This window comes from Desulfuromonas sp. CSMB_57 (assembly GCF_020194955.2).
Lineage (GTDB): Bacteria > Desulfobacterota > Desulfuromonadia > Desulfuromonadales > Syntrophotaleaceae > JAFCIY02.
On sequence record NZ_JAFCIY020000001.1, the window covers coordinates 171,090 to 228,760 of the forward strand.

The window sequence follows — 57,671 nt, forward strand, 5'->3', positions numbered from 1 at the left end:
GTTCGGGTCGTGGACCAAGGGGGTTTTTTGACCATCAAGGGACGCACCTCCGGCCTTTCGCGTCCGGAGTATGAATATCCCATCCCGGTGCAGGATGCCAACGAGATGCTGGATCGCCTCTGCCTGAAACCGCTCATCGAAAAATACCGCTACCGCGTCGAACATGCCGGACTGGTCTGGGAAGTGGATGAATTCCTGGATGAAAACAGGGGCCTGATCCTGGCTGAAGTGGAACTGCAGGAAGAGGGACAGGCCATTGCGCTGCCGCCATGGATCGGTGAAGAAGTATCCCATGATCCGCGCTACTACAATGCCAATCTGGTGCGTCATCCCTTCACGCGGTGGTAGAAAGGGAATGCCGTCATGAAAATTCTGACCCTGCTTCGCCACGCCAAATCCAAGGGCAAAAATGGCCCCGTTGAGGACCGGGAACGGCCTTTGAGCAAGCGCGGCAAGGATGCGGCGCAACGCATGGCTCAGCGGTTGGCTGAAAAGGGATTTATGCCGGACGCAATCCTGACCAGTCCCGCCCGGCGAGCCGTCAAGACCGCGCAGTTGGTGGCTCGCGGTCTCGGCTATGCTGAAGCCCGGGTTGCGTTGGAGGAGGGGATTTATGAAGCTTCCGCCGAGGAATTGCTGGATATTCTGCACGGCCTGGACGAGGCGTGCCGGCACGTCATGCTGGTCGGGCACAATCCCGGGTTTACCGATCTGAGCAATGTTATCAACAGTTTTGCCATCGACCATATCCCCACCTGCGGCGTGGTCTGCAGCGAATTCGACATCGCCGCCTGGTCGGACCTTGCTCCGGGGCAGGGTTGCCTGATTTTTTTCGATTACCCGGACGGAACGCCACAATAGTCCCAAGGGGTGCGTGCCATGTTCGAATCCGCGGAACTGGGTCATCACATCGACAAGGATACCTACCGGCAACAGGTGCCCGGACTGCGGGAAGCCCTGCTGGATGCGCAATTCGATGTGCTTCAGAACCGGGAGTTTCCGGTCATTATCGTTATTACCGGTTTTGACGGCGCGGGCAAGGGGGAGACGGTCAACCTGCTCAACACCTGGATGGATCCCCGCCATATCGTCACCTGCGCCCCGGACAAGCCGGACGCCGAGGAACGGGATCGACCACCCATGTGGCGCTTCTGGCAGGCGCTGCCGCCCAAGGGCAAAACCGGGATTTTTATCGATGCCTGGTACATGTCGGCTATTTTCGACCGGGCCTACGGACGCATCGGCCTTGCGGAACTCGATCAGGCCATGGATCGCATCTGCCGTTTCGAAAGGATGCTCACGGATGAAGGCGCACTGCTGGTCAAGGTCTGGCTGCACCTTTCCAAGGAGCGCCAACGACAAAGATTCAAGGCCCTGGAGAAAAATCCGACGACCCGCTGGCGGGTCAGCGATACCGACTGGGACCATTATCGTTATTACGATAAAATCCTGCGGGCCGCCGAGCATGCCTTGCGCCATACCAGTTCCGCCATCGCCCCCTGGATTGTGGTCGAGGGGGGCGATGCGGCTTATCGTTCCCTGACCGTGGGCCGATCCTTGTTGCAGGGACTGCAGCAACGCCTGGAGGCCAAACAGGAATCCGGCCCGCCAGAGACCTTGCCGCCCTTGCTGCCGGCCATCGATGACATACATGTCCTCAAAACCCTCGACTTATCCCGTTCCCTGATAAAGACCGATTACGAAAAACAACTGGAAAAATATCAGGGAAGACTCAATCTGCTTTCACGGCAACCCGGATTCCGGGATCTGTCCGTAGTGGCGGTGTTCGAAGGCAACGATGCGGCCGGCAAAGGGGGCTGCATCCGGCGTGTCACCGGGGCATTGGACGCCCGCCATTACCGGGTGGTGCCTGTCGCCGCGCCCACGGACGAGGAACGGGCGCAGCCCTACCTCTGGCGGTTCTGGCGGCACTTGCCGCGGCGTGGCCGTTTCGCCATTTTCGACCGGTCCTGGTATGGGCGGGTGCTGGTGGAAAGGGTGGAGGGCTTCTGCAGTCCCATGGACTGGATGCGAGCCTACGGAGAAATCAATGATTTTGAGGAGGAGCTGGTGCGGCATCGGATTCTGGTGGTCAAATTCTGGCTGGCCATCAGCAAGGATGAGCAATTGATCCGTTTTGAGGAGCGGCAGACGGTGGAATTCAAGCGCTTCAAGATTACGGATGACGACTGGCGCAATCGCGAAAAATGGGACCTCTATGAACAGGCGGTCGGTGACATGATCGATCGGACCAGTTCTGTGGTGGCCCCCTGGACCCTGGTCGAGGCCAACGACAAGCGTTTCGCCCGCATCAAGGTTCTGAAAACCCTCTGCAAGCAGATTGAAAAAGCCCTCTGAGGACTCATTCTTATCGGAAGTCTGCGGCGTTCGCCAACAATCGCCTAACATTTTCCGGTTACTATCAGGTTTTGGTCGGGGTCGAACCGCCTGAGATGAGGTGCCATGTTGCATGGTATCACAAGTTTTATTTAATCATGGGGGCATCGGGGTAATCGTGAGCAAATCCTATATCAACAAAGAGATCAGTTGGCTGCACTTCAATGGCCGGGTTTTGCAAGAGGCGGCCGATCCGGCCGTTCCCTTGGTGGAGAGGGTCAAGTTTTTGGGGATATTTTCCTCTAACCTCGATGAATTTTTTCGGGTTCGCGTCGCCACCTTGCGACGCCTGAGCAATCTCGGCCCGCGCGCCAAAAAAATCATCGGCGATAACCCCAACAAGGTTTTGAAAAAAATCCAGGAAATCGTTCTTGAACAAACCAATGATTTCGATCGGCTGTATCGCCAGATTCTCGATGAATTGCGGAAGGAAAATATTTTTCTGATCGACGAATCCTCTCTGGACTCCGAACAGGAAAATTATCTGCGGGAATTTTTTTATAGGAATATCCGGCCACATCTGGTTCTTTTGTTGATTGATCAGATAGAGCAGTTTCCGATTCTTAAAGATCATTCCATCTATCTGGCCGTGCAGATGAGTGAAAAGGGAAATGAAAAAATCCACCATTATGCGCTGATACACGTTCCGGATCAGAAAATTTCCCGATTCATTATTCTTCCGCAAAAAAACGACAAAAAATTCATTATTTTGCTGGAGGATATCATTCGGCTGTGTTTGCCGGATACCTTTTCGTTTTTTGACTATGATAACTTCAGTGCCTATACCATCAAAGTGACGAGGGACGCCGAATTGGATTTTGAGGATGAATTCTCGAAAACCTATGTGGAAAAGATCCAGGACAGCTTGCGCAAACGCAAAGTCGGCCGTCCGGTACGTTTCGTCTATGATCGGGATATGCCGAAGCCATACCTGAAATACCTGGTCAACAAACTCGGTCTGGGCGAGGACGACAGCCTGATCCCGGGTGGCAAATATCACAATTTCAAAGATTTCATGAAGTTCCCCGCAGTCGGCGGGCAGCAGCTCTATTATCCGCCATTTACGCCTTGCGTGCATCCGGCGCTGCAGGGACAGACAAGTCTATTGGCCGCCATCCGCAAGCAGGAGATCCTGCTTCATTTTCCCTATCAGACCTTCAGCAGCTTTGTCGACCTGTTGCGGGAAGCCGCCGTCGACCCGGCGGTCAAATCCATCAAGCTGACCATCTATCGTCTGGCCCGGGACTCCCATATCGTCAATGCCCTGGTCAATGCCGCCAAAAACGGCAAGAAGGTGACCGTGGTCATGGAATTACAGGCCCGCTTCGACGAGGCCGCCAACCTCGAGTGGGCCGACACCATGCGCGAAGAGGGGGTGCGGGTCATCTATGGGGTATCCGGTCTGAAAGTTCATCCGAAGGTGTGCCTTATTACCCGGGAGGAGAAAAAGCGGCTGGTGCATTATTGCGGTCTGGGAACGGGGAATTTCAATGAAGATACCGCTTCGCTCTATACCGATCACATGTTGCTGACCTGTGACCGCCGACTGACCGGCGATGTGGTGAAGCTGTATGATTTTTTTGAAAACAAGTATCGCATGGCGACCTTCCGCCACCTTCTGGTGGCCCCGTTCCAGATGCGCGACAAGTTCAAGCGCTTGATTCGCGGAGAAATCAGGAACGCGTTGGCCGGCAAGCAGGCTTATGTCCTGCTCAAAATCAATAACCTGGCGGATCAGGAAATGATCCGGTTGCTCTACGAGGCGGGCCGCGCGGGGGTGGAGATTCGCCTGATCGTGCGCAGCATGTTTTCTTTGGTTCCGGCGGAGCAGGGGTTGAGCGATCACATCCAGGCCATCAGTATTGTCGACCGATTCCTGGAGCATACGCGCTTTTGCATTTTCGCCAACGGCGGTGAGGAGAAGGTGTTCATCGGTTCGGCCGACTGGATGGGTCGTAATTTCGATCGCCGGGCCGAGGTCATGTGTCCCATCTACAGTCCCCAACTGAAGCAGGAGTTGCGGGAATATTTTGAAATTCAATGGGTGGACAACGTCAAGGCCCGGCCCTGGTATGCGACTTCAGAGGGGGATCCACGCGATCTGGACCCTGCCGCGCCGGCGCATCGCTGCCAGCAGGTGCTGTTGCAAAAATTCGGCGCTCTGCCCTAGCATCGCATGCGGGCCATGGACCAGCCTGGGCTATGGCTGTTCCATATCCGTCCGGGCCTTGTCCCAACAGGTCAGGCCGAGACCGGCCAAGCCGATGCGCAGGTCCGTCAAGGCCGCTTTGACGGCAGCCTCAACGGTCCCCCGATCCGCCCCCACGGCGGTCAGAATGATGTCGAGTTCCGCCATCTCGCCCGGTCGGGTCGCGAGGGATTTGATATAGACTCCGGGGTGGGCGGGCGCCACCCGGCTCAGCACCGGTTCCATGGTGGACTCATCATTACAACGGACACAGAGGGTGTGGGTGGCGGCCAGACCGCCGCGGAAGGTGGACTGCAGAAATGGTTGCAGTGAACTGCTGAAGATGCCTTTGAGCTCCGGCGGCACTCCCGGCAGGCTGATGATGGTCGTTGTCCCTGTTTCCAACAGCATGCAGGGGGCGGTGCCGACGGGGTTGGCCAGGGGCATGGCTCCAGCGGGCAACCAGGCCATTTTTTCCCGGGCCGGGGTCAGGCCCCCCTGGGCGAGGATGCCCCGCTGGTGCAGGCTATCGTAGCTGGCCTGGATCATCCGCAGGGCGATGTCGTTGCGTTGCAGTGGCCGACCGGTTCCCCGGGCCACCGCCGCCAGGGTCAGATCATCGGCCGTCGGCCCCAAGCCTCCGGCAGTGAAGATCACTGCTACCCCGCGGACCAGGGCGGCGTTCAGTTCCTCTGCGACGGCATCAAGGTCGTCGCGCAGCACGATGGCGCGTTCAACCCGTCCTCCCAATTGATGAATTTCCCGACACAGCCAATGGGTGTTGGTGTCCTGGATTTCACCGGTCAGGATCTCATTGCCGATAATGAAGATTTCCACGGTCCCCGGGTCTGGCATGGTTTGCTCCCTGAGTATGCCTGATGTGGAAGGTTTGCGGGCTGCAGTCGATGCCCTGCTCCATTATACCCCATGACCATGGAAGGTGTTGAACGACTTTGGGTCCTTCAGTTTTGGCGGCCCGTTCGGTAGTTGAAATAGTTGCGCAGGACCGGCGCATCCGCCGCCGCCCAATCAAGAGTCAGCAAGTCTTTGGGCTCCACCCAGCGGATGGCCTTGTGTTCGGTCAGTCGGATGGTGTCGCCGTGCATGGAGCAGACGAAGGGATGCAGGGTGATGGCGAAGGTGGAATATTGCCAATTGGATGAGGGCAGGGCCGATTGGATGGTGACCTGGATGCCGAGTTCCTCGATCAACTCCCTTTTGAGGCAGTCGTCAGGGCTCTCGTCCGGTTCCAATTTGCCGCCGGGAAACTCCCATTTCAAGGGCAGGCTCATGGTTTCACTGCGCTGGGCCGCCAGCACCAGACCGTCCTTTTCGATAATGGCGCAGGCCACATCGATATTGATGATTTCGCGAACCGCCACAATGATCCTTTCGTTTCCGTCGAAAGCTCTGTCAGAAATAATGTTTCAACAAAGGGTTTTGGGGCGCCCGCGCCAAATGACCTGGTGCCCGTGGGACAGCATTCAGGACCCGAATAAGCGTTCATACGAACCTCATTCCGGGGGTGCGGGAAAGCCTTCTCCGCGGCTGATGAATTATTGCTGTCAAAATTTGTCCTTTGGAAAAGATTACATCTTAGCTTGTCTCAATGTCAATCTTTCTAATGTTTTTGCGGTAAGGTAGGTCGCTGACAGTCAACAGCTTGACTCTCCCGGGAATCGGGTGACTCTGAATCCCTTGGGGGTCACGAACCATGATGCCAGCTTTTCGGTGGAAAAAAATCGGGGCCGGTTATCGTGCCGGCCAAAGCCGATGCGAGCCGGCCCCTGCTGCTCAGCCCTGAGGCCGGAGAAGAGGGCAGGGGGTACCCTCGTTCCGGCCTCAGGCCCTGCCTGCCGGGGAGGAAAGCCAGGTTACTTGCGTTTGTTGCCGTGGCCCGGGCCTTTGCCGTTATGGCCCGGTTGCGGAGCGCCATGGCCCTTGTCCGGGCGAAAGGATTGGCCCCGGTAGTGCTGCCGATCCTTCCGGTAGCGGGCGTATTCGGCTTCGCGCATGCGGACGATCTCCGTATGGCGACGCTTGGCCAGGCCGGGGGGCAGATGCTTGGGACCCACGCCGCGCCAAGGGCCGTTATAGCTGGGAGCCATGAACCAACCGCCGCCTTGATAGGCATAGTAGCGGCCGTCAATATAGACCATGTCGTAAGGAACGCCGACGGCGACATGGAAGCCGAGGGTGCTGGGCGCCAGAAATAGAGGCGGTTCCTGGATGACGATCGGGGTTCGAGGGCGACTGCCGATATGCAGATTGAGGTCAAAGCCGACATCCGACGCCTGGACCTGCTCAACAGCGGGAGCGGTCAGCAGGGTGACGGCCAGTAGCAAGGTGACCATACGAAGCATGAAAAACCCTCCTTCTTGATGTGGCACCGAAACAGTGACTGAGAAATGCACAAAAAATGCCAAGGTTGATATTTGCGTCTTTCGTACTTGCGTTCGGTTACCCAGACGGGGAAGGGAATAAAAGGTTTACCTGCTCATGACCTTAAAAGTCACCGACCGGGTCGGCAGGATGCCCCCGGTTGGCCGATCTGCAAGGCAGGAAATTGGCCGGGATGGAGGTGCGCCAGTACGGAATAGGGCACCGGTTGCGGCTAAGGCAACCTGGTTTTTTCCGGAGTTTCCGCGAAGAAACTGGAGGAGGCGCCGGTCGTCGGTTGCTCGGCGATGCGTTCCGCCAGTTGGGAAACGGCCAGGGCGAAGGCAATGGAGCGATTCCAGCGCAACAGGGTGCGAAAATTGTCCGAGACCAGGAACGCCGGGCCCGTTGCGCCATCGGGCAGGAGCAGCGCCAAGCTTCGGTCGTCAGGCCCGCTTGCTTCTCGAATCCCCAGTTGCCGCCACTCCGAAGGGCTGCGGCGCTGGTCCAGGCCGGCCAGGGACGGGTCGAAACCGGCCGGCCGGCTGACTTCCATGCCCCAGTTCAGGCCCTTTTTCCAGCCCGCACGCACCAGGTAGTTGGCCGCCGAGGCGAGGATGTCGGCGGGCTCGTTCCAGATGTCGCGCTGGCCGTCGCCATTGAAATCCACGGCGTAGGCCAGGTAGGAAGACGGCAGAAACTGCACCTGGCCGGTGGCGCCGGCCCAGGAACCACGCAAATCCTCACGCTGCAGGTGTTCTTGATCGAGAATGGTCAGGGCGGCCAGCAACTCTTTGCGAAAAAAACTCTGCCGGCGGCCCTGGTAAGCCTGGGTGGCCAAGGCGTCGACGATGGGATACCGCATCCGGCCCTGCCCGAAGTCGCTCTCGATGGCCCACAGGGCCAGGAGGACGGAGTGCGGAACCCCAAACTTCTCTTCGACTTCCTGCAACAGATTGGCATGGAGGTCCCGGTGGCGTCGACCTTCCCGGATGCGGTGTTCCGAAACCATGCGCCGCACGTATTCGCTGGTGGCCAGAACGAACTCGGCCTGTTGCCGGCTGTGGGTCACCACCTGCGGCAGCGGCTGCAGGCCCTGCAAGGCAGCCGCCAAGGTCGAGTCACGGATGCCCAGGGTCCGGGCTTCCCGGGCCAATTCCTCCAGCCAGGACTGAAAGGCCGGATCCTCCGGTGGTGCGGTTGCAGCCGGCTCAACCGCAATCAGGCGAGGCGACGCAGGCGGTGGTGGGTCTGCCGTGGTCTTGGCCGCAGGCGGGATGGTTTCCGGAAGGGGTTTGCAGGCACCGATAAGACCCAACAACAGGCCGGCAACCAAGAGAGATGAAAAACCTCGCGATGCAAAATGATGCATTTAATCGTTCCTTGTGATTCGGGGGCATGCAAATCAGCAGCTCTTTCAATGGAAACCGATGAAAAAGGCGGCGGTTTCCATTTATAAAGGAGCAAAAATCGGGAGTTCGATAAAACGTTGCAGTCCTTGGTCAACCTTGTTATAGTGCCCTCTAAGAATTGATGTGCTCCAAGTATCCAACGTGCGGGGCAGTTGGGTATTTGTTGTTATGTGCGGGAGCAGGGAGCGCAGGTTATGGTTCGGTTGAAAAGCCTTTTTCTGACGTTCGGGGATCGACGACTTGAAGCCGCCTTTCAACGCTATTACTACGGCATCAGCCTGGCCCGCATCCGCTTCACTTTGCTGCTCGGCATGGTCCTCTATTCCGCCTTCGGGGTGCTGGATGTCCTGATTGTTCCGGAAATCAGGAGGTTTGCCTGGTCCATCCGGTATCTCGGGGTCTGTCCTCTGCTGGGCCTGCTTTATCTGCTTTCCTACCACAAACGCTATTTCCGTATCAAGCGTCTGGCGCATATCCTCGGCTGTCTCGCCAGCGGAGCGGGAATCGTAGCCATGATTTCCCGGCTGCCCATGCCGGGCAATCTCATCTATTTCATCGGCCTGTTGCTGTGCGTCATGATCTTTTTTTCCTTTGTTCCCGACTTTATCGCCGCCAATGTTGCGGCGTGGGCGGTGTTTCTTCTCTACCAGTTGGTTCTGCTCAACGGCAGTGATCTGGCCGGCGCCATGGTTTTCAACAACACTTTCGTTCTGCTGACGTTCAATTTCTGCGGCATGTTTATCTGCTACTCCCTGGAGCGGCAAATTCGCGCGGAGTTTCTGCAGCGCCGTACCATCGAACGGCAGGCCAGAGAATTGAGCCGGGCGCTGGTGGCCGTCGACAAGGCTCGTCAGGAAGCCGAGGAGTCCGCCTTGACAGATTCTTTGACCGGTCTGGCCAATCGGCGGCATTTTTTGATCATGACCCGGCAGGAATTGGATCGCAAACAGCGGCACCTGCGGGATTTGGCCCTGATTCTACTGGATATCGATCATTTCAAGGAGATCAACGACGCCTACCGTCATCTGGTCGGCGATCAGGCCTTGCGGCAGACCGCCGTTGCCATCCAGGCCCTGGTCCGCTCCGCGGATACCGCCTGCCGTTATGGCGGCGATGAATTTGCCGTGCTGTTGCCGGAAACCAATGCCGCCATGGCCGAGGAGGTCGGTTGGCGTCTGGTACGGGCCATGGCCAAAATGGCCCTGACCACGGATGTGGGGCCGGTGGCCATCAGCATCAGTGTCGGCATTGCGGTACTGACGCCCGCTGAAGTCGTGGACGTGGAGACCTTTCTGGATCGGGCCGATGTGGCTTTGTACGCAGCCAAGCAGGAGGGCCGTAACCGGGTCAAGGTCTGGTCCGCGGACCTCGGCGATTTGGGCCCTGCCGGATCCAATCCTTTCAATCATTACCTGCTGAAGGATTGATGTCGGATTTTAGATGCCTTTGTTCAGCGGCCCCAAGTGCCCGTCTTGCCCGGTCCGGAGACGGGCCTTTTTGTGTCAAAATCTTGCCCTTTGTGTCGATAGTGAACGTATTTCTGATATTGGGAAAGCGTTTTTGTCAAATTTTTGAAATTTTTAAAAAAGTGTTTGACATTACTTTTTAGATATGTAATTTCTTCAATTATGTATGAACTTATTTGCCGGTACTTAGTTCTTTGCTACTGCAAGACGGCTTGATCTTGCCGTTCTGGAACCAGGTTTTACGGTATCTGCCGAAGTTTGATAAGGAGGCCAGCTGTGGCGGGAAAAATTCGGGAAATGATCGATACCATCATTCAGCAACGGGCCGGCGGCAATCCGATGCTGGAGCGCATCGTCAAGACCAAACTCATCCTCAAAGGGATCAACCCGGCTCGTTTCACGCCACAGTCCGAGGATGATCCGACGGTTATGGCCTGTCTCGAGCAGTTTCTACAGGACTTACAGGGGGCGCCGGCGACCCAGGGTGCTCCCACCGCTGCTGTCGGCAGCGGTGCGGATGGCGAGTACTTTCATGTGGCCTGTTCCACCCAGACCGATTTGGCTGCCAGCGTAGCGGAAATAGCCGGACGGCTACAGCCCTGCAAGCCGGCCATGGTCCTGTTTTTTGCCGCCAGTCGTTTTGCGCCCGACGCCGTGGGCCGGCAGATGCAGGCGGCTTTTCCCGGTTCCCAGGTATTCGGCTGTTCCACTTCGGGAGAGTTGATGAGCGGCCGCATGCTTGATGGCGGCATGGTTGCCATGGCCTTTCATCGACGGGCAGCGGGGGATGTTCGGGTGGAAGTGGTCGAAGGGCTGTCCAATGACCACGCCTTGCATAATGCCTTCGCTTCCTTTGCCAAACATTATCGAACCCCGGTAGCGGCCATGGATCCTGATGCCTACGTCGGACTGGTGTTGGTCGATGGCCTGCGCGGCGCCGAGGAACAGTTGATGGAAACCATCGGCGATTTAACCGATGTCACGTTTGTCGGGGGCTCGGCCGGCGATGATCTGCAATTTTCCGCTACCCACGTTTATGCCAACGGCCGTTCCTATACCGATGCGGCGGTGTTGGCGCTGATGCGACCGGAGATCGGATTTTCCTTCATCAAGACCCAGAGCTTTCGGTCCTTGAATAAAACCTTGCGGGTCACCTGGGCGGATGAAGCCCGTCGCGAGGTGCTGGAGTTCGACGATCGGCCGGCCGCCGAAGCATACGCCGACGCCCTCGGTACCAGTGTCGAACAGGCCCCCGATTATTTCATGCGCAATCCGCTGGGGTTGATTGTTGAAGGCGAACCTTTCGTTCGCAGCCCGCAGCAGATCAAAGGCGGCACCATGTCCTTCTATTGCAGCATCCGGGAGGGCATGGAACTCTCCCTGCTGGAATCGGGGAATATCGTCCAAGATACTAAAGTGGCGCTTGAAGAGGCCAAGCGGCGTATGGGAAGCATTTCCGCCGTGGTTAATTTCAACTGCATTCTTCGAACCTTGGAACTGAAACAAAAACAGCTTACCGAAGACTATGGTGCCTTGTTTTCCGATATTCCCATGATCGGTTTCAGCACCTACGGGGAACAGTATATCGGGCATATCAATCAAACGGCCACCATGCTGGTTTTCAAGTAGTCAATCCGCTTCAGGCGGCATGCACTGGCCTGCAGGTTTTCACCTTAGCCGGTTCTCGACAGGATTGATGTATGAGCGATCAGTTTAAGCAGATACTGAGTTTGGAGCAGAAAGACGGCGGGCTGAAGGGGGATCTCTCATCCACCAATATCGCCGACCTGCTGCAGTTTCTTTCCTCAAGCTCGAAGAAGGGTGTCATCAAGGTGGTGCGGCACCCCGACAAGGAGCAGGGACAAGTCTATTTCGACGGCGGGGAGTTGGTATCCGCAACTTCCGGCAAGTTGACGGGGCTGACGGGATTCGCCGATCTGCTCGGCTGGCAGGAAGGTTCTTTTCGTTTTTTTCCGGGTGTTGATGCCCAGAACAGAACCGTCGGGCTGTCCGTTCAGCATGCCATTCTTGAGGCCATGGTGTCCATGGATCACGGAGCCGGTAATGTCAGGGAGCAGACTGCGGCCGTGATGGAAGAAAGGGGTAAGGATATGGAACAAGCCGTCAGGGGAGCAACCGAGGTCATGAATGATCTGCTGGAGGTCCCCGGAATCGATGCGGTGGTGATCGTCGGTCGGGATGGGTTCGTCATCGATTCCACCGGCAGCAGTCTGCGGGTGAACATCGACGTGCTCGGCGCTTCTCTGGCTCATGCGGTCAACGGCATCGAAGAAATGGGTTCGGAATTGAGTATCGATCACTTCCAGGACCTGTTCATCGAATATGGCCGTTCGGTCATCATGTGCAAACCGGTGGGGGATGCCATTGCCGCGGTGGTGACGCCGGATGCCTCGAAGTTGGGCATTATCCGCCATAAAACCAAGAAACTGTTTCTTGAGTTGGGACAGTCCTTCTAGGAGGGTGAGCAAGTGTCTTTGGAATTGAATTTTTCTTTGGATGACAAGACCTTTCGGAATTTTTTGAACGGTCATCCGGTGGTGCGGCATTCTCACCATTACCTGTGCCTGATTACCAAGCTGGTGGAGGATTTGAGCGATATCGGCGGGCCGCAAATTTTGGCCGAAGTGGTGGAGGATTCCATTCGAACCGTGCTGGACGATTATTTCCAGCAACAGGGAACCCTGTCCGAAGACGAGCGGATGCGTATCGGTGAAGCCTATTTCGCCACCTTCGGCCTTGGCAAAATGGCGGCTTCCGGCGACCGTACGGGTGGCGAAGTGCGTTTACAGCGCTCCCATCTCGATGAAGGATGGCGCATGAAATGGGGGGAGCGGGACCGGCCGGTCAATTACCTTGCCTGCGGTTTTGCGGCTGCCCTGTTCGGCGCGGCTTTCGGCCTGCCGGCCAGAAGTTTTGCGGTCACGGAACAGGAAGGGATGGTCATGGGAGCGCCGGAGAGTCGGTTCATCGTCCGGGCTGCTTGAGGAAGGAATGAAATAATGACGGTAATGCGCGACACCGTGGTGAAGAGCCTGGCCAAGGTAACGGTCCAGGGGGATGAAAACGGCCTGATTCCCGAATATGAAGTGTTGGTCAATCTGCTGCCGGTTGCCTTGCTGAACAGCTTTGCCGAACGGATTATGGCCGCGGCGCCGCCGGAGCGTAAAGCCGAGGTTGAGGCCGGACTGGTGCGGGCGGCCTATGAATGCGGTTATCATACGGGCTGCGGCATCATTACCTCCGAATCTTTTAATGAAGCGGTCATGCCCATGGTCACCGAAGGGGCCAAGGACATTCTGCGCGGCGCCTATGCGGCCTTTACCGCCTGGGGCTGGGCCAAAGCCGGCATCGTACAGCTCAAGGAAGGTGAGCGGATGGTTATCCGAGCCTTTGATTATTACGAGGCGGACAGCGGCGGGGAAGGGTTGCGAGCCTACATGTTTCGGGGGTTGAGTCAGGCCTTTTTCGACCTGGCTTATGCCGATCCCTACCCGGACGGCATGGATACCTATGTCTGTCAGCAGACCAAGGGGCTTGAAGTCGGAGATCCCTATGGCGAGTTCATCGTCACCAAAAAATAGCGCCTATCCTGCCAAGGATTTCTCCGGGATTAGCGCAGATAACGGGTGACGGCAGTCGCAAGGCGGCACTTCCGTCGTCATATCCGGAAGCGGAGCAAAAGATGTCCAACGTTATTTCCATTGTGAGTTCAAAAGGCGGAGCGGGCAAGACGACCGTGGCTCTCAACCTGGCGGTGGCGCTGGCCGAGAGTCGGGAGCCGACTCTGCTCATCGACGTGGACCCTCTGGGTGGTATCGGTTTTTCCCTGGCCCGCAGCGATACGGAGTGGAAAGGGTTGGCGGAATGCCTGGTGCAGGAAGCAGCCATCGGCGAAGTGGTCATGCCGACCAAACTGCCCGGTCTCTCCATCTTGCCGCGCGGGCGTCTGGACCCTCTGGATGTGGCCGCCTATGAACAGGCGCTTCACTCATCATCGGTTCTGGAGGACGTGCTCGCCGCCGTTGCCGGCGACTATCGCTACATAATCATCGACACTCCGTCGGGGCTAGGTCAGATTACCCGTATGGCTCTGTCCGTCAGCGACTTTGCTCTGCTGCCCCTGCAGGCCGAGCCCATGGCGCTGCGGGCCATTACCCAGACCCTGCGGGTCCTGCAACATGTGCGTGAAGAGGAAAACCCCGATTTGCACCTGCTCGGCATCCTCGCCGTGATGGTGGAGTTGAGCCGGGATGTTTCTTTTTCCATCATGAATACGGCCTGGTCCTCCCTCAGCGGGGTGCTGGAAACCTACATACCCCGTGCGGAAGTGTTCAGCATGGCCAGTGAGAAGGGGTTGCCGGTGGCCTTTCTGCCAGGGAAATATCCACCCGAAGCGGCGCGCTTCGATATTCTGGCCAATGAGGTGAAAGGCCTGATTCACAGCCTGGGTGGCGAGACAGGAGACGACCATGAAAGACCGCAACGTGAACTCGTATGACCTGAAGCAGGCGCAGCAGATCCTCAGTGCCCTGGCTCCGGCTGCCGTGACCGTTGCCCGCAAGAAGGCCGCCATTCAGGCACAGGCCGCTTTTCTGAAGTTTCCCCAGCGGCCGATGCAGGCCCTCTCCGGTTCCGTCTCGGTGGCCTGCCCGACGACCGCCGCCGGCCAAGCCGAGCAGCTTGCGCCGCCGGAGACTATCAGAACATGGGATGACTGCATTCGCTGGTGCCTGGAAGCAACCCGGTCCCATGCTGCTTTTGTGGTGGATTCCCAGGGATTTATCATCGCCAGTCAGGGGCTGATTCCCGAGGCCGGCTTCGAATGCACCGGGGCCGAAATGATCTGCTCCCTGGAGCAGTTGGAGCGTATCGATCCGGAAGCCGGAAAGTTGCTCTGGATCGATCTGGACTACGGCCAACGGCGCATTGCCGGCCTGGTAACGCCTTCGAATACGGCCGAGTATTTTATCGTTGGCCTGGTATCGCCGGATTCATTCCGGTTTTTTGCCCACAAGGCCCTCATCACCAGCAAGATCCTGGAAAACCTGCCCCATATCGATTAGTCGCTAAAAAAAGGAAATGCAGGCAGGCTGTCGCGCGACAGCCTGCTTTCTTTCATTTAGGTGTGCTTGCCCCACTTCAGGGGCAGTGTAACGATGCTTGAGCGCCGTCGGTACTCTGCATCGGCCATGAACGGCAAAGGAAATCGGCCATTTGCGCTGCCGGCATCGGTTTTGCGAAATGGAAGCCCTGCATGATGTGGCAGCCGCATTCCCGCAGAAATTGCATCTGCTCAGGCATTTCCACCCCCTCCGCGACCAGCTCCAGCCCCAGTCGTGTCGCCATGGCGATGATGGCATCCACAATGGCCATGTCCTCCGGATCCGCAGGGATGTCACGCACAAAGGTTTGGGCGATTTTGATGCGATCGATGGGAAAGTTTTTCAGGTAGCTGAGGGATGAGTAGCCGGTGCCAAAGTCATCGATGGCAATCTGAATGCCGCGCGTCTTCAGATCCACCAGGACTTCGATGGCGTCCGCCATGTTTTCCAGAAAGGCGCTCTCGGTAATCTCAAGTTCGAGCAGGTGAGCCGGAAATCCGGTCTCCTGCAGCACGGATTCGATTTCCGCCAGCATGTCGGTCTGGCGGAATTGCTGGGTGGAGAAGTTGACCGCCAGTCGCAGGGAGGGCCTGCCGGCATTCCACCAGGACATGGCCTCGCGACAGGCGGTGCGTAAAATCCATTTGCCCAGAGGCCGAATCAGACCGCTCTCTTCGGCCAAAGGAATGAACTGCGCCGGCGATATCAGACCCAGTTGCGGGTGCATCCAGCGGACCAGGGCCTCGATGCCCACCGGACGGCCGGTGCGCAGATCCATCTGCGGTTGGTAGGCCAGGAAAAATTCTTCCTGGCGCAATGCCCGCCGCAGGTTGACGTCCATTTGATGCAGGGCAACGATTTTCTGCTGGAGGGGCTCTGAAAAGAACTGATAGACGTTGCCGCCGTGCTTTTTGGCTTCATAGAGGGCGGTTTCCGCATGCTTCAGAAGCGTTTCCTGTTCCTCGCCGTCGCGGGGGAACAGCGCGATGCCCATGCTGGCCGAGGTGAACACTTCACTCCCATCCAGTTCAAAGGGGTGTTCGCTGACCGAATCCAGAATCCGGCGGGCCTCCCGGGCGATGGCCGCCTCATCCTGATACCCGGTAAGCAGCAGGACAAACTCATCGCCGCCCCAGCGCACAAGAGTGTCGCCCTGACCGATGGTTTTGCCCAGACGAGTGGCAAGCTGACGCAGGATCGCATCCCCCTTGGCATGTCCCAGGGACTCGTTGATCTGTTTGAAGTTGTCCAGATCCAGGGTGAACAGGATGACGCTTTCGCCGAGGCGGGCGGCGTGGCCAAGTGCCAGGTTCATGCGATCCTGCAGCATGATGCGATTGGGCAGATCCGTCAGGGAATCGTAATAGGCCAGCTTTCGCAACTTCTGTTCGACCTTGCGCCGCTCCGTCGGATCGGTGAAGTGAGCCGTGAACCCCAGTGGTTTTCCATCGTGACCGGGAAGGGGGTGGGCATGGACTTCAATCTGGAACCGACTGCCGTCATGGTGCGTGGCCGCGATTTCCGCCTGCCAGGCCCGGTTTTTTTTCAATGCCTGCATGCCGGCAATGACTTCCACGGGATCCAAAAAAAAGTCGACCAGGGCTTTGTCCTGCATATCGCCTGCCTGCCCATAGCCCCAGAGCGTGATTAAGGCTTGGTTGGCAAAGGTCAGTCGGCCATGCAGGTCAACCATGCCCATGGCGACGGGGGCTGCATCGAGAGCCCGTCGGGTCAGGTCCAGTTGCTGCTGAATATGGGCGGCAACGGGTTGTTTCGGAGCAAGTCTCTTTTTGATGATAAAGAGCAGTACCTGCAAAGCAGTTGTGCCCATAATGACGTAAATCAGGATGTGAGCGCTGGGTGGCATGGGCGACGGAGCTCCCTCTTTCCACGGTTCCGGCTGAAAAATGGTCAGCCCAAAAGCGTCGAAAACAAAAAAACCCATCCTTTACAAAAGGACGGGTTCCGAAAAAATCGCGAAAGCGCTTTGAGAAGGAGCACATATCGTGTCATTTTTCGGCAACCCGGCGATCCTCGATGAGGACCCGTGGCTTTGCGTCACCGGATTACTCCGGTTTTGCTACTTTTCGAAAATCACACGGAAAACCTACCCGTAAGCATAAATCTTGTCAAGTATAAAAAATCGTTAAACATAAATTGTCCTTAAATTCATAGGGGCGTATGATTGCAGGTGAGAGGTGTTCCGTCCCTGGGATTTTGGGTGCGGGGTTACCATAATCAGATTGATAGGTAAATTTTTATATATTATCAATCCCTATGTCAAATCTACGGGTTTACGGTATCTGCCTGCGGACCCATAAAGGATCGATCCGCCGCGGGGAAATCTGTGCCCTGAATGGGGCCGGTATCATGGTGAGTGAGTATTTGCCATGGTCACCATGACCCGTTAGCCTTTTGGCAGGTTCACTCTGTGTGGCGGCTGGGAAAAGTCATTGCGCTGTCAAACCCGTTGGCTAAGCAGTGTTCACCGGTTGAGTTTGGCCAGATAATCGGCCGCTGCATGTGTAGGAATGTGTCGCACAACGATAGGGCTTCATATGCAAAAGGGTCAGGAGCATCGTTCCGGAAGACTGTTGTTGGCATGCTGCCTGGTGGGTGGCCTGGGTTTTTTCAGTTCTTATCTGCGTCTGCCGATTATGCCGCTATTGGCTGCATCCGTCGGGGGGAGCCCGGCACAGGTCGGCCTGATCAATGCCGCCTTTATGCTTTCAGCCGGGCTGCTTTCCATCCCTGGAGGGCTGCTGTCGGATCGCTTTGGTCGAAAAAGGCTGATTCGTGGCGGATTGTTGCTCATCGCCGGGTCTTCCCTGCTGATTACGGTTTGCCGAAATCCACTGCAGATGGCCCTTGTCTACCTGCTGTTTGGCACCGGATTGGCCTCCTTTGCGCCCAACCTCATGTCTTTGGTGGCCGATGTGGCCGCTCCCCGACCCCTCAGCCAGGCTTACGGGTGGTATACCACCGCTGTCTATGCCGCCATGGCCACCGGCCCGGCGGTCGGCGGTCTGTTGGGCAAATTGCTGGGTCTGCGTCCCGTTTTTCTCCTTTCCGGGTTGCTGTTGCTTGGCCTTTTTGGAGCCACCGGTTATCTGTTGCCCCCCTCGCCGGCCAGTGCCGATCCTTCCGCTCTGGGTGGAATTCGGGCCGGTTGTGCTCGGTTGGCGGGCAACAGACGTTTCGTCGCGTGCCTGACCTTGACTTTGGGGGCCTGCTTCGGGTTGGGCTTGTTTCTGACCTTCCTGCCGCTGCATGCCCGACAGCAGGGTCTTGACAGCCGCCAGATTGGATTGGTTTTCGGCAGTCAGGCCCTGGTCAACACCCTGGCACGCATTCCCTTCGGATATCTGGGTCGTAGCCTCCGCCGGCCGCTGCTGTGGACCGCCGGCGGGATTTTGCTGTTTGCCGTTGGACTTGCACCGCTTGGCAGGATGAACTCTTTTGCTGCCATGCTGGCCGGAGGATGTACCCTGGGTGCCGGCATGGCCATCGGTTTTACCCTGCTGGGAGTGCTTATCGCCGAGTCGGTTCCTGGCGCGTTACGTGGTCTGGCCATGGGCATGTACAATGCCTGCATTTTTCTTGGCATGATGCTGAGTGCCGCCAGCATGGGAATGATTGTGCAGCGCTTCGGCTATGATTTCGGTTTTATCTTCGGTGCTTTGGTGGCCGTGGCATCCGCCCTGTTTTTTCTTCATTGGGGCAGGGCTGAGGACGGCGGGCGGTCCTAGGAGGCTGTCGGACTATTCATGCGCTGGCTGCAAATTCGGCTCTTTGGCCCATATTTCAGCTCCTTTTCGGCCCATAGCTACGGCTATGAACCTTCAAACGAGCTAAAATCTGTGCTCAAACATCCAAATTTTCGCTTCAGCCCGGATAGTCCGACAGCCTCCTAGACGCCTTGTGTTTCGGCCCGGGTATGCTTAAATAGCAGCAGGCGCAAGGGAGGATAGGGCATGAAACGTTGGTTGTTGACATGCGCGGTGCTGCTTCTGATGTCTGGCGTTGCCTTGGCCCAGGCACCCCGGTTGGCCGGCCTGGCACCCGCCAGCGGCGGTCCGGGCAGTCGGGTGACGGTGCTGGGCGGACCTTTCGATGGTTCGGAACGGATCCTTTTCGGGGACCGACTGCTGGCGCCCAGTCGGGTTGAGCCGGCTCGTCTGACCTTTACCGTCCCGGCCTTGCCCGAGGGGGAATATCTGCTGGCGCTTCAGTCGATGCAGGGCATCTCGGCGGCCACTCTGACCTTCCGGCTGATTTTGCCGCCGCCGGAGATTCTGTCCTTGAGCCCCAGCCAAATCGATGGTTGTTCCGGGTTTGAGCAACGGCGGGTAACGGTTGCGGGGCGTGGTCTGCAGGCTGGTGTGCAGTTGCTGCTCAACGGCGCTGCCCTGGACGCCACCCGCACCGGTGACAGTCTGCTGTTCAATGTTCCCGATCTGCCGGCGGGATTGCATCAGGTGCAACTGCGTAATCCCAACGGTCAGATGTCTCTTGCCGTTGCTCTGCTGGTCGATACGACGCCGGAAATTCGCAGTGTCGCGGTTGGTGCCGAGTTTCTCAATCACTATCAACTGATCATTTCCGGACGCAATTTCCTGTTCAATTCCCGGCTGATTGCCGATGGCCGTCAGGTTCCCGCGGTGCCTGCCAGTTCCATGCAAGTGGACCGTCTGACTTATGTCGATTGCAATTCCCTGATTTATCATCGCTATCCGGTCAGCAGCCAGCCGAGAACGGTGCTCCTGCAGGTGCTCAATCCGGATGGCAGGGAAAGCGCTGTCTTTTCGGCGACCATCCCTTGATGGCCGACGAACAAGGGGGCTTGGAGAGGTCATGAAAGAGCCTGCACTGCGCCGGCTGCATCGCTGGCTGGGTCTTCTGCTGGTCCTGTTCATCCTGCTGCAGGTCGGCAGCGGACTGTTGCTTACCCTTTGGCAGTCTCCGGTGTTCGGTTTGCCCATCGGCAGTGGAGCGTGGTTCGCCGTTGCCCGTCTGTTGCATTCCGGCGGCGGCCTCATCGGCGTCTGGTACCGTCTGATCCTGAGTGCGGGGTTGGTGATCCTGGCCGGAACCGGGCTGCTCATCGGCTGGAAAATTTGGCAACGTTCCCGTACCGGGCCCGCCCGCACCCCTTCCGCGGACCCAAAGCCGGCGGCTCCCAAAACTACCTCTCCGGACAGTCCCATCTGAGACTTCGGCTTTGCTGCAGGGATTTTTGTTACACTTGCAGCAGAGCGTCAAAATATATCCGGAATCGGACCTTGAAGCCCGATGGGAAGATATTTGGTAACTTTTCAGCATCGTGGAGCAGGGTCTCGCGCCGCCCACCCCGAGGGCCGCATGAACCCATCCCTGGGGCTTGACTGGCGCCATCCGGGCGCCAGACACCCTCGGGGAGGGCGCCCCGAGCCCCTGTGCTGAACAGTTACGATATTTGTTTGACCCCGAACGGAGGTGTCATGATGATGGAAGCCAAGCAGATCCTGTGGTTCGAAGACATCGGCATGGACGATTTGCCGCAGGTCGGCGGCAAGAATGCCTCTCTCGGCGAGATGATCCGTTGTCTGTCCGATCTCGGCATTCAGGTGCCGGGTGGCTTTGCCGTGACCGCCGCCGCCTATCGCCGGTTTCTCCGTGAGACGGGCCTGGAGTCCGAAATCGAACAGGTGCTGCAGGAACTGAAGGACGACGATCTGGAAAGCCTGGCGTCCGTCGGCAGCCGCATCCGTCGGGCCATCCGCCGGGCCGAATTGCCGGCAAGTCTGGAGGAGGAGATCCGCTCCGCCTATGGGTTGCTGGAGCAGGAATACGGCCAGGATTGCGATGTCGCGGTGCGTTCCAGTGCCACCGCAGAGGACCTGCCCGATGCCTCCTTTGCCGGCCAGCAGGAAACCTACCTCAATATCCGCGGTGCGACGGAACTGGTCGATGCCTGTCGCAACTGTTTTGCCTCCCTGTTCACCAACCGCGCCATATCCTACCGGGCCCATCACGGTTTCGATCATCTGGAAGTGGCTCTCTCCGTCGGGGTACAGAAAATGGTGCGTTCCGATCTGGCCAGCGCCGGGGTCATGTTCACCATTTCCACCGAAACCGGATTCCGTGACGTGGTGCTGATCAATGCCGCCTGGGGGTTGGGCGAAAACGTGGTGCGCGGCGCCGTCAACCCCGACGAATATTTCGTTTTCAAACCGACCCTCAAGCGGGGTTTCCGGCCCATACTCAGCAAGCATATCGGCAGCAAGAAAAAGAAGATCATCTACAGTCTCAACAATGGCCCCCAGTCGACCCGGGAAATTACCGTCCCGCGGGAGGACCGGGAACGTTTTTGCCTCACCGAGGATGAAGTGCTGGAGCTGGCCCGCATGGCCTGTGTCATCGAGGACCATTATCAACGTCCCATGGATATCGAATGGGCCAAGGACGGCCAGACCGACCAACTGTTCATCGTTCAGGCCCGCCCGGAAACCGTGGAATCCGGACGACTGGGAAATGTGCTGGAAGAATTCCGCCTCAAGGAACGGGGTGACGTCCTGTGCCAGGGCCGGGCGGTGGGCAGCAAGATCGGCGCCGGCAAGGCCATGGTCATCAAGGATGCCGGGGAAATCGGCCGATTCCAGTCCGGCTGTGTCTTGGTAACGGATATGACCGACCCCGACTGGGAACCGATCATGAAGCAGGCTGCGGCCATCGTCACCAACCGCGGCGGCCGCACCTGCCATGCCGCGATTGTCAGCCGCGAACTGGGCATCCCATGCGTCATCGGCACCGGCGACGCCACCACCCATATCGTGGACGGAAACGGTGTCACCGTCTGCTGTGCCGAGGGGGAAACCGGATTCGTCTACCAAGGTGAGTTGGAGTTCGAGGTGGTGAAGACCAACCTGGAAGAGTTGCGTCGGCCGCAGACCCGCATCATGATGAATCTTGGCAATCCGGAACAGGCTTTCAGCCTGCGGCGTATCCCCAATGACGGCGTCGGCCTGGCTCGCCTGGAGTTCATCATCAACACCGCCATCCAGGCCCATCCCATCGCTCTGCTGCATCCGGAACGGGTCGCCGATGCGGAAGCCCGGGCGCGCATTGCCAACCTCATCGCCGGTTATCCCGACGGCGGCGAATATTTCGTCGATAAGCTGGCCCAGGGCGTGGCGACTCTGGCGGCGGCGTTCTACCCCAACGACGTCATTGTCCGCATGAGCGACTTCAAGAGCAACGAGTACGCCAACCTCCTCGGCGGCCGGGCCTTTGAGCCCGAGGAATCCAACCCCATGATCGGTTTCCGCGGGGCTTCGCGTTACTACGATGTCCGCTACCGGGAAGGCTTTGTCCTGGAATGCCGGGCCATGCAGCGGGTTCGCGAGACCATGGGGCTGGCCAACGTCAAGCTGATGATCCCGTTTTGCCGCACCGTGGAAGAGGGCCGCAAGGTCATCGAGGTCATGCGCGAGTGCGGGCTGGAACAGGGCCGGAACGGATTGGAAGTTTACGTCATGTGCGAGATCCCTTCCAACGTGGTCCTGGCCGAGGAGTTTGCCGAGATATTCGATGGGTTCTCCATCGGCTCCAACGACCTGACCCAGCTGCTGCTGGGCCTCGACCGGGATTCGGAAATCGTCGCTCACCTTTACGACGAGCGCAACGAGGCGGTCAAACGCATGATCGCCGACGTCATCCGACGGGTCAAGGCGGCCGGTCGCAAGATCGGTATCTGCGGTCAGGCGCCGAGCGACTATCCCGAGTTTGCCGCCTTCCTGGTGGAGTGCGGCATCGACAGCCTGTCTCTCAATCCGGATACGGTGCTGTCCACCACCCTGCGAATTCTGGAACTGGAGGAACAATTGGGCAGAGGGTAGCAGCCTCTGGTCATGGCACCTTGAGGTTGCCCAGTACAGCAAACAGGGCCGACAGCAGGACAATCAGGGCGCCGGTCAGCCAGGCCAGAAGCTTGGAATAGAATTGTCGCATGGTCCGTTCTCCCGCCGTCGGCTAAACCAGGTTGAATCGTTCGGTGTGAATCTGGCCGAATGGAATGCCGCGCCGCAGCAGCAGCTGTTCCACGGCGTTCATCATCGGCGGCGGACCGCAGATGAAGTAATCCAGATCGGTAAATTCTTCGGGCAACTGACGCTGCAGGACGGCATCGTTTATGAAGCCGGATTCGCCCGTCCAGTTCTCCGGCGGCCGATCCAGAACATGCGCCACCCGCAGATTCAGGCGTGGCGCCAACTGTTCGATCTCCTCGCGAAAGGTGATGCTGTCCAGGTCCCGGTTGGCGTACAGCAGCAGCAGGGGCCGCGGATCCCGGCGATCCGCCAAGGTGTGGAGCATGCTCATCATGGGCGTGATGCCGATGCCGCCGGCAATGAACACGTAACCCGGCGCATGGGGGTAACGGTCCACGGAAAAGGCCCCGTGAGGGCCGTCCAGCCAGGCCAGTTGGCCGGGCACCGCCTGCTTGATGGTGGCGGTGAAATCCCCCAGTTCCTTGATGGTGAAACGCAGCAACTCGGGGCGCTCGGCGCTGGCCGAAAAGGAAAACGGGTGATCCTTGGCCAGAAACGGCGAATGCCAGAGGGTCAGCCAGGCGAACTGGCCGGGGTTGAACCGCAGTCCATGGTGGCCCTTGGCGCGCAGGGTCAGGGACCAGGCCTGGCCGCGTTCTGCATTGACGGCGACGACTTCATAGGGTTGGCGCAAGGCCAGCCACGGCTTGAGCAGGCGCACATAAGCCAGCAACCCGACCCAGAGTGCCCCATAGCTGAGCCAGAGCGACCTTTTCCAGGGCAGATTCACGAAGTGCCCGACCTTCATCATGTGCAGCAGTCCGAGAACCACGGCGGCACTCGCCAGCACCCCATGCCAGAAACGCCAACGGTCGTAATCGAGGCGCAATTGCCGGCGCCAGATGGAACTGCCGACCTGGACGATCAATATCGCTAGGGCGGCGACGGCGAAGCGGGCCCGCCAGGGTGCGTTCCAGAACTTGAGCAGGCTCACCGTGGAAGGCGTAGTGACAAACAGAATCAGGGGGTGCGCGAGAATCAGTCCGAAGGCCACCTGGGAGATTTGGCGGTGAAAATGATAGACCAGGTCGCTGCCGAAGGGCGCTTTCACGGTCTGCAGGCGCGCCGTGAGGGCGAATTGCAGCATCATCATGGCCAGTCCGGCGAAGCCCAGGGCCGCGGAAAAGTCCCGCCAGAAGCCGCGCGGACTGGGTGCCGGGCTGAACAGGAGCAGAAACAGCGGCAACGCCGTCAACAGCAGATAGACGGCAATCCAGAACGCCGCCAGCCAGACAAAATGTTCCGGGTTTTTACGCATGGGAGTTGCATCCTTCCTGAGCATGGGCAACGTTGCCCGATATGGGATGATCCGTCGGGAATGGATAAATCAGCTACAATGATCCCAAATGTACGCAAAAAGGCAAGACAGGAAAGTTGTCCCGTTAAGATTCATCGTCCGTGGAAAAGGGCCTTGCCCCCCACACCGAGGGGGGAGCGAGCTCCTTGAGTGAACGGTTAGGTTGTTGTTGTAAATATCGTTGAATCCTGTCTTTAAAGAAAACAGCTAATATTTCCCTAACAAAGCTGGTTTAGAGAGTGCGTTGATAGGGTGTTGAGCGTCGATGGCCGGGCTGTCGACCAGACCTCAAGGAGTTGGACCGCCCATGGCAAAAAAGCACATCCTGCTGGTGGAAGATGAAGAAGACATCCTGGCGCTGATGCATTACAACCTGATGCGCGAAGGTTTTCGGGTGTCCCTGGCCATGACCGGCGAGGAAGGCCTGGCGGCGATTCGCGAAGATCCGCCGGATCTGGTGGTGCTCGATCTGATGTTGCCGAACATGGACGGCCTCGAAGTCTGTCGGGTTATCAAGAGCACCCCGGAATACCGCAACCTGGCGGTGGTGATGGTCACCGCCCGGGGCGAAGAGGCGGATGTGGTGGCCGGGTTGGAATTGGGCGCCGATGATTATGTGACCAAGCCCTTCAGTCCCCGGATTCTCATCGCCCGTATCCGCGCCGTGCTCAGACGCCGCGAGGAGCATCCGCCGGTGACCGACGAAACGGCGGTCATTCATGTCGACGGCCTGGTGATTCACCCCGGCCGTAATCAGGTACTGATTGACGGGCAGCCGGTGGAACTGACTTTTACCGAATTTCGGGTCCTGCATTTTCTGGCCAGCCGACCGGGCTGGGTTTTCACCCGCTACCAGATTGTCAATGCGGTGCGCGGTGACGACTACTCGGTCACGGACCGGGCGGTGGACGTGCAGATCGTCGGCTTGCGCAAAAAGCTGGGCAATTATGGCAAATACATCGAGACGGTGCGCGGCGTCGGCTACCGTTTCAAGGATTGAGCATGCGATCGAAACCTTTGTTCTGGCAGATATATCCTTCCTATATCCTTATCATCGTGCTGGCCATCGTCGCCGTTTCCGGCCTGCATTCCCGGTCGCGGCGCAATTTTTATCTCAGTCAGGTGGCGACGGAACTGGAAGTGCGGGCCCGCCTGTTCGAGGATCAAGTCGGGAATTTGCTGCTTGCCAACGATTATGCGGCCCTCGATGCGTCCAGCAAGCGGCTGGGCCGGAATACCGCGACCCGGTTCACGGTGGTGCTGCCTTCCGGTCGGGTGGTGGCGGATAGCCTGGAGGACCCGGCGCGGATGGACAACCATGCCAACCGACCGGAGATTGTCAGTGCCCTGCGGAACCTGGTGGGTCGCGACGAGCGCCCCAGCCGGACCATACAGGAGCCGATGATGTATGTGGCCCTGCCGGTGCGGGACGCGACGGAGCAGCCCATCATCGGTGTGGTTCGAGCCTCCCGCAGCATCAGTGAAATCGACCGGGAGCTGCAGGCCAGCTACCGGGATATGGTGGTACGTGGTCTGCTGGTGGTGCTGGCCGCCGGGGTGCTGGGCTACTACCTGTCCCGCCGTCTGAGCCGTCCCCTGGTGATGATGAAGCAGGGCGCCGAACGTTTTGCCCAAGGTTGTTTTGAACAGAAACTGCAGATTGCCGGTTCCCGGGAAGCCGGTGCCTTGGCCCGCGCCATGAACGTTATGGCCGGCCAGCTCGATGAACGGATTCGCACCATCAGCCAGCAGCGCAACGAACAGCAGGCAGTACTGACCAGCATGGTCGAAGGGGTGGTGGCCCTGGACAACGACGAGCGCATCCTGCATCTGAATCGCGCCGCGGCCGATCTGCTGGGCCTGGATGCGGCGACGGTGGCCGGCCGGCGGCTCGAGGAGGTGGTCCGCAAGGCCGATCTGCAGCGCTTCGTCGGCCGCGCCCTGGCCGGTGGCGGGCCTCTGGAGGGCGAAGTGGTGTTGCCCGGCACGGAAGGCGATCGTTTTTTGCAGGTGCATGCGACTCTGCTTCTCGATGGCGAAAATCATCGCATCGGGGTGCTGATCGTTCTTAATGATGTGACCCGGTTGCGGCGGCTGGAAAATATCCGCAAGGATTTCGTCGCCAATGTTTCTCATGAATTGAAAACCCCCATCACCGGCATCAAGGGCGCCGTGGAAACCTTGCAGGACGGTGCCATGGAACGGGCGGAGGACAGCACCCGCTTTCTCGGTATCATCGCCAAGCAGGCGGATCGTCTCAATGCCATCATCGACGATCTCCTCGAACTGTCGCGCATCGAGCAGGGTGAAGGCAGCGGCACCATCGTCCTGACGGTGGAGCCCCTGGCTCCGACCCTGCGCTCGGCGGCCAATGCCTGCCAGGCCTTGGCCGACGGCAAGGACATGCGGCTGCGCCTGACCTGTGAACCGGAATTGCGGGCCCGCATCAACGCACCGCTGCTGGAGCAGGCACTGGTCAACCTCATCGACAACGCCATCAAATACAGCGAATCGGGCCGCGAGGTATTCATCGAGGCCTGTCGGGCCGACGGCGAGGTGGAGATTCGGGTGCATGACCAGGGGTATGGCATCGCTGCGGAGCACCTGCCGCGCCTGTTCGAGCGCTTCTATCGGGTCGACAAGGCCCGCAGCCGCCGGGTGGGCGGCACCGGTCTGGGCCTGTCCATCGTCAAGCATATCGTCAAGGCGCACCACGGTCGTATCGAGGTGGCCAGCGAAGTCGGCCAGGGCAGCGTATTTACCGTCATTCTCCCGGCCTGCTGAAAAGCGGCGAGCAGAGCTTGCGAACTCTTCATGCGGGCCTAATGCAAACCTAACAGTTCCTGGCCAGAATCCGTTGTGTTCGCCACCCAGGGCGGACACCCGACAATAAAACGGATTCCTCAAGCCAAACAAAGGAGAAACAGCATGCGTCTCGAGGCAGGTAAAGTGATGAAGTGTCTGGCTACGGTGGCCCTGGCGGCCGTGGTGGCCGTGCCGGCCATGTCCGCGGTGGCACAGGCGGCGCAAGTCAAGGTAGACCCCAAGCTGAAAAGCTACCAGAAGGTGGACGGCGTTTCCGGCAACCTGAACAGCATCGGCTCCGATACCCTCAACAACCTCATGGCCCTCTGGGCGGAAGGTTTCCGCAAGCATTATCCCAACGTCAACATCCAGATCGAGGGCAAAGGCTCGAGTACCGCGCCGCCGGCCCTGATTCAGGGGACCGCCCAAATCGGCCCCATGTCCCGCCCCATGAAGCGTGAGGAAATGGAAGCCATCGAAAAACGCTACGGCGTCAAGCCGACCGCCGTCGGCGTCTCCCTCGACTCCCTGGCCGTGTTCGTCAACAAGGACAACCCCGTCAAGTCCCTGACCCTGCCGCAGGTCGACGCCATCTTCTCCAAAAACCGCAAGGGCGGTCTGGGCCAGGATATCGTCACCTGGGGGCAGGCCGGTCTGACCGGTACCTGGGGCCAGATGCCCATCAGCATGTATGGCCGCAACAGCGCTTCGGGGACCTACGGTTTCTTCAAGGAACATGCTCTGTTCAAGGGTGACTTCAAAGACACCGTCAAGGAACAGCCCGGTTCCGCCTCCGTGGTGTTGTCGGTGACCGAGGATCGCGCCGGCATCGGCTACTCGGGCATCGGCTACATGACCTCCGGCGTCAAGGCCATCGCCCTGGCCGAGAAGACCGATGGCAAAGCCTATGCGCCGACCTATGAGAACGTGCTCAGCGGCAAGTATCCCCTCAGCCGCATGCTCTACCTGTATGTGGTCAAGCAGCCCAACCAGCCGCTGCCCAAGCTCACCAAGGAGTTCCTGAAATTCGCGCTTTCCAAGGAAGGTCAGGAAATCGTCGTCAAGGACGGTTACATGCCGCTGCCGGCCGCTCAGGCCGAGAAGCAGCTGAGCGCTCTCAAGTAACGCTGCTGAACAGGGATGGGGTGGCGGTGGCCGCCCCGCCCGCAATGAGAACACCCCCGCCTGCCGGCCCATGTGGTCGGCAGGCATCGGTATGTCCATGCATTCAACTTTTTCAGGGCGCAGATGAACAAGAAAATTCTGAAACGTATCCAGCGGCGGGATCGCATCGCACGCTATGTGATTACCGTCGGCGGAATGGCGGTCATTTTCAGTGTGCTGCTCATTCTGTTTCTCATCGCCCGGGTCACGGTACCCCTGTTTCAACCGGCGGTGGCCGAACGGGTGGCCCGCTTTCCGGTGGCGGACCAAGGCGCGACGGTCATGGCGGCAGGCCTCGACGAATACCGGGAGTCGCCCTTCGTGGTCGATGCCGGCGGCAGGGTGCAATTTTTTGCCCCGGGCGGCCAACCGGCGGGCGGGGAACTGCTGCTGGCTCCGCCGGTTGGCGCCGGTCGTATCCTGGCCGTCGACAGCGGCGAAGAGTTGACCTTCGGCGCACTTTGGGACAACGGCAGCATGACCCTCGACCAGGTCCGCTTTCCCTCCGGCTTCGATGCCGAGGGCCGTCGCGTACAGAGTCGGGAAGTGGCACGCCTGGCGAGTCTTCCGCCCCTTGAGCAGGGGGTGCCCAAGCAGGCCCTGGTGCGCCGGGACGGTGAAGAGCGCCTGACCCAGGTTGCTCTTCTGGCCGATAATCGCCTGTTAATTCGGCAATTGGTGACGGAGACGGATCTGTTCGGAGACAGCCGCGAGGCGACCCATCTCCTGGAGGCCACCGGCCTGCCCGGTGAGCCGATTACCGCCATGGTACTGGACACCACGGGCAAAAACCTCTATGCCGGCACCGGGCGTGGCACCCTGCTGCACTGGGATCTCTCCGAGGCGGGCGCGGTGGAACTGCTGGATCGCCTGCCGGCTTTTCCCGATGGCCGTGCCATTACCAGTCTGGCCCTGATTTTTGGCGATATCTCCCTGGCGGTCGGCGATGACCGCGGCGGTGTGGCCACCTGGTTCGGGGTGCGCGACGGTGAAGGCGTCAAACGCCTGCAGCGCATTCATGTGCTCAGCGGCCACCGTCGGGCCGTGGCCGGGATGATTCCTTCCCGCCGGGACAAATCCCTCATCAGTTTCGATGCAGCCGGGCAGTTGCATATGGATCACATGACCAGCGAGCGCCATCTGTTGACCCTGTCCTCCGAAGCCCCGCTGCGTGCCGGCAGTCTGGCGCCGCGCGGCGACGGGCTGTTCGCCGTGGACGCAGCGGGGACCGGTTATCTCTGGAAATTGCGCAATCCCCATCCGGAGGTCAGTTGGCGAACCCTGTTCGGCAAGGTCTGGTACGAGAATTACGACCAACCACGCTATGTGTGGCAATCCTCGGCGGCGACCGAGGATTTCGAACCCAAAAAGAGCCTGACCCCGCTCATCTTCGGCACTCTCAAGGGCACCTTCTACGCCATGCTGTTCGCCGTGCCCCTGGCGCTGCTCGGCGCCATCTATACCAGCCAGTTCGGCAATGCGCGCCTGCGCGGCATGATCAAGCCGACGGTTGAGGTCATGGCCGCCATCCCTTCGGTCGTCATCGGCTTCCTGGCCGCCCTCTGGTTTGCTCCCCTGTTGGAGCGGAGCGTGCCGGCGCTGTTCCTCGGTCTGCTGCTGGTGCCGGTGTTTCTGCTGGCGGCCATGGTCCTCTGGCAGGGGGTGCGCAATCGGCCCCTCGGCAAACAGTTGGATCGGGGCGTCGAATTTCTATTGCTGATGCCGGTTTTGGTACTGGCGGTCGCGACCGCCATCACCCTCGGACCGATGGTGGAAAACTGGCTGTTTGATGGTAATTTCAAGCTCTGGCTGTTCCATGAAGCGGGGGTCCGCTACGACTCGCGCAACTGTATCGTCATCGCCTTCGCCCTGGGATTTGCCGTCATTCCCATCATCTACACCATCGCCGAGGATGCCCTGTCCAACGTGCCGCAGAGTCTAAAAGCGGCCTCCCTGGCCCTCGGCGCCAGCCGTTGGCAGACGGTATGGCGGGTGATATTGCCGTCGGCCTCCCCGGGCATCTTTGCCGGCACCATGATCGGTTTCGGCCGTGCCATCGGCGAAACCATGATCGTGTTGATGGCAACGGGCAACACGCCCATCATGGACTGGAGCATCTTCAACGGCATGCGTCCCCTGTCGGCGAACATCGCCGTGGAAATCCCCGAGGCTCCGGTGGGCGGTACTCTCTACCGGATCCTGTTTTTGTCCGCGGTGATTCTGTTTACCATGACTTTTATTCTTAATACCGCCGCGGAACTGGTGCGGCAGCGGCTGCGCAAGAAGTACGGCCGGTTCTGAACAGGATAATCCATGAACGATTTCTGGAGAAAAGGTGAACCATACATCTGGACCACGGCTGCGGCCTTGGCCACCACCCTGCTATTGGCTGCGGTGCTGATTGTCGTGGTCCTGGTCAATGGTTTGGGCGTGTTCTGGCCGTCGCGGGTGGCCGTGGCGGAATTGCAGGACGGTACCCGGGTCATGGGCGAAATCATCCGTCATGAAGCGATCTTCGACGGCGAAGGCCAGCGGGTGCAGTTCAAGATCGGCAATCGCGATCTCTATGGACTGGATTTTCGCTGGGTGAACGAGGCCGATATCAACCGCATGTCCTATCCGGACGACGTCATCGTCCTGGAGCGGCAGGAGCACGGCAATTTCTACGGCACCCTCGCAAATCTGGAGGGACGGACGGTGACCAGCCCCGCGCAGGGTTGGGCCGAATTGCGGCAACGGTTGCGGCAACTGGCCGGCGAACAGGATCGCATCGCCGAAATGAGCGGCAAGTTGGCCGATTTAAATGGTCAGGTCGCGCGTCTGCGCCTGCGCGAGCGCAAATTGCTCTATCGGGGCCTCACTGCCGAGGATGCCCGGGTGGCGGAGTTGCAGACCCGTCGCGAGACCCTGGAAAGGCGATTCCATGAACTGGCGGATCAACAGTCCGACCTGATTTCCAGCCTGCGTGAGCGTACCGCGACCTTTGTCGACGTCAGCGGCAACGAACGGGAGATGCCCCTGGTGGATATTGTTCGGCCCTATCAGCCTAATCGCATGTCCCTGCCGGCCAAGGTCGCCCACTATGCCGGTAAATTGTGGGAACTGCTGAGTGATGAGCCGCGGGAATCCAACACCGAAGGCGGTTTGTTTCCGGCCATCTTCGGGACGGTGATGCTGATTTTCGTCATGAGCCTGTTTTCCTTTCCCCTCGGCGTGCTGGCGGCCATCTATCTGCGGGAGTATGCCAAGGAGGGCGTGATCGTGCGCATGGTGCGCATCGCCGTCAATAACCTGGCCGGCATTCCATCCATCGTTTACGGCATATTCGGCCTGGCCTTTTTTGTCTATGGCATCGGCGGCAGCATCGATCAACTGTTTTTCCCGGAGCGTCTGCCCGATCCGACCTTCGGTACCGGCGGCATCCTCTGGGCCAGCCTGACCCTGTCCCTGCTCACGGTGCCGGTGGTCATCGTCGCCACCGAGGAAGCTCTGGGCGCCATACCCAACGGGGTTCGCGAAGGATCCCTGGCCCTGGGGGCGACCAAACTGCAGACCCTGACCCGCATCCTGCTGCCCATGGCTTCGCCCGGTATCATGACCGGCCTGATCCTCGCCATGGCCCGCGCCGCCGGCGAGGTCGCGCCCCTCATGATCACCGGGGTGGTGAAACTGGCGCCGTCATTGCCCCTGGACGGCCAGTTTCCCTTTCTGCACCTGGATCGCAAATTCATGCACCTGGGCTTTCACATCTATGACATCGGCTTCCAATCGCCCAACGTCGAGGCGGCCAAGCCCATGGTGTTTGTGACCACGCTGCTGCTGGTGCTCATCGTCCTGGTCATGAGCAGCGTCGCCATCCGGTTGCGCAACAAGATGAAGAAACGCTACACTTACAGCACTTTCTGAGCAAGGTGAGGATATGACCGAAACGCAAATCGTGACCGTGGCCGATCCGGTCGTCCAGGTCGAGAATCTCAACTTTTTCTACGGCAACGCCAAGGCGCTGCACAACATCGGGCTGGACTTTCCCCGGAACCAGGTGACCGCTCTCATCGGGCCCTCCGGGTGCGGCAAGTCGACCCTGCTGCGCTGCATCAATCGCATGAACGATCTGGTCGATACGGCCCGGGTCGAGGGCAGCATCCTGCTGGATGGGATGGAAATCAACACCCCGACCATGGACGTCATCGAGTTGCGGCGCCGGGTCGGCATGGTGTTCCAGAAATCCAATCCCTTTCCCAAATCCATCTACGAGAATGTCATCTACGGCATGCGCATTGCCGGTATCGGCGACAAGGCAACTCTCGACGAGACCGTGGAGCGCAGTCTGAAGAGCGCCGCCCTGTGGGACGAGGTCAAGGACCGCCTGCACGAGTCGGCCCTGGGGCTCTCGGGCGGGCAGATGCAGCGCCTCTGCATCGCGCGGGCCATCGCCGTCAATCCGGAGGTGGTGCTGATGGATGAACCCTGTTCAGCCCTCGATCCCAAATCCACTGCCCGGGTTGAGGAACTCATCGCCGATCTGCGCGATCGATATACCATCATCATCGTCACCCACAACATGCAGCAGGCGGCCCGGGTTTCCGACTACACCGCTTTTCTGTTCGAGGGCATCCTCATCGAGTTCGGAGAAACCAAGAACCTGTTCGTCAAACCGAAAAACAAGCAGACGGAAGACTATATTACCGGCCGGTTCGGCTGAAGGGAGCACGTGAGCCATGACATTGCATATTGTGCGTGAAATCGAAAAACTCAAAAAACGGCTCCTGACCCTCAGCGCCATGGTCGAGGAGAGTTACCAGCGTTCCATTGCCGCCCTGGAGCGGCGCGACGCCGCCCTGGCGCAGCAGGTCATCGACGCCGACACGGATGTCGACCAGATGGAGGTCGATCTGGAGGAGGAGTGCCTCAAGGTGCTGGCCCTGCATCAGCCGGTAGCCAACGACCTGCGTTTCATCGTCTCCCTGCTCAAGATCAACAACGACCTGGAGCGCATCGCCGACCTGGCGGTGAACATCGCCGAGCGAGCGCTGGATCTCATGAAGTTGGAACGGATTCCGATGCCCTTCGACTTCGCCAACATGTCCCAGAAGGTCTACGCCATGGTCAAGAAGAGCCTCGATGCCCTGGTGCATTTCGATCAAGGCCTGGCGCGCCAGGTCATCGCCCTGGACGACGAGGTGGATGAACTGCACCACCAGACCTACGGCCTGGTCATGGCGCAGATTCGCCAGAACCCGGATCATCTCGAAGCCCTGATCTGCTACCTGGTCATTTCCCGCTACCTGGAGCGCATCGCCGACCAGACCACCAATATCGCCGAGGATGTGCTGTATATGATCGAGGGAAAGATCTTCCGGCACATTCTGTAGTAGGCGGGACATACCCAAATTCAGCCATTGGGTAGTTGGCTCGTAAATTTGAAGGCCTGCCGGTTACGCGGCAGGCCTTCAAATTTTTTAGGGCCGTTATGGATGCCGGCCGTTGTAAATCAGTCCGCCTGAATCCCGGTAGCGTTCCAGCACCGCCACCGCCTCGGCCCGGCAAACATCGCGCAACACGGCGATGCCGCGGCGTTCCAGCGCGTCCTGCCAGTGCTCGGGCTTGTCCCCTTCGTCAAAGCCGATAGCCCGTGCATCGGCGTCCCGGGCACCGCACGCCAGGCTGCGGAGGCCGGCCCAGGGCAGGGCGCCGAGGCACATGGCGCAGGGTTCGGTGGAGCTGACCAGTTGGGCGTTGAGGCCGGCGGCGGCCAGGGAAAAATGGCCGACCAGACGCTGGGCCGTCATGAGGGCGACCAGTTCGGCATGGGCGACGGAACAACAGGCGCTGGTCACCAGGTTGACTCCCGGGGCCAGCAAGCGGCCGCTGTCGAGATCGAATACGGCGGCACCGAAAGGCCCGCCGCCGTCATGCTCGATGTTGGCCGCCGCCAGCCGGATGGCCAACTGCATGCGCTCTTCTATGCTGTGGAACACATGCTCCGCCGGCGGCAGCAGCGGCCGCAGCCAACCGGGCAGGGCCAGTTGCACCTTGGGCCAGGTCATGGCTCGGTCCGTGGCGGGAGGGCGCGCATGCCCTGCTGCAGTTCGCATTCCTCGGTGCAGCGCGGACTGTAATGGCGCTTGAGCCACTGGCTGAGACCGTCCAATCCGGGAAACAGTACCCTTTCGGTGATGTTGGCCTGGTCCAACTTGTCGCGGATCTCCCATTTCAGTTCCGCCGGAATGATGATCTTGCGCCAGATCTCCGGGTGCTCGCGCAGAAAATCGCAGAGCAGTCTTTCCGGGTTGGAGACCACGGAAAAGAAGGCGAACTGGTTGACGATGCGTTCCTCCATGGATGGCGGCTCGAAGAAGATCACGGCATTGTCGCGGGACAGGTGCGACAATTCATTCAGATTGCGAATCTCTTCGGACAGCATTTCCACCGTGAAGACGTTGGCTCCCTCTGCTTCGAGTTTGTGCCGCAAGGCCTTGGGCAGCAATTGGTGGGTTTTGATGTAGTTGACCGCCCAGATGACGCCGTCCAGGTCGAATTTGCAGATGTTGGCGGTGGCGAAGTGCATGGCCACAAAGGGGGAATAGGTCCAATCCAGCAGGCGGGTGGGCAGGCCGTAGTGCTGGGCCCTGGACATCCAGTGCCAGAAGGAATCGGCTTCCACCGTGGAGCGGTGCGCATATTTTTTGAAATTTCGCATCAGGTGGCGCTCCAGTTGGCCATAAGGGCCGCCGAGGCGCATCAGGGTGGTTTTCAGGGGATAGCGGGCGTCGGACAGGCCACGAAAGGCGAACCGCGACCGGAACCGGCCGAGGTCGGAATTCCAGGACTCGGCGAACAACTCGGTCTGCAGTTGATCCCAGCTGTTGATGTGAATTTCGTTGGCGGAGCCGGATTTTTTCACAGCACACCGAGAATGACGTTCGACTCCTGAAACACCGCCCAGGCCGTGTCGCCTTCCTGCAACTCCAGGTGCTGAACGCTGCCCAGGGTCATTGTGGCACTGACGGTGCTGCCGCCGGGCAGTTCCAGGGTGAGGTCGGCGTTGACCGTACCGCGGATGATGGTTCGCACCGTGCCCTGCAGGCTGTTGATGGCGCTGAGGCGCGCGCTGCCCAGATCCTTGACGATCATCACTGCCGGCGCCTTGACCATGGCCAGCACTTCACTGCCCTCGGTCAGACCGAGAGCTTCCAGGCTTTCCGTCGTGATCAGGGCGGAAAGGCGATCTTCGCCTTTGAGTTGCAGTTCCACCAGGGCGTTGACCTCGCCGCGCGAGATCTTTTCCACACGTCCCGACCAGAGATTGCGGGCGCTGACTTTCATGTTGATCTTCCTCAGAAACTGGTAGAATTTTTCTCCCTCTTCGAGGTGTTCGCCGATGGATTGCAGGAATCGCTCGTGTTCCCGTTGTATCATCCGGTAACGCTTCACCACTTCCTGACCGGCTTCCGTCAGACGGGTGCCGCCGCCGCCGCGTCCGCCGGTGGTGCGGATTACCAGGGGCTCGTCAGCCAGGTTGTTGAGGGCGTCAACCTGCTCCCAGGCGGTTTTGTAGCTGATGCCCTGGGCCTTGCCGGCCTTGGTGATGGAGCCGTATTGATCGATTTTTTCCAGCAATTCGATGCGGCTGTGACCGAGGAATTCCTGGCCGGCCTTGCTGAACCAAACCTCCCCCAAAACACTCATGTCCTTGGTTTTCGCTTTTTTCACGCCCCGCTCCTTGGATAGGTTGCTTGCCTGTTCTTACTTTTTAAGGCACCCTCAAGCGGTATGCAAGCTGAAAAGGGTCCGAAATCGGATCGGATTGGGAAAATGACTCCTGCGAGATCTTCACGAGGCGCAGGGGCGGGCGTCAGGTGCAAGACAGAAACCGTGGCAGGCCGGGCATTTTCTCGGATTCTGCAAAACCGGCAGGGAGTTAAGACATGGACAAGGATCGTGCGGATCGCATTGCCGGTCTGCGGCGCCTGGCTGAATGGCTGTTACAGGAAGCCAGGGACTTCGGCGACGCGGGCGGCCTGGCGCAGCAGGCCGCGAATTGTTGCGAACAGCTGCTGACGCTATGCCAGGAACAACTGGAGCACAACCGGCAAGGCGATAGGTCCAAGGTCTCGGAGTTGACGCAAATTTGCCAACTGCTGCGTCAGGCCTTGGTTTGCCGTCCGGCTCCCGACGGGACCCATGACGAACTGCTCTGGTTGCGGGCCGCCAACCGGGCTCTGCTGCTGGAGCGCAGCAAACTGCAGAACATCTTTGCCGCGACCACCAACTTGGTGCTGGTGGCCGATCATGAGGGGCGGGTAACCCGGACCAACCCGGCCGCGGCGGAATTTTTCGCCGGTCGCAACCCTCTCGGAACCCCATTCTGGACCTTGCTGGAAATGACCCAGCAGGATCCTGAAGGGGTTTTGGCCGCCTTTCCCGCCGACGGCCATCACGAAATCGCCCTGGCCGGGGGGCGTCACCATTTCCGTCTGCGCCTGGTGACCCTGCAACCCGAAACCAGCGGTTTGCGCGGCTTCATACTGGTACTCAACGATATCAGCTGGCTGGTCGACTCCCGCCAGGAACTGGAGCGGTTGGTGGCGGAGCGCACCCGGGCCCTGGCCGAGTCGGAACAGTTGCTGCGACAGGAAAAACACCAGGTGGAGGAGATGAACGTCACCCTGCGCAACGTCATGCACAGCATCGACGATGAGCGTCGCGAATTCGGGCGCAATCTGGCGCGCAAAGTCAGGGATCAGTTGTTGCCGGCCTTGGACAAGATCCGTCGTGAACCGAGCGCGGAAGTACGCGGCAGTTATCTCAACCTGGTGCGGGAGCAGTTGATCGGTTTGACCAGCGGCCAGGAAACGGAACTGGACGCCCATCTGCTCAAACTCAGTAAAACGGAAATCCGCATCTGCCGCTTCATCCAGGCCGGCTGCACCAGCAAGGAGATCTGCGATGCCCTGAATCTGGCTTTCGAAACCGTCCAGACCCATCGCAAGAATATCCGCCGCAAGCTTGGTTTGCGTCGCGGCGGCATTAATCTGCACGCTTTTCTGGCTGCCCGTCGACCCCTGGTTGCTGACGAAGCCTGAGGGGGCCGGAGGACGACCCTCCGTGCCCTGCGGTCGGATTGGTCGAGATCCTGTGTATACGGCTTGAAGTATGGCTGTCGATGGATGCGGGGCAGATCCTGGATCGTATAGGGTAGATCAAATTACCCGATAATTACCCTTATTCTCACCTGTAAGTCCCTTGTTTCTCCATGCTATAACGCCTCACGTTCGGAGTTGCGAGATGGATCCGCGACTTCGTTGTGAAGCAGCGTTTCGCAATGACCGGTTCCGAGCCGGCACCGCCTGGGAAGACGGTCTTTATGGCGGACGGCCGACGGGTTTTGCCGGAAACGGCAGGGCCTCCCACATCTGGAAAGGCACCGGCGCGTCCCGAGAAACAACAGGGGAGGAAGACAACAGCATGAACATCATTCGCGTGAACATGACCGACCTGACGGTCAAAACCGAGGCGGTTCCGGAAGCGTGGCGCACCCTCGGCGGCCGGGCTTTGACCAGTACCATTGTGGCGGCGGAAGTACCGCCGACCTGTCACCCCCTGGGACCCAACAACAAGCTGGTCTTCGCGCCCGGCATGCTGTCGGGCACGCCGGCGGCCAACTCCGGGCGCATGTCCGTGGGCGGCAAGAGCCCGCTGACCTACGGCATCAAGGAGAGCAATGCCGGCGGCACCACCGCCCAGCAATTCGCCAAGCTCGGTATCCAGGCGCTGATCATTGAAGGCCGGCCCCGGGAGGAAAAATGGTACCGGTTGCACGTGGACCGGGCCGGTGTCTCCATTCATGAAGAAAGCGCCGTCATCGGCATGCAGAATTTCGCCGTCATCGAAGAGATGGAAAAGCGTTTCGGCGACAAGGTCGGGATCATGACCATCGGCGTGCCCGGCGAGGAGCGGCTGGCCATGGCCAACATCTCCGTCAAGGATCCGGATCACAAGATTCGCAGCCACGGCCGCGGCGGCATGGGGGCGGTGATGGGCGCGAAAAAGATCAAGTGCATCACCGTCGACGGCACCGGTGCCGGCAAGGTGGACATCGCCGACCCGGACAAGTTCAAGGCCGCCGCCCGGGTTTTCGCCAAAGCCCTCCTCGACCATCCCGTCAGCGGCCAGGGGCTGCCGACCTACGGCACCAACATCCTGGTCAATATTCTCCATGAAGCCGGCGGCCTGCCGACCAAGAACTTTCGTTATGGTCAATGCGATCACCATGACAAGATCTCCGGCGAAACCATGTACGAGACCATCGTCGCCCGCAAGGGTCATCCCAAGCATGGTTGCCACGCCGGGTGCCTGATCCAGTGTTCCCAGGTCTACAACGACAAGGATGGCCATTACCTGACCTCGGGTTTCGAGTACGAGACCATCTGGGGCCTGGGCGCCGATTGCCTGATTGAGGATCTGGACGATGTCGCCACCTGCGACAGCATCATGGACGACATCGGCGTCGATTCCATCGAGGGCGTAGTGGCCATGGGCGTGGTCATGGAAGCCGGCATCATTCCCTGGGGGGACGGCAAGGGCGCCATCCGCCTGCTGCGTGAAGAAGTCGGCAAGGCGACCCCCCTCGGCCGCATCATCGGCAACGGCACCGGCTCCGTCGGGCAGGCCTTCGGCCTGACCAGGGTGCCGGTGGTCAAGAACCAGGGCATTCCCGCCTACGATCCCCGCTCCGTCAAGGGCATCGGCATCACCTATGCCACCTCCACCATGGGCGCCGACCATACCTCGGGCTACTGCATCGCCACCAACATCCTGAAAGTGGGCGGCTATGTGGATCCCCTTGGTAAAGAAGGTCAGGTCGAGTTGTCACGCAATCTGCAGATCGGCACTGCCGTCATCGACAGCACCGGTATGTGCGTGTTCGTCGCCTTTCCCATGCTCGATCTGCCCGAATGCGCCGCCGCCCTCAACGACATGGTGGGTGCCCGTTACGGCATCGAGATGGACGCGGAGAAAGCCGCTGACCTCGGCAAGCGGATTCTAAAACTGGAGCACGAATTCAACCTCGCGGCGGGCATGAACCATGCCGCCGACCGGTTGCCGGAATTCTTCTCTCTGGAACAGGTCCCGCCGCACAACGCCATCTGGGATTTCAGCGACGCCGAGATCGACGCTTTCTGGAATTTCTGAGGCGAAGTTCGACTGCGCAGTGTTGCTCATGGGAGCAGGGCGTCATTCCGGGAAAGCGCTGCGCTCCTGTGAAACTCCTCCTTTGGGTATGAAAACCTGCCTTGGCCGCATGGATCTTGCCGGATCCGTGCGGCCTTTTTTATCGGGCCAACGTAAAGGATCCGCGGGGCGACTGGCATTCTGCCAGCCTTCTATGCATATGCACGAGTCTCAGAGTGCCGCTAACGGAATTTTTACGGAACGTTGAAATGGTTCGAACAATCGGCAGCTATATGGATGGCAGGGTTAATCAGGAAATATCCTGGCAACCATATGGAGGCTGGAAAAAGATGAACGATTACTTTCATGTTGTGCCCGGCCGGGTCCGCATCAGGTCGCGGTTGGTCAAAGCCGATGAGAGGGCGGCCGGAACCATCCGTGCCGCATTGCAGAACTTGCCTGGCGTTGAAAGCGTCTCGGTCAGCACCCTGACCGGCAGTGTAACAGTATTGTTCAATCCCAGGCAGATGGACGCTTCCTCGGTGTTGAACAGACTATCGGATGCCGGTTATTTCAAGCCGGGCCAGGCCGTCAGCAGCACCCAGTATCTGGATTCCGCCGCCAGTCAACTGGGCCAAAAGGTGGGCAAGGCCCTGCTGGGCGTGGCCGTGGACCGCGTTCTGGGAGGCACCCCGCTGTCCTTTATAGCGGCGCTCATCTAATTGCCCAAGGTTTTGTCCCACCTTAATCAAAAATGGCGGTTTCGGGCAGGGGCCGGATTCCCTCACCGCTGCCTTTCGAGCCTGGCTGAAATGGCCGCATTTTGACCAGAAGCCTCTTCTTGACACCCCTTTCAGCGCGCCAAGGTTGATGCCTGACCATGACTGAGAACCCCTGTTAACTATTAGTCATATGGCGAAGCGCCGGGGCCAGGTCGGTTCGCTCCCACGGCAGCCCCATATCCATTCGGCCGATCTGGCCGTAAGCGGCCAATTTTCGGTAAAATCCTCCCGGAAGAGCCTGCGGCAGGCGGCGCAGGTTGAACCGGCGCAGGATGGCGGCCGGCCGAAAGTCGAACACCTCCTGAACCAATCTGGCCAAGTCTTCATCGTCGAGGCGGCCTGTTCCGAAGGTTTCCACCTGGACGCTGGCTGGAGCTGCCAGGCCGATGGTATAGCTGAGTTGGACTTCGCATTCGTCAGCCAGGCCGCCTGCCACAAGGTTTTTAGCGGCATAACGGGCCGCATAGGTGCCGATACGGTCGATGCGCAAGGGGTCTTTGCCGCTCAAGGCGTTGCCGCTATTGCGGGAATACTCGCCGTAGGTGTCGACAGCGGTTTTGCGCCCGGTAAGGCCGGCATGCAAGGCCGGCCCGCCGTCGAGCACCGGACCGTTGGGATTGATATAGATGCGGGTCCGCTCGTCAGGCCGCAACAATTCGTCCTGGAAGACCGGGGCAATCACCGTTTCCCGCAAATCGGCGGCCAGCTTGTCCGGAACAGGCGCCGATCCATGATGGCTGGTCAGTAGGGTAATGGAGTGGATGCGGTAGGGGCGACGTTCGCGGAATTCGATGCCGACCTGGGTTTTGCCGTCCGGCGCCAGGTAAGGCAGCAGTTTTTGAAAGCGCACCGCCGACAGCCGTCGTGCCAGGCGATGGGCCAGCCAGATGGGCAAGGGCAGGAACGCCGCCGTCTGCCGGCAGGCGAAGCCGAAGACGGCAGCCTGGTCCTGGGCGGTAATCCGGTTCAATTCGGCGTCATCCAGAGAGTTTTCATCGAAACGCTGGGTTGCATTCTGCGGCTCTTCCTGGATGCTGGTGATGATGCTGCAGGTACGACTGCTGAAGGTGCTGTCCCGGTATCCGACCTGATCGATGACCTGACGGGCCAAGTGGGTGATGTCCACCATGGCCGGGGAGGCGAAACGCGCTGCAATGTAGACAATGGAGCAGGCTGCCGCGCATTCAGCACGGATGCGCGCCAGGGGATCGTGCTGCAGGAATCGATCGACGATGGCATCGCTGATCTGGTCGCAGAGCTTGTCCGGATGCCCCTCGGTGACCGATTCCGAGAGGAACATGAAGTCCTTTTTCATCGGTGGCTTCTCCCAGGGTAGGCTTGCTGGTTTCATTGAACAACAACGGCAGAATGGTACCGGTTCCCACCACCAAGGCATCCGCCAGGGTCAACGGCGCCAAGCCGAGGAAACTCCGTAACCCCGGTGTCAGGGCGGCCATCAGTTGCAGCAGCAGGGACCCTCCCAAGGCGCCGGTCAAATAGGGATTCCCGGGCAACGGGCGGGCGCGGAACAGCACCGGTTGATCGGAGCGGCAGGACAGGCCGTGCAGAATCTGGGTCAGGGACAGGGTCATGAAGGCCATGGTGCCGGCTCGTGGCCCCTGCCCGTACCGTAACAGCCCGTAGCCGTAGGCCCCCATGGCCCCGCCGGTCATGGCGGCGGCTTCCAGTCCCATGCGACGCAGATCCCGGTTGCTGATCAGGGGCTGCCGGGGATCGCGCGGCGGCCGTTCCAGCAGGTCCGGTTCCGGTTCCTCCATGGACAGCGCCAGGCCCGGGAAAATATCGGAAATCAGGTTGATCCAGAGCAACTGCATGGGGTTGAGGGGCTGGCCGAGGCCCAGCGCCACGGCACTGAACATGGCCATGATTTCGCTCATGTTGGTAGCGAACAGGTAGTGAATCGATTTGCGAATGTTATTGCAGATGGTGCGACCCTGTGCAACGGCCAGAATCAGGGTGTCGAGGTCGTCGTTCTCCAGTACCACGTCGGCAATTTCGCGGGCGACGTCAGTACCGGCACTGCCCATGGCCACGCCGATGTCGGCCGCTTTCAGGGCCGGTCCATCGTTGATGCCATCGCCGGTCATGGCCACAATCTGTCCTGATCCCTGTAGGGCCTGGACGATCTCCAGTTTCTGCGCCGGCGTGACACGGGCAAAAACCTGCACCCTGCCGACCAGGGTCTGCAGGGCGGACGGCTCGATGCTTTGCAGACTGCGCGATTCGAGGACCTCCAGTTGCCGCCCCTGGCTGAGATTGAGTTCCTTGCCGATGGCGTAGGCCGTGGGGATCTGGTCGCCGGTGATCATGACCGTCTGGATGCCGGCACGATGCAGGCGGCCGATGACCTCGCTGACCCCCGGCCGAATCGGATCGGACATGCCGGCCAAGCCCAGCCAGACCAAGTTCTTCGGTGGATCCTGGTTGGCCAGCAGGCCAGGGCGAGGGGCAAGCCCATAAGCTACCCCGAGTACCCTCAGGGCGCTGGCAGCCATGTTTTCGTTGATCAGTTCGAGGCGTTCCCGCAGTTCCGTCGTTAATGGTTTAATTTCACCCTCGCAGAGAATGTGGTTGCAGAGCCCCATGACCTCCGTCGGGCTGCCCTTGACGGCGGAAAGCGCCAAGGCGACGGTTTCCTGCCCCAACATCCTCTCAAAACATCGGGTTTCGGCAACGGCCGGAAGATCGTGGACGGTTTCCATGAACAGGCGCTGCTCGGAGCGATGCCGAATGGCCAGCAACGGATAGTCGTGGCGCAACCGGGCGGTGTCGATGCCCGTTTCCCGGGTTGCTTGGAGCAGGGCGATTTCCGTGGGCGTGCCGGTTGCCGGCCCATGGTCGTTGCGGTCATCGGTATTGGCTTCGTTGCACAGCCCGAGCACCATAAACAACAGAGTCAATTCCGGGTAGGGAGTCTGCTCGGTCTGGTATTGCTCCTGCCAGTTTTCACCAGGTTCGATGCGCAGGGAACAATTGCCGGTTTCGATCCTGCGGACCGTCATCTGGTTGCGGGTAATGGTGCCGGTTTTATCCAAGCACAGGGTCTGGACACTACCCAAGGCTTCCACCGCATCGATATGACGAATCAACACCTGGTGCTGGCGCATCCTGCGGACTCCGAGCGCCAGGATCGTGGTGGCGACGGTGGGCAGTCCTTCAGGCACCGCGGCGACAGCCAGGGTGATGGAGTTCTTGATCATGGGCAGCAGGCCGTAGCCGCGCAGCAGTCCGATAGCGAACACCGCAGCGCAAACGGCGCTGCTGGCGAGAACCAGTTGGTTGCCAAGGCGGTTGAGCTCTTTTTCCATGGGGGTCGGCGGCGGTTTGGACGCTCCTACCAGGGCCTGAATGCCGCCCAGTTCGGTCATGGCTCCGGTGGCGACCACCAAGGCCAGGCCTTGCCCACCGGTGACCATGGTGCCCATGAAGGCCATGTTGTTGCGGTCCGCCAAAGGGGTCTCGATGGTGGATATCGGCAGCACGGTCTTGGCGACGGGAAAGCTTTCCCCCGTCAAAGCCGACTCATCCACGGTCAGTTGCCTTGCTTCAAGCAAGCGGCAGTCCGCCGCCACCAGAGAGCCGGGTTGCAGTACCACCAAATCGCCGGGCACCAGTTCGGCGGCATCGAGCTCATTGCGGATGCCGCCACGAATGACCAGTGCCAATGGCTGCACCATGCGCTGCAGGGAATGGATGATCTTTTCCGTCTGGGTTTCCGTCACCAGGCCGATGATGCTGTTGATGACCACCGCGGACAGGATCACGAGACCGTCGGCCAACCCGCCCGTCGCCGCTGACAATACCGCGGAGCCGGCCAGCAGCAGCATGGCTGGAGACTTAATCTGGTCGAGAAGGATACGCCACGCCGAGCGCGGCTGGTTTTGCGGCAGCAGATTGGGACCGAAGCGTTGACGGAGCAAGTCCGCCTGTGCCTGGCTCAAGCCCGTTAGAGGGTCCGCGGCGAAAGCCTCGCACGCCGTCTGCCAGGGCAGGGCATGCCACGGTGGGCTGGATTGAGGCGGCGCGGCAACATGCTTATCCCGCCGGCCTTGTTCTCTCCCGGTCGTTCTGGTCGACTTCGGGGCCACGGTTCGGGCCGGTATCTCGGACGCAGGCCGCCAACGGCTCCAGAAATTTCGAACCGCCTCCTCAACAAGGGTTACGACTCGGGCCACGGGTACCTGGGGGGAAAATCGAACCAGCACGCAACCGCTGAGCAGGCTGCAATCCAGTGCTAGAATCTCCCTCTGCTCGGCCAGGGCGACGGCCAGGTGGTTACGCAACTGGTCGGCGCCGGCGCCGCAGTCGGATCGCTTCAGGCCCTTGATGGCCAGCCGGGCCCGGCCGCGGATGGCCAGGTGCTGCGGCACGACCAAGGCGGAATGGGATGGTTGTGCCGGGCGGACAGTTGCGGCATGCACCTGGGGAATCTCCAGTCCGGTTTGACGGGCTTTGAGGTACGAAAACCCCGGACCGCTGGCGATGGTCCGGGGTATGGGCGCCGTGGCGGGAAACGGGAAAAGATTTTATTCTTCCTTTTGTTCCTGGCCGGTTCGTGGTTTGGGCAGGGCAGCGGAGGCGATCTCCTTGATTCCCTCGACGATGCTGACCGCAAGCTCCTTGACGGTTTTGATGGCCGTACCGCCCACCGTGCCTGCCGATTCGATGGCCCCTTCAGTGACGGCTTTGGCGACCTCTTCGACATTGCCGCCGATTTCGCGGGTCGCTTCCAGAATGCCTTCGATGGTGCGTCGCGCCACGGTGCCGACGTCGGCACCGACTTCCGATGCGCCGGCAATGGCCCCCTTGATGGTGATTCGGGCAGTGGCCATGAGGTCGCCACCTACATCGGTGGCTCCCATCATCAGGCCTTTGGCCACGCTCTTGGCTGTGACGGCGACATCAGTGCCTACCTCGTGGGAAGCGGTGATGGCTCCTTTGAGCATATCCTTGGTGACGTTGATGCTCTCGGTGGTGACGGAGGCCGTGGCGCTAAGGGTCGAACTGATGGTGTTGCGGGCCAGGCTGACGATTTCTGCCTCGATCTCGTTGATGCCTTTAAGGGTGCCGACCAGACCGTCCTTCAGAGCCGTGCCGGCGCTGCCAAGGGCCTGCGATACGCCCTTTTCTTCCCCGGTTTTCGGGCTTTCCTGTTCCATGTTTTCCTGTTCCATTGTGTCCTCCTCCGGAGCGGTGACGGATGGTTTTATGTGTGGTTCCTGCGGGGGCAGGGCCTCTTCGGGAGCCGCTGGTAAATAATCCGTTGGCGGGAGCATGTCTTGCGACCCGATGTCTTCTGGGCGACGGGGGGTTGCCACCCGCTTGCGCTTTGCCGGCGGTTTTCCTTGCTCGGTATCATGGGGATCCATCATGCCTGACACCTCCTCAGAACTTGGCTACTCGGCTAGGTCCGGTCCCTCTGATGGCGGCCCGGGTTCCGCCCCGGTCGAACGATGCTGGCTTTTTAGAAAAATGTTCAACCCATACCAGAAACAGGTATACCACGCAGGCGCCACCAGATTGCCGCGCGCAATTTGCCAGAGGCCGCCGCCGATGAGAGTCAAAAAGGCCACCTCCGGCAGGCTCAGGGAGTTGTTTGACAGGCTCTGCACCTGCCCATCAACATGCCGGAACCACTGTCTGGTTGCAGCCGTGACCGGCCGGACACCACTAGCCTTGGGTCCGACCTGGGGGGCCAGACAAAAAATCTTTTCGCTGGCTACAAATTCTGCCACCTCTGAAAGATCGCCGTTGTGCAAGACGAGAAGGGAGGCGGTCCCGGGATTGACCGTAACCTGGCTGATGGAGTGACAGTCGGCAAGTTTGTCCCGCAAGGCCGCAAAGAAAGCCTGGTTGCCCCGCTGCTCCGGGAAACGGATGCGCAGGCGCTCACCCGTAGAGTGCACGCAGATACCTTCAGGGATCGTCAACTTTCGGCTCCCTCGGGAGGTTCGCTGAAGGCTGCCGCCATCTTACCCATGGCGACCTCTTTCTCCTCGGCCAGTTCGGCACGCGCCTCGGCCGCCATGTCCTCCAGCAACTCCCCTGTTTCGGCGGCTTTTTCCTTGATTTTGTCGAGCAGCATCATGCCGCCCTTGAGCCCCGCCTTGGCCAGGGGACGTCCCACGCTGACCAGAATCGGCAATACGGCCGGCGCCAGCACGGCTGCTCCGAGCCCGATGAAGAGGCCGGTTACGGCCTTGTCCTTGAATTCTGCCATAGTGCCTCCATATGAAAATAACCGTTATATGTTGAGCTTTTATCACCTCCTATCGGAAATGCAATGTGGCTTGCTGGCAAAACCCGGCGGCTAACCAATAACTAACAGTGGAAGCCAAAAAATGCAGGGTGTTTAACGGTTGGCTAACAATTCAAAGTCAAATTTGATTCAGTTATGCGATGGATCTCGAGCATCCAACAAGTGGATTCATTCCAACCGATGTCAGGGGGCGGGCCATGGGTAGTTGGATCGGCAAGGGGAGCAAATTGTCGGAGAAGGTTCGCTCGCACCTGGTAACAGGGATTCTGCGCGCTTATGCTTCCCATTCCGTCGGTGACGTGCATGTCATGCTGCGAAACACGCGCCTGGAGAGCACCGAGGCCATATACATCGTCACGCGAGGCGGCAAGTTGCTGGGATGCATATTGCTGGCTGAACTGCTGCAGTGGCCGGACCAGCAAGTGCTGGGTTTGATTATGAATCTCGATCCGCCTGCCGTGCGGCCGGATGACGACCAGGAAACGGCCGCCAACCTGGCGGTGGATCGGGGCTTGGCGGCCGTTCCGGTGGTGGACGATGCGGGTATCTTGCAGGGTGTTGTGCCGGCAATGGCCATCATCCATATCCTGCGCCGGGAACATAGTGAGGATCTGCTGCGCTTCACCGGTATTTTGAACGCAGGCGCCAATGCCGCCCAGGCCCTCGAAGCCGCGCCCCTGCGGCGGGCGGCGCAACGGTTGCCCTGGCTGCTCATCGGTCTGCTGGGGAGCCTTTTCGCCACCTTGATAATGGCCGGTCTGGAAGCCTCCATGCAACGCCAAATGGCCATCGCCTTTTTTGTGCCCGGCCTGATTTACCTGGCGGATGCCATCGGCACCCAAACGGAAGCGATCGCGGTGCGCGGCCTGTCCTTCAGTTCCAACTCCTTCAATCGCTTGCTGGTCGGCGAGATGTTCACCGGCCTGTTGCTGGGCGTGACCATAGCCCTGCTGACCTTTCCCTTGGTGTGGGGGTTTTTCGGCGATGTGCGCCTGGCGCTGGCCGTATCGACTTCGCTGGTGGCGGCCGGGTGCAGCGCAACGAGCGTGGGCATTTTGTTCCCATACTTGATCGGTCGTTTCGGCTACGATCCGGCCTATGGTTCCGGGCCCTTGGCGACCATTTTTCAGGATATTTTCAGTTTGCTGGTTTATCTGGTGGTGGTTCGGTTTTTGCTCGGCTAGAAGACAGCTGTTCGGTTGGGCCTTCAGAGCCAGAGGTTGAGCAGCCCGATAAAAAATCCGAGGAGGCCGCCAAACAAATTGATGTACAGGAAATGTTCCTGCATGACGCCGAGCAACAGACCCTCGACGGCCAGAATGTCCAGGGAATCGACCTTGTCGGTGACCATCTGCCGGACATTGAAGCCGCTGATGATGGTCGGTATTTCCTCCTGCAAAATCTTTTCGCCATAACTGCAGGCTCGTTCCTCCAGCCAGTCCCGCAGCGTCAGGGGAACGAAATCTCCTAGTTGGCCGGTAGTCTGGCGCAGCAACCACTGCTCCCCGTTTTCCAGCAATAGGGAGGTGAAAATTTCCCGGGCCTGCGAGGATTGCAGGCCGGAGATGAGGGCGTCGGTAGTCTGTTCCCGGAACCGGTCCCATTCTTTCTGGTCCAGGATTTGTTTCAGCAGGGTGTTCAGGGGGGTAGTCTGTGCCTGGTTCAGGAAGCCCTGCAAGGCATTATGCAGGTAATTCCGGCCTTGGGCGCCGCGGCTTAAGGTCAGCACCTGTTGCACCAACTGGGAGCGCAATTGGGCAATCTGTTCGTAAGGCAGGTGCGGCAGGAACTGCGCCGGGGACAACTCCAACCAGGCGTGGAACCGCTCTTCAAGCAAGTGTAGGATCTTGTCGCGGGTTTCGTCCTGATGCAGCCATTGGGAAAGATCCCGGTGCATCTGGTCCAGAAAGGCCGGGACTTTGGCGTTGATTTTGTTGAGTTTGACAAACCCGGCAAAAAAACCGGAAACACCTTGCAAGGACTCGATAAAATCCTTGATGGAACGCTGGATGCGCAGGCTGACGGCGTGCCGGAGTTCGGGCCGGCTCAGATGCCTGTCGACGGTGGCAAGAAGCTGCGGGGCCTGCTGCGCCAGCGCCGCCAAGAGCAGGGAAACCAGTTGGGGTGGGAGAACTTCGCGCAAAGGGGTATCACTGGTCAACAGTCGGTCGAGCCTGACCTGGATTTGCTCCTGCAGCAAATCGCCAAAGTTGTCGGAAAACAGTAGATCGTCGAGACGGGCATGGAGGGCTTGCTGCAACCTGTCCAGTGTCTGCGGATCCAGCAGACTTTGCAGGTCGTGTCGCAGCAGGGTCTGCTCCTTTTCCCGCAGAAAGGCGCACAATCGGCCATGAAACTCTTGGCTGGCCAGGAAGCTGAACAGAGACCGGGTCAATTCCTGGTTGAAAACCGCCAACAATTCCTTGATTCGCTGTCGTTGTTCAGGCGTAAGACGGTGTTCCAAATCGTCCAAGGGCAAGCGCAGCGCCTGCTCCAACTGTCCCCGTACGGCCTCACGCAGAGTTTGCTGAAAAACTTTCTGCTGCAAGGCGGTGTGAATGGCATCGGGTGTCAAAAGGTGCTCGCCTACCATCTTGCCCATTTTGTCGGCCAGTTGATGGCGCTTGGCGGGGATGATGCCGGGGGTCAGGGGAAGCCGCAATTTGCCAATCCGCCAGGGCCTCAGGGGGCGGAACAGCATGCGGATGGCCACGACATTGGTGAAATAGCCGATAGCCGCCCCCAACAGAGGAGGTGCCAGCCAGCTGAAAAGAGTTCCCGCGTTCATCGTTGCCCTTCGGCCAGCCCGCTTCCGGCCCGCTTCGTACGCCAATCGCGGACAGATGGAGGTCGACTCATTGGTAGGTCATTCGGGGGGCATTCTGGAACATCTCCAGAAAAACCTGGGCGATGCTTTCGAGGTCCTGTGCCCGGAGGGTTTCTGTTTCCAAGGCGCCGGCCGCCAGTTTCTTCATGACCTCTTCGTCGTGGGCACCCAGGCTGCAGGCCATATGCAGCAGGGTTTGGGAACCGATGCGAACCAGAGAGGGCAAGTCGATGCCCGCCTGGACGCCTCCGATCATGATCCCTTGCATGGCCAGATAGGTGCTGCTGTAAATGTCATGCCCCGCTTCTCGCAGGGCCTGAAGCAAACCTTTGGCCAATCCGCGGGTTGAAATCAGGCATTCGGTACCAAGGCCGCCGCCGGAGGCGCAGATGGCTCGCGTCAGATCCGACGCCAAAGCCAGCAGGCTGTCGCATTGGCTCCTTTGGGCTGAAACATGGGCCTGAATTACTCGTTGGGTCAGGTGCGCGATATCCTGCTCATGATGGTTGAGGTGATGAAACAGGATTTTCAGGTCGCTCTGGCCGGAAACGGGCCAGCTCTGAACGGTGTCATCTGATTCGTGGTTCATGGGGTGCTCCTTTGGTTATAAAAGGGCGCTTGCCCCTTTGTAGGGGCCGATTTCTTGACGTAATTATGCCAGGCAATTGTTCTGTTTTTGTTAGGACCACCCTGAACCTTTGGCAGCGGCACGAACGCTTCCATAAATGCTATTCGGCATCGGCTGCCGAGGGTCGCTGGCCATGCTTGCAAATTGCCGGGAAATAAAGTAAAAAGAGCTCTCCATGATGCTGGGGAGGGTGTGCGTTGGCAATTCGCGAGGACCGGCTGTTCCGCAAGATTAAACGTCTGACCGGGCAGGCCATCGGAGATTTCAACCTGATTGAAGGCGGGGATCGCATCGCCGTGGCGGTCTCCGGCGGCAAGGATTCCTGGACTTTGCTGCACGTGCTGGACCGACTGCGGCAGCGGGCACCGGTGCGTTACGAGCTGATTGCCGTCAACGTCGATGCCGGTTTTCCGGGCTACCGCAGCGACCTGATCGAGGACCATCTGCGCCGCCACGGCTTTGCCGGGCATGTGGAAAAGGCCGACTGCGCTGCCATCATCGCCGAAAAACTGCGGCCCGGCTCCTCCTACTGCGCGTTTTGCGCCCGCTTGCGGCGAGGTGTGCTGTATACCGTCGCCGAACGTTTGGGCTGCAACAAGCTGGCCCTCGGTCATCATCTCGACGATTTCATCGAAACCCTCCTGCTCAACCAGTTTTACGTCGGCACCCTGGCCGCCATGAGTCCCAAGCTGCTGGCCGACAACGGGGTCCAGACGGTCATTCGGCCCCTGGTCTATGTCGCCGAAGCGGACATCCTGGCCTTCAGCCGCGCCAACGATTTCCCCCTGGTGGATTGTGCCTGCCCCCCCGAGGTGCGCGCGGAGCAGAAGCGGCGCCAGATGAAGCACCTGGTCGCTCAACTGGAACAGTCCATTCCCGATGTCCGCCGCAGCCTGATTGGGGCGTTAAGCAATGTCCAGCCGCGCCATCTGCTGGATGCACGGCTTAAGTCGTTTTAAAAGATCCGTTCTGAAGGGCGGGATGATATGATGGTATCGCCTTTGGAGGAACTGCCCATGGTGCCAACGAACGATCTGAACTCAGATCTGGATCTGGCCAGTAAGGTTCAGAAACTGTTGTTTCCAAAAGCCTCTCCCCAGTGCAGTTGGTGTTGCATGGCAATCAAGAATTGCATGGCCAAGGGTCTGGGAGGCGATTTTTTCGACTTCGTCGAATTGCCCGACGGCTGCCAGGTCGTGTTTTTGGGGGATGTAACCGGTCATGGCATGCAGGCCTCCATCGTCATGGCCCTGCTGTACGGCTACCTGCATCGCGCCATCGCCGGCGGGTGCCCGCCGCGGGAAACGGTGGCCCAGGTCAACGATTTCCTGTTGTCCTTCGCCCGTCGTTCCCGGCATCTGGACCATCTGTTCTCCACCACCCTGTTTTACAGCGTCATCGAGCCGAACAGTCTGGTGATGCATTATGTCAATGCCGGCCAGGTCGCGCCCCTGGTTCATCGGCAGGATCGTATTCTGCGGTTGCCGCCTACCGCTCAACCCCTGGGTTTCTTCGCCAGTCCGGAAATCGAAGTGCGCATGTTCCAGTTTCAGCCCGGCGACCGGCTGCTGCTCTATACCGACGGCATCATCGAGGCCTTCAACGGTCGTGGCCAGGTGTTTGGCCATGCGGCCGTGGAGCGTTTGCTGTTGAGCCACCGGGACGGCCCTCAGGATCTGCTGGATGGCCTGTTCGGCCAACTGGCGGCCTTCGGCGGTCTATATCCTCCGGAAGACGACTGCACGGCCATTGCCCTCGATTTTTCGACCCCGCATCAATTCTCCTGAAAAATGGTGACGCACAAGAATCTTGTGCAAGGGCGTCCGCTGTGGTAAACCTGAGGCCCCGGCTCATTTTGCGCCGGACGGTCGGGCGATTTTTAACCATATCCATATCTGCCTGTATGGCAGAGGCAGTCAGTCGGTTGGCCGGTTGCACCAAGGGAGAAAGAAAAACAATGGCGGTAGGGGATTATCGGATCGGCGCTGGGTGGCACGGTTTTACCATAACGGCCGTTACCGAGCTCTCGGATTTGGATGCAACCCTCGTAAAGCTGCGTCATGAAAAGACCGGCGCCCGCTGGGTGCATGTGGAGCGACCGGACGACGAGAACCTGTTCGGCGTCGGCTTCCGGACTCCGCCCAAGGATTCCACGGGCGTGGCGCACATTCTCGAGCATACGGTGCTGTGCGGATCGCGGCGTTTCCCGGTGCGGGATCCCTTTTTCACCATGCTCAAACGCAGCCTCAGCAGCTTCATGAATGCCCTGACGGCCAGCGACTGGACCTTCTATCCTTTCTCGACCCAGAACACCAAGGATTTTTACAACCTCATGCAGGTGTATCTGGACGCGGTGTTCTTTCCTCTGCTGCGGGAGCGGGACTTTCGCCAGGAAGGCCATCGGCTGGAGTTTGCCGATCCCGGCGACAGCGCTTCGCCTTTGGTTTTCAAGGGGGTGGTCTACAATGAGATGAAGGGCGCCATGGCCGATGCCTCCTCCCTGTTGCACCGGCATCTGACCCGCGGCCTTTATCCCACCACCACTTACGGCTTCAATTCCGGCGGGGAGCCCGAGCAGATTTTGCAGTTGACCTACGAACAGCTGCGGCAATTCCATGCCGCATTTTACCATCCGGCCAATGCCTATATCTTTACCTACGGCGATTTGCCCCTGGTGGATCATTTGGCGGCCGTCGAGCGGCTGGCCTTGAGTCAGTTCGGTCCTTTGCAGGTGGACAGCTCGGTTCCCGACGAACAGCGCTTACCGGCGCCGCGGCGTCTGGAAGCGACTTTCGCCGCCGACGCGGACGAGGCCGACGGCCAGCGCTGTCTGGTGCAGGTGGGCTGGCTGGCCTGCCCCCTGAGCGACAGCTTCGAACGCCTGGCCATGAGCCTGCTATCCGAATTGCTGCTGGGCAATCCGGCCGCACCCCTCTATCAGGCCCTGCTCGATTCGGGGCTGGGCCAGAACCTGGCGCCGGGCAGCGGTTATGCCGATGAAAATCGCGAAACCTACTTCGCCGTCGGGCTGCAGGGGACTGCGGTCGATGCCTGGGACAAGGTCGAGTCCCTGATTCTCGAGACTCTGGCAACAGTGGCGGAGCAGGGGTTTTCCGAGGATCAGGTTGAAGCGGCTCTGCATCAACTCGAATTCGGTTTCCGTGAAGTCAGCGGTGATCAGTACCCTTACAGCCTGAATCTGCTCATGCGCCTGGTCGGTCCCTGGCTGCATGCCGACGACCCGGTCTCACCCCTGCAGGTGGCCAGCGACATGCAGCGTCTGCGCCGGGAGTTGTCCGCCGGCCCTTTTCTGCAGAATTTGATTCGCCGCCGGCTGCTGGACAATCCCCATCGGGTCAGTCTGCTGTTGCGGCCCGATGCCGAACAGGGGGCTCGGGAAGAGGCTCAGGCGGCAGCCCGTCTGGAAACCTTGCGGAGGCAATTGACGCCGGCGGACGTGGACCGGTTGGTGCGTCAGGGGCTGGAACTGCAGCAGGCCCAGGAAGGGGCCGAAGATGTATCCTGCCTGCCGGGCCTTGAACTGACGGATATTCCCGTCGTCGAGCGGAGGGTTGACTCGCGTCCCGCAGAGTTGGGCCAGGTGCCGGTGACCTGGTTTGATCAGCCCACCAACGGCATCGGATATTTTTCCGCGGCGTTGCCGGTGGCGGACCTTCCCGCATGGGCGATATCCGATCTGCCCCTGTTCTGTGCGCTGTTCAGCAAAATTGGTGCCGCCGGCCAGAGCTACCTGACCCTGGCCGAACGCATGGCCGGCGCCGTCGGTGGCCTGCGGGCGGCGGCTACGGTGTTGGACGATCCCTTTGACCTGCAGCAATACCAAGTGCTGGTGGAACTGCAGAGCAAGGCCCTGATCCCCAACCAGGATCGCATGTTCGGTATTCTGACCGATCTCTGCACCGCTCCGGATTTCAGCGACCTGAAACGGTTGCACACGGTAATCCAACAGGTGAAGGTTTCCCTGGAGAACTCCGTTCCCGGTTCCGGCCACAGCTATGCGGCCCGGGTGGCGGCCGCGGCTTTGACGCCCGCGGCCCGTTTGCGGGAGACGTGGAACGGTCTGCATCTCATCGGCCGGGTCAAGCAGTTGGCTGCCGGCACCGTCCAGGACCTGGCGCCCCTGGCCGCCCGCCTGCAGGACTTGGCCAGCCTCATCTTTCGTCGCGACCGCCTGCGCTGCTGTGTTGTTGCCGAGGAGCGCTACCTGACGGAGATCGAGGGGCATTTGAACGGTTTTCTCGAAGCTTTGCCTGCCGGCGGGCCGGCGACAGCAGCGCCGCGGTTGCCTCAGGCCGGCGGGTCCCGGTGCAGCGGCTGGATTGCGCCGGTGCCCGTTTCCTATGTGGCGCGCGTGTTTTGTACCGTGCCCATGGCTCATCCCGACGCCGCCGGCCTGATGGTCCTGGCGCGGCTGCTGCGGGGGGGCTATCTGCATCGGGAAATCCGCGAAAAGGGCGGGGCCTACGGCGGCATGGCCAGCTATGATGCCACGGCCGGTCTGTTGAGCCTGCTCTCCTATCGCGATCCGCATCTGGTGCGCACCCTCAAGGTCTATCGCGATGCAGTGCATTGGGCCGCGTCGGGGGACTTCGATTCGCAGCAGATCCAGGAAGCGGTGCTCGGCGTATTCAGTGCTCTCGATCGTCCCCTGTCGCCGGCCGGCAAAGGGGCCCGGGAGTTTCACTATCAATTGCAGCGCCTGACCGATGAGGTACGGCAGGAGTTTCGCCGCCGCTTGCTGGCCGTTGACGCAGCGTCCCTGGCCGCTCTGGCGCAACGTTATCTCGCGGACGGTTGGCAGGCGAGTGCGGTCGCCGTGGTCTCCGGCGAACCTCAGTTGCAGGAAGCCAACCGCCTGTTGTCGCAAGAAACATTGACCCTTGGCAGGATCTGATCATTGCCGCCTGTGCTCGCCCAGGGGTGGCGAGAGCACAGGCGGTGCTGTCGTATCCGGGCGAGCGGTTTGTTGACCCGTTGCCCCGGACCCGAAGGATCTGAACATGGAAAACCTGCTTTCCACCAAAGAAGTAGCCCAACTGCTGGGTGTGAACGAGAAAATGGTTTACACCTTGATCACCGAGAAGGGCCTGCCGGCGACCAAAATCACCGGCAAATGGCTGTTCCCGGCGCATCTGGTGGAGCAGTGGGTGGAGAGCATGACCATCAACGTGCCGACCAGCGGTGGGGAACTGCCGCAGAAACCGGATCTGCTCATGGTGGCGGGCAGCGACGATATCCTTTTCGATCGCGCCATGTCCCTGTACATACGCCTTAATCCGGATCAGGTCGTGCTGTTCGGGTTGCTTGGCAGTCTTGGCGGCCTGCGGGCCCTGCGGCGCGGCATGTGCCATATTGCTACCAGCCACCTGGCCGAGGAAGACGGCCAGGAATTTAACTTTTCCTATGCCGCCAACGAGCTGGAGGTGCTGCCGGCGGTGGTCAACTTCTGCCGCCGCGAGCAAGGCTTGCTGGTCGCTCAGGGCAATCCCCTCGGCATAGAGGGTGTCGCCGATATCGGCAGCCGCAACCTGACCGTGGTCAACCGTCCCCTCGGCACCAGCACCCGTTTGTTGTTCGATCGAGAATTGCAGAATGCCGAAATCAAGCCGTCGCGGGTGCGAGGTTACACCAATGAAGTCAGCCACCATCTCGATGTCGGCCTGGAGATTCTTTCCGGGCGCGCCGATATCGGTCTCAGCATCCGCCCGGCGGCGGAACTCCTCAACCTGCATTTCATCCCCCTGCGCTGGGAACGTTTCGACCTGCTTATCCCCAAGGAACTGTTTTTCGAGAAAGGCATCCAGCAGTTTCTCGGCCTGTTCCACGAGGAGCGGTTCCGGGCTCTGGCCGACGCTTTGCCGGGTTATGATCTGAGCCTGACCGGTCGCATGCTCTACCCCGGTGATTCTCGCTGACTCACTCCGTTGCAAGCCTTCTGGATTCTCGTCGCCGCCTACATGGCTCGTTATGGTTTATCTTTATAACGACATCTCGGCCAGGTTGACGGCGCCTTCCTTTGGTGTTAATATCCTTCTCGCTGTATAGTTGTTCACGAAACGCCGCCTGGCCAGGCAGACTGACCCCTCCACCACAGTAAACTGCAAAAAGGAGAATTCCATGAAAGCCGCTATGCGTTTTTTGACGGTAACCCTGTTGCTGGCCTGTATGGCCACCGGTGCCTGGGCTCAGGAGCGTCTGCGCCTGTCCACCACCACCTCCACGGACAATTCCGGTTTGCTGCAAGTGATGCTGCCCGTATTTGAAAAGAAACATAATGTCAAGGTCGACGTCATTGCCGTCGGCACCGGCAAGGCCCTGAAACTGGCCGAGGCCGGTGATGTAGATGTAACCCTGGTGCATGCCCGCGATCTGGAGGACAAGTTCGTGGCCGACGGCTTCGGCGTCAACCGGCGCGATGTCATGTACAACGATTTCGTGCTCATCGGTCCGGCCAAAGATCCTGCTCGGATCAAGCAGGCGAAAACGGCGGCGGATGCCTTCGGCCGCATTGCCAAAAAGGGCTCCAAGTTTATTTCCCGGGGCGACGAGTCCGGTACCCATGTCATGGAAAAGGCTCTGTGGAAGGCGGCCGGAGAGCCGGCCAAGGGAAAATGGTATGTTGAAGCCGGCGCCGGCATGGGCGAAGTCATCAACATGGCCACCGAACAGCGCGCCTATACCCTTAGCGATCGCGGTACCTGGATCGCTTACGGCAAGAAAACCGACCTGCCGATCCTGTTCGCCGGCGACAAGGCCATGTTCAATCCCTACGGCATCATAGCCGTCAATCCGGCCAAGCATCCCCATGTCAAATACGATCTGGCCATGGCTCTGGTCGAATTCATGACCTCTCCTGAAGGACAGAAAATCATCGAGAACTTCAAGGTCAACGATCAGCAGCTGTTCTTCCTCTACAAATAAGCAGGACGGCAGCTATTGGTCCTCTGTGCGACCCCCCCACCCCGTCGATGCTTTTCGGCGGGGTGGTTTTTTTAAGGCTGAAGTCCGAAGGCTGAAGGGAGAGGCAGGCAAAGCCTTTATGGATAGGGTAGGCTTCGTCGAGGCATTTCAAAACACGGAATTTTCTGTTAGATTTTAACCTTCAGTCTTCAGTCTTCGGACTTCAGCCTGCTTTTAAGGCCTTCACCATGAAAATCGGCAGCTTTGAATTCAGCCTGCGGGAGTTGGCCGGTGCCATGGGGGATTTCGGTACTCTGTTCCCTCTGGCCATCGGATATATTGCCGTTTGCGGTCTGGATCCCGCCGGCCTGCTGGTCATGATGGGATTGACCAATATCGCCACCGGTCTGATTTATCGGGTACCCATGCCGGTGGAGCCCATGAAGGTCTTGGCGGTGGTGGCCATCGCCCAACGTTGGACGCCGGAAATGGTTTATGCCTCCGGCTTTGCCATGGGCGTGGTCTGGCTGCTGCTGGGCTTGACCGGCATGATGGGCCGGTTGGCCCGTTTTACACCTCGCTCCGTGATACGTGGCATTCAGGTTGCTCTTGGCGTTTTGCTGGCCCTGGAAGCCCTGCGCCTGATAGAGGGTGCCTGGTTGCTGGGGGCGGTTTCCCTGCTTCTGGTGCTACTGCTGCGCGATAGCCGGTATGCCCCGGCGGCAGTGGTTCTGATGGCA

General features: G+C 59.6%; 48 protein-coding genes and 2 riboswitches (2 of these 50 cut by a window edge). Of the genes, 32 read left to right on the forward strand and 16 right to left on the reverse strand.

Translation table 11 applies throughout. From position 1 onward, the window contains the following. The 4 genes from JQN68_RS00735 to ppk1 form a co-directional block, all read left to right on the forward strand. Window positions 1-348 carry the 3' portion of a CYTH domain-containing protein gene (locus JQN68_RS00735; protein WP_225071230.1) on the forward strand. It extends 117 nt beyond the left edge of the window, so 348 of the gene's 465 nt are visible here — the last part of the coding sequence; its start codon lies off the left edge, out of view; the stop codon is at window positions 346-348. Window positions 349-363: 15 nt separating this feature from the next. Continuing rightward, complete coding sequence (locus tag JQN68_RS00740; protein WP_225071231.1) at window positions 364-861, forward strand: SixA phosphatase family protein; 498 nt, start codon at window positions 364-366, stop codon at window positions 859-861. 18 nt (window positions 862-879) lie between these two features. After that, window positions 880-2,358, forward strand: a complete 1,479-nt coding sequence (pap, locus tag JQN68_RS00745; protein ID WP_225071232.1) for a polyphosphate:AMP phosphotransferase — start codon at window positions 880-882, stop codon at window positions 2,356-2,358. A gap of 157 nt (window positions 2,359-2,515) precedes the next feature. Next, window positions 2,516-4,567, forward strand: coding sequence for a polyphosphate kinase 1 (ppk1, locus tag JQN68_RS00750; protein WP_225071233.1), 2,052 nt, complete (start codon window positions 2,516-2,518; stop codon window positions 4,565-4,567). A gap of 30 nt (window positions 4,568-4,597) precedes the next feature. Here the strand turns inward: ppk1 and JQN68_RS00755 are convergent, their stop codons facing one another. The 4 genes from JQN68_RS00755 to JQN68_RS00770 all read right to left on the reverse strand — a co-directional run bounded on the left by JQN68_RS00755 (window position 4,598) and on the right by JQN68_RS00770 (window position 8,336). Further along, the gene (locus JQN68_RS00755; RefSeq protein ID WP_225071234.1) at window positions 4,598-5,440 is read right to left on the reverse strand and encodes a competence/damage-inducible protein A; all 843 of its coding nucleotides are present in this window, start codon (window positions 5,438-5,440) and stop codon (window positions 4,598-4,600) included. Window positions 5,441-5,547: 107 nt separating this feature from the next. After that, window positions 5,548-5,967 carry a (deoxy)nucleoside triphosphate pyrophosphohydrolase gene (locus tag JQN68_RS00760; protein ID WP_349632288.1) on the reverse strand — a complete coding sequence of 140 codons (420 nt, stop codon included), beginning with the start codon at window positions 5,965-5,967 and terminating at the stop codon, window positions 5,548-5,550. A gap of 492 nt (window positions 5,968-6,459) precedes the next feature. After that, window positions 6,460-6,948, reverse strand: a complete 489-nt coding sequence (locus JQN68_RS00765; protein ID WP_225071235.1) for a hypothetical protein — start codon at window positions 6,946-6,948, stop codon at window positions 6,460-6,462. Window positions 6,949-7,199: 251 nt separating this feature from the next. Then, window positions 7,200-8,336 (reverse strand): lytic murein transglycosylase, encoded by a 1,137-nt coding sequence (locus JQN68_RS00770; protein WP_225071236.1) that lies wholly within the window; start codon window positions 8,334-8,336, stop codon window positions 7,200-7,202. A gap of 234 nt (window positions 8,337-8,570) precedes the next feature. Here JQN68_RS00770 and JQN68_RS00775 point away from each other — a divergent pair, with 234 nt between their 5' ends. The 7 genes from JQN68_RS00775 to JQN68_RS00805 all read left to right on the forward strand — a co-directional run bounded on the left by JQN68_RS00775 (window position 8,571) and on the right by JQN68_RS00805 (window position 14,926). Next, window positions 8,571-9,803 (forward strand): GGDEF domain-containing protein, encoded by a 1,233-nt coding sequence (locus JQN68_RS00775; RefSeq protein ID WP_225071237.1) that lies wholly within the window; start codon window positions 8,571-8,573, stop codon window positions 9,801-9,803. A gap of 315 nt (window positions 9,804-10,118) precedes the next feature. Beyond that, window positions 10,119-11,471: an FIST signal transduction protein gene (locus tag JQN68_RS00780; RefSeq protein WP_225071238.1), complete on the forward strand. Its 1,353-nt coding sequence runs from the start codon at window positions 10,119-10,121 to the stop codon at window positions 11,469-11,471. A 71-nt stretch (window positions 11,472-11,542) separates the two neighbouring features. Beyond that, window positions 11,543-12,319 carry a DUF4388 domain-containing protein gene (locus JQN68_RS00785; protein ID WP_225071239.1) on the forward strand — a complete coding sequence of 259 codons (777 nt, stop codon included), beginning with the start codon at window positions 11,543-11,545 and terminating at the stop codon, window positions 12,317-12,319. Window positions 12,320-12,331: 12 nt separating this feature from the next. Next, the gene (locus JQN68_RS00790) at window positions 12,332-12,847 is read left to right on the forward strand and encodes a hypothetical protein (protein WP_225071240.1); all 516 of its coding nucleotides are present in this window, start codon (window positions 12,332-12,334) and stop codon (window positions 12,845-12,847) included. 15 nt (window positions 12,848-12,862) lie between these two features. Beyond that, window positions 12,863-13,444: a hypothetical protein gene (locus tag JQN68_RS00795; RefSeq protein WP_225071241.1), complete on the forward strand. Its 582-nt coding sequence runs from the start codon at window positions 12,863-12,865 to the stop codon at window positions 13,442-13,444. Between the two features lie 101 nt (window positions 13,445-13,545). Next, window positions 13,546-14,361: a ParA family protein gene (locus JQN68_RS00800; RefSeq protein WP_225071242.1), complete on the forward strand. Its 816-nt coding sequence runs from the start codon at window positions 13,546-13,548 to the stop codon at window positions 14,359-14,361. After that, complete coding sequence (locus JQN68_RS00805; RefSeq protein WP_225071243.1) at window positions 14,333-14,926, forward strand: hypothetical protein; 594 nt, start codon at window positions 14,333-14,335, stop codon at window positions 14,924-14,926. The genes JQN68_RS00800 and JQN68_RS00805 overlap by 29 nt, the downstream gene beginning before the upstream one ends. A 76-nt stretch (window positions 14,927-15,002) precedes the next feature. Here the strand turns inward: JQN68_RS00805 and JQN68_RS00810 are convergent, their stop codons facing one another. Beyond that, window positions 15,003-16,832: a putative bifunctional diguanylate cyclase/phosphodiesterase gene (locus tag JQN68_RS00810; protein ID WP_225071244.1), complete on the reverse strand. Its 1,830-nt coding sequence runs from the start codon at window positions 16,830-16,832 to the stop codon at window positions 15,003-15,005. A 148-nt stretch (window positions 16,833-16,980) separates the two neighbouring features. Continuing rightward, window positions 16,981-17,057, reverse strand: a riboswitch (cyclic di-GMP riboswitch). Window positions 17,058-17,523: 466 nt separating this feature from the next. On the opposite strand from JQN68_RS00810, the gene JQN68_RS00815 reads away from it, so the two are divergent. The 4 genes from JQN68_RS00815 to ppsA all read left to right on the forward strand — a co-directional run bounded on the left by JQN68_RS00815 (window position 17,524) and on the right by ppsA (window position 22,842). Further along, window positions 17,524-18,714 (forward strand): MFS transporter, encoded by a 1,191-nt coding sequence (locus tag JQN68_RS00815; protein WP_225071245.1) that lies wholly within the window; start codon window positions 17,524-17,526, stop codon window positions 18,712-18,714. A 225-nt stretch (window positions 18,715-18,939) separates the two neighbouring features. Then, entirely contained in the window at window positions 18,940-19,788 is an 849-nt protein-coding gene (locus tag JQN68_RS00820) for a hypothetical protein (protein WP_225071246.1), read from the forward strand. 31 nt (window positions 19,789-19,819) lie between these two features. Continuing rightward, a complete protein-coding gene (locus JQN68_RS00825) occupies window positions 19,820-20,176 on the forward strand; it encodes a hypothetical protein (RefSeq protein WP_225071247.1) in 357 nt (118 codons plus the stop codon). A gap of 272 nt (window positions 20,177-20,448) precedes the next feature. Continuing rightward, window positions 20,449-22,842 (forward strand): phosphoenolpyruvate synthase, encoded by a 2,394-nt coding sequence (ppsA, locus tag JQN68_RS00830; RefSeq protein ID WP_349632289.1) that lies wholly within the window; start codon window positions 20,449-20,451, stop codon window positions 22,840-22,842. 133 nt (window positions 22,843-22,975) lie between these two features. On the opposite strand, the gene JQN68_RS00835 is transcribed toward ppsA, so the two are convergent. Further along, window positions 22,976-24,310, reverse strand: a complete 1,335-nt coding sequence (locus JQN68_RS00835; protein ID WP_225071249.1) for a ferredoxin reductase family protein — start codon at window positions 24,308-24,310, stop codon at window positions 22,976-22,978. A 346-nt stretch (window positions 24,311-24,656) separates the two neighbouring features. On the opposite strand from JQN68_RS00835, the gene JQN68_RS00840 reads away from it, so the two are divergent. The 7 genes from JQN68_RS00840 to phoU all read left to right on the forward strand — a co-directional run bounded on the left by JQN68_RS00840 (window position 24,657) and on the right by phoU (window position 33,690). Continuing rightward, a complete protein-coding gene (locus JQN68_RS00840; RefSeq protein ID WP_225071250.1) occupies window positions 24,657-25,349 on the forward strand; it encodes a response regulator in 693 nt (230 codons plus the stop codon). 2 nt (window positions 25,350-25,351) lie between these two features. Next, on the forward strand, window positions 25,352-27,133 hold the full coding sequence (locus JQN68_RS00845; RefSeq protein WP_225071251.1) for a sensor histidine kinase: 1,782 nt from the start codon (window positions 25,352-25,354) through the stop codon (window positions 27,131-27,133). A gap of 144 nt (window positions 27,134-27,277) precedes the next feature. Continuing rightward, the gene (locus tag JQN68_RS00850) at window positions 27,278-28,279 is read left to right on the forward strand and encodes a PstS family phosphate ABC transporter substrate-binding protein (RefSeq protein ID WP_283775312.1); all 1,002 of its coding nucleotides are present in this window, start codon (window positions 27,278-27,280) and stop codon (window positions 28,277-28,279) included. A 123-nt stretch (window positions 28,280-28,402) separates the two neighbouring features. Next, on the forward strand, window positions 28,403-30,619 hold the full coding sequence (locus JQN68_RS00855) for an ABC transporter permease subunit (RefSeq protein WP_225071252.1): 2,217 nt from the start codon (window positions 28,403-28,405) through the stop codon (window positions 30,617-30,619). A gap of 12 nt (window positions 30,620-30,631) precedes the next feature. Further along, the gene (gene pstA / locus JQN68_RS00860; protein WP_225071253.1) at window positions 30,632-32,224 is read left to right on the forward strand and encodes a phosphate ABC transporter permease PstA; all 1,593 of its coding nucleotides are present in this window, start codon (window positions 30,632-30,634) and stop codon (window positions 32,222-32,224) included. 13 nt (window positions 32,225-32,237) lie between these two features. Then, complete coding sequence (gene pstB, locus JQN68_RS00865; protein WP_225071254.1) at window positions 32,238-33,020, forward strand: phosphate ABC transporter ATP-binding protein PstB; 783 nt, start codon at window positions 32,238-32,240, stop codon at window positions 33,018-33,020. Between the two features lie 16 nt (window positions 33,021-33,036). Further along, the gene (gene phoU, locus JQN68_RS00870; RefSeq protein ID WP_225071255.1) at window positions 33,037-33,690 is read left to right on the forward strand and encodes a phosphate signaling complex protein PhoU; all 654 of its coding nucleotides are present in this window, start codon (window positions 33,037-33,039) and stop codon (window positions 33,688-33,690) included. A 96-nt stretch (window positions 33,691-33,786) separates the two neighbouring features. On the opposite strand, the gene JQN68_RS00875 is transcribed toward phoU, so the two are convergent. From JQN68_RS00875 to JQN68_RS00885, 3 genes are read right to left on the reverse strand one after another with little or no spacing between them, the layout of a single operon-like run. After that, window positions 33,787-34,365 (reverse strand): nucleoside deaminase, encoded by a 579-nt coding sequence (locus JQN68_RS00875; RefSeq protein WP_225071256.1) that lies wholly within the window; start codon window positions 34,363-34,365, stop codon window positions 33,787-33,789. Continuing rightward, window positions 34,362-35,222 (reverse strand): FRG domain-containing protein, encoded by an 861-nt coding sequence (locus JQN68_RS00880; protein WP_225071257.1) that lies wholly within the window; start codon window positions 35,220-35,222, stop codon window positions 34,362-34,364. The genes JQN68_RS00875 and JQN68_RS00880 overlap by 4 nt, the downstream gene beginning before the upstream one ends. Continuing rightward, the gene (locus tag JQN68_RS00885; protein WP_225071258.1) at window positions 35,219-36,031 is read right to left on the reverse strand and encodes a TOBE domain-containing protein; all 813 of its coding nucleotides are present in this window, start codon (window positions 36,029-36,031) and stop codon (window positions 35,219-35,221) included. Before JQN68_RS00885 ends, JQN68_RS00880 begins: the two co-directional genes overlap by 4 nt. Before the next feature lie 215 nt (window positions 36,032-36,246). Between JQN68_RS00885 and JQN68_RS00890 the strand changes: the two genes are divergently transcribed. From JQN68_RS00890 to JQN68_RS00900, 3 genes are all read left to right on the forward strand, one after another. Next, complete coding sequence (locus JQN68_RS00890; RefSeq protein ID WP_225071259.1) at window positions 36,247-37,404, forward strand: PAS and helix-turn-helix domain-containing protein; 1,158 nt, start codon at window positions 36,247-36,249, stop codon at window positions 37,402-37,404. Window positions 37,405-37,639: 235 nt separating this feature from the next. Then, a riboswitch (molybdenum cofactor riboswitch) is annotated at window positions 37,640-37,761 on the forward strand. A gap of 25 nt (window positions 37,762-37,786) precedes the next feature. Continuing rightward, window positions 37,787-39,514, forward strand: a complete 1,728-nt coding sequence (locus JQN68_RS00895; protein WP_225071260.1) for an aldehyde ferredoxin oxidoreductase C-terminal domain-containing protein — start codon at window positions 37,787-37,789, stop codon at window positions 39,512-39,514. Between the two features lie 329 nt (window positions 39,515-39,843). Next, on the forward strand, window positions 39,844-40,215 hold the full coding sequence (locus tag JQN68_RS00900; RefSeq protein WP_225071261.1) for an HMA2 domain-containing protein: 372 nt from the start codon (window positions 39,844-39,846) through the stop codon (window positions 40,213-40,215). Between the two features lie 175 nt (window positions 40,216-40,390). Here JQN68_RS00900 and metK read toward each other — a convergent pair whose 3' ends face one another. The 5 genes from metK to JQN68_RS00925 form a co-directional block, all read right to left on the reverse strand. After that, window positions 40,391-41,575 (reverse strand): methionine adenosyltransferase, encoded by a 1,185-nt coding sequence (gene metK, locus JQN68_RS00905; RefSeq protein WP_225071330.1) that lies wholly within the window; start codon window positions 41,573-41,575, stop codon window positions 40,391-40,393. Continuing rightward, on the reverse strand, window positions 41,460-44,717 hold the full coding sequence (locus JQN68_RS00910) for a cation-translocating P-type ATPase (RefSeq protein ID WP_225071262.1): 3,258 nt from the start codon (window positions 44,715-44,717) through the stop codon (window positions 41,460-41,462). Before JQN68_RS00910 ends, metK begins: the two co-directional genes overlap by 116 nt. 105 nt (window positions 44,718-44,822) lie before the next feature. Beyond that, on the reverse strand, window positions 44,823-45,470 hold the full coding sequence (locus JQN68_RS00915; protein ID WP_225071263.1) for a hypothetical protein: 648 nt from the start codon (window positions 45,468-45,470) through the stop codon (window positions 44,823-44,825). A gap of 222 nt (window positions 45,471-45,692) precedes the next feature. Beyond that, a complete protein-coding gene (locus JQN68_RS00920; RefSeq protein WP_225071264.1) occupies window positions 45,693-46,226 on the reverse strand; it encodes an HMA2 domain-containing protein in 534 nt (177 codons plus the stop codon). Next, a complete protein-coding gene (locus JQN68_RS00925; protein ID WP_225071265.1) occupies window positions 46,223-46,516 on the reverse strand; it encodes a DUF5132 domain-containing protein in 294 nt (97 codons plus the stop codon). Before JQN68_RS00925 ends, JQN68_RS00920 begins: the two co-directional genes overlap by 4 nt. Before the next feature lie 236 nt (window positions 46,517-46,752). Between JQN68_RS00925 and JQN68_RS00930 the strand changes: the two genes are divergently transcribed. Continuing rightward, entirely contained in the window at window positions 46,753-47,739 is a 987-nt protein-coding gene (locus JQN68_RS00930) for a magnesium transporter (protein WP_225071266.1), read from the forward strand. Between the two features lie 23 nt (window positions 47,740-47,762). On the opposite strand, the gene JQN68_RS00935 is transcribed toward JQN68_RS00930, so the two are convergent. Then, window positions 47,763-49,343: a DUF445 family protein gene (locus JQN68_RS00935; protein ID WP_225071267.1), complete on the reverse strand. Its 1,581-nt coding sequence runs from the start codon at window positions 49,341-49,343 to the stop codon at window positions 47,763-47,765. A 67-nt stretch (window positions 49,344-49,410) separates the two neighbouring features. Continuing rightward, entirely contained in the window at window positions 49,411-49,971 is a 561-nt protein-coding gene (locus tag JQN68_RS00940) for a hypothetical protein (protein ID WP_225071268.1), read from the reverse strand. Window positions 49,972-50,207: 236 nt separating this feature from the next. Between JQN68_RS00940 and ttcA the strand changes: the two genes are divergently transcribed. From ttcA to JQN68_RS00970, 6 genes are all read left to right on the forward strand, one after another. After that, window positions 50,208-50,969, forward strand: a complete 762-nt coding sequence (ttcA, locus tag JQN68_RS00945) for a tRNA 2-thiocytidine(32) synthetase TtcA (RefSeq protein WP_225071269.1) — start codon at window positions 50,208-50,210, stop codon at window positions 50,967-50,969. Window positions 50,970-51,125: 156 nt separating this feature from the next. Further along, window positions 51,126-51,797, forward strand: a complete 672-nt coding sequence (locus tag JQN68_RS00950) for a PP2C family protein-serine/threonine phosphatase (RefSeq protein WP_249620956.1) — start codon at window positions 51,126-51,128, stop codon at window positions 51,795-51,797. A 170-nt stretch (window positions 51,798-51,967) separates the two neighbouring features. Then, window positions 51,968-54,925, forward strand: coding sequence for an insulinase family protein (locus JQN68_RS00955; RefSeq protein ID WP_225071271.1), 2,958 nt, complete (start codon window positions 51,968-51,970; stop codon window positions 54,923-54,925). A 106-nt stretch (window positions 54,926-55,031) separates the two neighbouring features. Beyond that, the gene (locus tag JQN68_RS00960) at window positions 55,032-55,946 is read left to right on the forward strand and encodes a substrate-binding domain-containing protein (RefSeq protein WP_225071272.1); all 915 of its coding nucleotides are present in this window, start codon (window positions 55,032-55,034) and stop codon (window positions 55,944-55,946) included. Between the two features lie 202 nt (window positions 55,947-56,148). Then, window positions 56,149-56,952 carry an ABC transporter substrate-binding protein gene (locus JQN68_RS00965; protein ID WP_225071273.1) on the forward strand — a complete coding sequence of 268 codons (804 nt, stop codon included), beginning with the start codon at window positions 56,149-56,151 and terminating at the stop codon, window positions 56,950-56,952. A 227-nt stretch (window positions 56,953-57,179) separates the two neighbouring features. After that, a protein-coding gene (locus JQN68_RS00970) for a putative sulfate/molybdate transporter (RefSeq protein ID WP_225071274.1) crosses the window boundary here: on the forward strand, window positions 57,180-57,671 show its start. Its footprint extends 636 nt past the window's final position; the window shows 492 of its 1,128 coding nt (coding positions 1-492); it begins with the start codon at window positions 57,180-57,182; its stop codon lies off the right edge, out of view.

Coding starts and splice junctions, on each gene's coding strand:
- JQN68_RS00755 (WP_225071234.1), bottom strand. CDS start 5,440: ATGCCAGACCCGGGGACCGTGGAAATCTTCATTATCGGCAATGAGATC.
- pap (WP_225071232.1), top strand. CDS start 880: ATGTTCGAATCCGCGGAACTGGGTCATCACATCGACAAGGATACCTAC.
- JQN68_RS00785 (WP_225071239.1), top strand. CDS start 11,543: ATGAGCGATCAGTTTAAGCAGATACTGAGTTTGGAGCAGAAAGACGGC.
- JQN68_RS00900 (WP_225071261.1), top strand. CDS start 39,844: ATGAACGATTACTTTCATGTTGTGCCCGGCCGGGTCCGCATCAGGTCG.
- JQN68_RS00770 (WP_225071236.1), bottom strand. CDS start 8,336: ATGCATCATTTTGCATCGCGAGGTTTTTCATCTCTCTTGGTTGCCGGC.
- JQN68_RS00965 (WP_225071273.1), top strand. CDS start 56,149: ATGAAAGCCGCTATGCGTTTTTTGACGGTAACCCTGTTGCTGGCCTGT.
- metK (WP_225071330.1), bottom strand. CDS start 41,575: ATGTTCCTCTCGGAATCGGTCACCGAGGGGCATCCGGACAAGCTCTGC.
- JQN68_RS00935 (WP_225071267.1), bottom strand. CDS start 49,343: ATGAACGCGGGAACTCTTTTCAGCTGGCTGGCACCTCCTCTGTTGGGG.
- JQN68_RS00825 (WP_225071247.1), top strand. CDS start 19,820: ATGAAAGAGCCTGCACTGCGCCGGCTGCATCGCTGGCTGGGTCTTCTG.
- JQN68_RS00815 (WP_225071245.1), top strand. CDS start 17,524: ATGCAAAAGGGTCAGGAGCATCGTTCCGGAAGACTGTTGTTGGCATGC.
- JQN68_RS00940 (WP_225071268.1), bottom strand. CDS start 49,971: ATGAACCACGAATCAGATGACACCGTTCAGAGCTGGCCCGTTTCCGGC.
- JQN68_RS00875 (WP_225071256.1), bottom strand. CDS start 34,365: ATGACCTGGCCCAAGGTGCAACTGGCCCTGCCCGGTTGGCTGCGGCCG.
- JQN68_RS00805 (WP_225071243.1), top strand. CDS start 14,333: ATGAAAGACCGCAACGTGAACTCGTATGACCTGAAGCAGGCGCAGCAG.
- JQN68_RS00845 (WP_225071251.1), top strand. CDS start 25,352: ATGCGATCGAAACCTTTGTTCTGGCAGATATATCCTTCCTATATCCTT.
- pstB (WP_225071254.1), top strand. CDS start 32,238: ATGACCGAAACGCAAATCGTGACCGTGGCCGATCCGGTCGTCCAGGTC.
- JQN68_RS00960 (WP_225071272.1), top strand. CDS start 55,032: ATGGAAAACCTGCTTTCCACCAAAGAAGTAGCCCAACTGCTGGGTGTG.
- JQN68_RS00955 (WP_225071271.1), top strand. CDS start 51,968: ATGGCGGTAGGGGATTATCGGATCGGCGCTGGGTGGCACGGTTTTACC.
- JQN68_RS00800 (WP_225071242.1), top strand. CDS start 13,546: ATGTCCAACGTTATTTCCATTGTGAGTTCAAAAGGCGGAGCGGGCAAG.
- JQN68_RS00950 (WP_249620956.1), top strand. CDS start 51,126: ATGGCAATCAAGAATTGCATGGCCAAGGGTCTGGGAGGCGATTTTTTC.
- JQN68_RS00890 (WP_225071259.1), top strand. CDS start 36,247: ATGGACAAGGATCGTGCGGATCGCATTGCCGGTCTGCGGCGCCTGGCT.
- JQN68_RS00810 (WP_225071244.1), bottom strand. CDS start 16,832: ATGCCACCCAGCGCTCACATCCTGATTTACGTCATTATGGGCACAACT.
- JQN68_RS00820 (WP_225071246.1), top strand. CDS start 18,940: ATGAAACGTTGGTTGTTGACATGCGCGGTGCTGCTTCTGATGTCTGGC.
- JQN68_RS00895 (WP_225071260.1), top strand. CDS start 37,787: ATGAACATCATTCGCGTGAACATGACCGACCTGACGGTCAAAACCGAG.
- JQN68_RS00775 (WP_225071237.1), top strand. CDS start 8,571: ATGGTTCGGTTGAAAAGCCTTTTTCTGACGTTCGGGGATCGACGACTT.
- ppsA (WP_349632289.1), top strand. CDS start 20,449: ATGATGGAAGCCAAGCAGATCCTGTGGTTCGAAGACATCGGCATGGAC.
- JQN68_RS00835 (WP_225071249.1), bottom strand. CDS start 24,310: ATGCGTAAAAACCCGGAACATTTTGTCTGGCTGGCGGCGTTCTGGATT.
- JQN68_RS00850 (WP_283775312.1), top strand. CDS start 27,278: ATGCGTCTCGAGGCAGGTAAAGTGATGAAGTGTCTGGCTACGGTGGCC.
- JQN68_RS00930 (WP_225071266.1), top strand. CDS start 46,753: ATGGGTAGTTGGATCGGCAAGGGGAGCAAATTGTCGGAGAAGGTTCGC.
- JQN68_RS00925 (WP_225071265.1), bottom strand. CDS start 46,516: ATGGCAGAATTCAAGGACAAGGCCGTAACCGGCCTCTTCATCGGGCTC.
- JQN68_RS00840 (WP_225071250.1), top strand. CDS start 24,657: ATGGCAAAAAAGCACATCCTGCTGGTGGAAGATGAAGAAGACATCCTG.
- JQN68_RS00765 (WP_225071235.1), bottom strand. CDS start 6,948: ATGCTTCGTATGGTCACCTTGCTACTGGCCGTCACCCTGCTGACCGCT.
- phoU (WP_225071255.1), top strand. CDS start 33,037: ATGACATTGCATATTGTGCGTGAAATCGAAAAACTCAAAAAACGGCTC.
- JQN68_RS00795 (WP_225071241.1), top strand. CDS start 12,863: ATGACGGTAATGCGCGACACCGTGGTGAAGAGCCTGGCCAAGGTAACG.
- pstA (WP_225071253.1), top strand. CDS start 30,632: ATGAACGATTTCTGGAGAAAAGGTGAACCATACATCTGGACCACGGCT.
- JQN68_RS00740 (WP_225071231.1), top strand. CDS start 364: ATGAAAATTCTGACCCTGCTTCGCCACGCCAAATCCAAGGGCAAAAAT.
- JQN68_RS00855 (WP_225071252.1), top strand. CDS start 28,403: ATGAACAAGAAAATTCTGAAACGTATCCAGCGGCGGGATCGCATCGCA.
- JQN68_RS00915 (WP_225071263.1), bottom strand. CDS start 45,470: ATGGAACAGGAAAACATGGAACAGGAAAGCCCGAAAACCGGGGAAGAA.